Source organism: Bacillus sp. FSL E2-0195 (assembly GCF_038003645.1).
Classification (GTDB): domain Bacteria; phylum Bacillota; class Bacilli; order Bacillales; family Bacillaceae_G; genus Bacillus_A; species Bacillus_A mycoides.
This window is the reverse complement of record NZ_JBBOPN010000001.1, coordinates 5,202,396-5,260,066: the sequence shown is the minus strand read 5'-3', so window position 1 is coordinate 5,260,066 and position 57,671 is coordinate 5,202,396. Positions and strand designations below refer to the sequence as shown.

48 protein-coding genes and 2 pseudogenes (2 of these 50 cut by a window edge) are annotated in these 57,671 nt (G+C 33.7%); 28 read left to right on the top strand and 22 right to left on the bottom strand.

Going from position 1 to position 57,671, the window contains the following annotated elements; all coding sequences use genetic code 11:
- Positions 1–689, top strand: partial view of an acyltransferase gene (locus MHH59_RS27235; RefSeq protein WP_002130174.1) — the 3' portion only. It extends 343 nt beyond the left edge of the window; only the last 689 of its 1,032 coding nucleotides appear in the window; the start codon falls outside the window, past its left edge; the stop codon is at positions 687–689.
- 229 nt (positions 690–918) lie between these two features.
- The gene (locus MHH59_RS27230) at positions 919–2,364 is read left to right on the top strand and encodes a DEAD/DEAH box helicase (protein ID WP_340852876.1); all 1,446 of its coding nucleotides are present in this window, start codon (positions 919–921) and stop codon (positions 2,362–2,364) included.
- Positions 2,365–2,407: 43 nt separating this feature from the next.
- Here MHH59_RS27230 and MHH59_RS27225 read toward each other — a convergent pair whose 3' ends face one another.
- A complete protein-coding gene (locus tag MHH59_RS27225; protein ID WP_002130171.1) occupies positions 2,408–2,968 on the bottom strand; it encodes a DUF1836 domain-containing protein in 561 nt (186 codons plus the stop codon).
- A gap of 164 nt (positions 2,969–3,132) precedes the next feature.
- Between MHH59_RS27225 and trhA the strand changes: the two genes are divergently transcribed.
- Both trhA and galE read left to right on the top strand, forming a co-directional pair.
- A complete protein-coding gene (gene trhA / locus MHH59_RS27220; RefSeq protein ID WP_002016441.1) occupies positions 3,133–3,780 on the top strand; it encodes a PAQR family membrane homeostasis protein TrhA in 648 nt (215 codons plus the stop codon).
- A 183-nt stretch (positions 3,781–3,963) separates the two neighbouring features.
- A complete protein-coding gene (gene galE, locus MHH59_RS27215) occupies positions 3,964–4,980 on the top strand; it encodes a UDP-glucose 4-epimerase GalE (protein ID WP_113733690.1) in 1,017 nt (338 codons plus the stop codon).
- 53 nt (positions 4,981–5,033) lie between these two features.
- On the opposite strand, the gene pelG is transcribed toward galE, so the two are convergent.
- From pelG to MHH59_RS27190, 5 genes are read right to left on the bottom strand one after another with little or no spacing between them, the layout of a single operon-like run.
- Positions 5,034–6,491, bottom strand: a complete 1,458-nt coding sequence (gene pelG / locus MHH59_RS27210; RefSeq protein ID WP_340852869.1) for an exopolysaccharide Pel transporter PelG — start codon at positions 6,489–6,491, stop codon at positions 5,034–5,036.
- Complete coding sequence (gene pelF / locus MHH59_RS27205; protein ID WP_340852867.1) at positions 6,479–7,900, bottom strand: GT4 family glycosyltransferase PelF; 1,422 nt, start codon at positions 7,898–7,900, stop codon at positions 6,479–6,481. Before pelF ends, pelG begins: the two co-directional genes overlap by 13 nt.
- Positions 7,901–7,903: 3 nt before the next feature.
- Positions 7,904–9,736: a DUF2194 domain-containing protein gene (locus MHH59_RS27200; RefSeq protein WP_340852864.1), complete on the bottom strand. Its 1,833-nt coding sequence runs from the start codon at positions 9,734–9,736 to the stop codon at positions 7,904–7,906.
- Positions 9,720–10,640, bottom strand: coding sequence for a tetratricopeptide repeat protein (locus tag MHH59_RS27195; RefSeq protein WP_340852862.1), 921 nt, complete (start codon positions 10,638–10,640; stop codon positions 9,720–9,722). Before MHH59_RS27195 ends, MHH59_RS27200 begins: the two co-directional genes overlap by 17 nt.
- Positions 10,640–11,863: a GAF domain-containing protein gene (locus tag MHH59_RS27190; protein ID WP_050000792.1), complete on the bottom strand. Its 1,224-nt coding sequence runs from the start codon at positions 11,861–11,863 to the stop codon at positions 10,640–10,642. Before MHH59_RS27190 ends, MHH59_RS27195 begins: the two co-directional genes overlap by 1 nt.
- 296 nt (positions 11,864–12,159) lie before the next feature.
- Here MHH59_RS27190 and MHH59_RS27185 point away from each other — a divergent pair, with 296 nt between their 5' ends.
- Positions 12,160–12,978 (top strand): endo alpha-1,4 polygalactosaminidase, encoded by an 819-nt coding sequence (locus tag MHH59_RS27185; protein ID WP_002130160.1) that lies wholly within the window; start codon positions 12,160–12,162, stop codon positions 12,976–12,978.
- Between the two features lie 117 nt (positions 12,979–13,095).
- On the opposite strand, the gene MHH59_RS27180 is transcribed toward MHH59_RS27185, so the two are convergent.
- Positions 13,096–13,497, bottom strand: coding sequence for a hypothetical protein (locus MHH59_RS27180; protein WP_002192217.1), 402 nt, complete (start codon positions 13,495–13,497; stop codon positions 13,096–13,098).
- Between the two features lie 523 nt (positions 13,498–14,020).
- Here MHH59_RS27180 and MHH59_RS27175 point away from each other — a divergent pair.
- Together MHH59_RS27175 and MHH59_RS27170 are read left to right on the top strand one after the other, a co-directional pair.
- On the top strand, positions 14,021–14,611 hold the full coding sequence (locus tag MHH59_RS27175) for an AmiS/UreI family transporter (protein WP_002068662.1): 591 nt from the start codon (positions 14,021–14,023) through the stop codon (positions 14,609–14,611).
- A gap of 43 nt (positions 14,612–14,654) precedes the next feature.
- The gene (locus tag MHH59_RS27170) at positions 14,655–15,599 is read left to right on the top strand and encodes an NAD-dependent epimerase/dehydratase family protein (RefSeq protein WP_198946084.1); all 945 of its coding nucleotides are present in this window, start codon (positions 14,655–14,657) and stop codon (positions 15,597–15,599) included.
- An 88-nt stretch (positions 15,600–15,687) separates the two neighbouring features.
- Here the strand turns inward: MHH59_RS27170 and sodA are convergent, their stop codons facing one another.
- Positions 15,688–16,314 carry a superoxide dismutase [Mn] gene (sodA, locus tag MHH59_RS27165; protein ID WP_340852857.1) on the bottom strand — a complete coding sequence of 209 codons (627 nt, stop codon included), beginning with the start codon at positions 16,312–16,314 and terminating at the stop codon, positions 15,688–15,690.
- Positions 16,315–16,533: 219 nt separating this feature from the next.
- On the opposite strand from sodA, the gene MHH59_RS27160 reads away from it, so the two are divergent.
- Together MHH59_RS27160 and MHH59_RS27155 are read left to right on the top strand one after the other, a co-directional pair.
- Positions 16,534–17,604 carry a nitric oxide synthase oxygenase gene (locus MHH59_RS27160; RefSeq protein ID WP_002089906.1) on the top strand — a complete coding sequence of 357 codons (1,071 nt, stop codon included), beginning with the start codon at positions 16,534–16,536 and terminating at the stop codon, positions 17,602–17,604.
- Between the two features lie 363 nt (positions 17,605–17,967).
- Positions 17,968–19,536, top strand: coding sequence for a BCCT family transporter (locus MHH59_RS27155; protein ID WP_078178102.1), 1,569 nt, complete (start codon positions 17,968–17,970; stop codon positions 19,534–19,536).
- A 119-nt stretch (positions 19,537–19,655) separates the two neighbouring features.
- Here the strand turns inward: MHH59_RS27155 and MHH59_RS27150 are convergent, their stop codons facing one another.
- The gene (locus MHH59_RS27150; RefSeq protein ID WP_002167291.1) at positions 19,656–20,954 is read right to left on the bottom strand and encodes an MFS transporter; all 1,299 of its coding nucleotides are present in this window, start codon (positions 20,952–20,954) and stop codon (positions 19,656–19,658) included.
- Between the two features lie 328 nt (positions 20,955–21,282).
- Between MHH59_RS27150 and lytS the strand changes: the two genes are divergently transcribed.
- The 7 genes and pseudogenes from lytS to msrB all read left to right on the top strand — a co-directional run bounded on the left by lytS (position 21,283) and on the right by msrB (position 27,498).
- Complete coding sequence (lytS, locus tag MHH59_RS27145; protein WP_002130152.1) at positions 21,283–23,052, top strand: two-component system sensor histidine kinase LytS; 1,770 nt, start codon at positions 21,283–21,285, stop codon at positions 23,050–23,052.
- The gene (locus MHH59_RS27140) at positions 23,030–23,770 is read left to right on the top strand and encodes a LytR/AlgR family response regulator transcription factor (RefSeq protein ID WP_002130151.1); all 741 of its coding nucleotides are present in this window, start codon (positions 23,030–23,032) and stop codon (positions 23,768–23,770) included. Before lytS ends, MHH59_RS27140 begins: the two co-directional genes overlap by 23 nt.
- A gap of 133 nt (positions 23,771–23,903) precedes the next feature.
- Positions 23,904–24,335, top strand: coding sequence for an antiholin-like murein hydrolase modulator LrgA (lrgA, locus tag MHH59_RS27135; protein ID WP_002138935.1), 432 nt, complete (start codon positions 23,904–23,906; stop codon positions 24,333–24,335).
- Between the two features lie 34 nt (positions 24,336–24,369).
- Positions 24,370–25,062 carry an antiholin-like protein LrgB gene (gene lrgB, locus MHH59_RS27130; RefSeq protein ID WP_000168872.1) on the top strand — a complete coding sequence of 231 codons (693 nt, stop codon included), beginning with the start codon at positions 24,370–24,372 and terminating at the stop codon, positions 25,060–25,062.
- A gap of 334 nt (positions 25,063–25,396) precedes the next feature.
- A complete protein-coding gene (locus MHH59_RS27125) occupies positions 25,397–26,431 on the top strand; it encodes an AI-2E family transporter (RefSeq protein WP_002016425.1) in 1,035 nt (344 codons plus the stop codon).
- A gap of 101 nt (positions 26,432–26,532) precedes the next feature.
- Positions 26,533–27,000, top strand: a pseudogene (msrA, locus tag MHH59_RS30920) (peptide-methionine (S)-S-oxide reductase MsrA); the annotation flags it as partial.
- A 45-nt stretch (positions 27,001–27,045) separates the two neighbouring features.
- The gene (gene msrB / locus MHH59_RS30915) at positions 27,046–27,498 is read left to right on the top strand and encodes a peptide-methionine (R)-S-oxide reductase MsrB (RefSeq protein WP_370458379.1); all 453 of its coding nucleotides are present in this window, start codon (positions 27,046–27,048) and stop codon (positions 27,496–27,498) included.
- 25 nt (positions 27,499–27,523) lie between these two features.
- On the opposite strand, the gene MHH59_RS27115 is transcribed toward msrB, so the two are convergent.
- Entirely contained in the window at positions 27,524–30,640 is a 3,117-nt protein-coding gene (locus MHH59_RS27115) for an efflux RND transporter permease subunit (RefSeq protein WP_201057111.1), read from the bottom strand.
- Between the two features lie 299 nt (positions 30,641–30,939).
- Here MHH59_RS27115 and MHH59_RS27110 point away from each other — a divergent pair, with 299 nt between their 5' ends.
- Complete coding sequence (locus MHH59_RS27110; RefSeq protein ID WP_050000796.1) at positions 30,940–31,821, top strand: TetR/AcrR family transcriptional regulator; 882 nt, start codon at positions 30,940–30,942, stop codon at positions 31,819–31,821.
- A 23-nt stretch (positions 31,822–31,844) separates the two neighbouring features.
- Here the strand turns inward: MHH59_RS27110 and MHH59_RS27105 are convergent, their stop codons facing one another.
- The gene (locus tag MHH59_RS27105) at positions 31,845–33,398 is read right to left on the bottom strand and encodes an ABC-F family ATP-binding cassette domain-containing protein (protein WP_002130147.1); all 1,554 of its coding nucleotides are present in this window, start codon (positions 33,396–33,398) and stop codon (positions 31,845–31,847) included.
- 170 nt (positions 33,399–33,568) lie between these two features.
- Here MHH59_RS27105 and MHH59_RS27100 point away from each other — a divergent pair, with 170 nt between their 5' ends.
- Together MHH59_RS27100 and MHH59_RS27095 are read left to right on the top strand one after the other, a co-directional pair.
- Positions 33,569–34,141 carry a TetR/AcrR family transcriptional regulator gene (locus MHH59_RS27100; protein ID WP_002130146.1) on the top strand — a complete coding sequence of 191 codons (573 nt, stop codon included), beginning with the start codon at positions 33,569–33,571 and terminating at the stop codon, positions 34,139–34,141.
- Positions 34,142–34,199: 58 nt separating this feature from the next.
- The gene (locus MHH59_RS27095) at positions 34,200–35,144 is read left to right on the top strand and encodes an SDR family NAD(P)-dependent oxidoreductase (RefSeq protein ID WP_002167296.1); all 945 of its coding nucleotides are present in this window, start codon (positions 34,200–34,202) and stop codon (positions 35,142–35,144) included.
- A 41-nt stretch (positions 35,145–35,185) separates the two neighbouring features.
- On the opposite strand, the gene MHH59_RS27090 is transcribed toward MHH59_RS27095, so the two are convergent.
- From MHH59_RS27090 to MHH59_RS27060, 7 genes are all read right to left on the bottom strand, one after another.
- Positions 35,186–36,124, bottom strand: coding sequence for a glycosyltransferase family 2 protein (locus MHH59_RS27090; RefSeq protein WP_002130144.1), 939 nt, complete (start codon positions 36,122–36,124; stop codon positions 35,186–35,188).
- Positions 36,125–36,216: 92 nt separating this feature from the next.
- On the bottom strand, positions 36,217–38,889 hold the full coding sequence (locus MHH59_RS27085) for a YfhO family protein (protein WP_201057108.1): 2,673 nt from the start codon (positions 38,887–38,889) through the stop codon (positions 36,217–36,219).
- 321 nt (positions 38,890–39,210) lie between these two features.
- A complete protein-coding gene (locus MHH59_RS27080) occupies positions 39,211–40,632 on the bottom strand; it encodes a flippase (protein WP_002034968.1) in 1,422 nt (473 codons plus the stop codon).
- Between the two features lie 93 nt (positions 40,633–40,725).
- Positions 40,726–41,706 carry a glycosyltransferase family 2 protein gene (locus tag MHH59_RS27075; protein ID WP_002034967.1) on the bottom strand — a complete coding sequence of 327 codons (981 nt, stop codon included), beginning with the start codon at positions 41,704–41,706 and terminating at the stop codon, positions 40,726–40,728.
- A 231-nt stretch (positions 41,707–41,937) separates the two neighbouring features.
- Entirely contained in the window at positions 41,938–42,282 is a 345-nt protein-coding gene (locus MHH59_RS27070; RefSeq protein ID WP_002016417.1) for a DUF2304 domain-containing protein, read from the bottom strand.
- A 6-nt stretch (positions 42,283–42,288) separates the two neighbouring features.
- Positions 42,289–43,017 carry a glycosyltransferase family 2 protein gene (locus MHH59_RS27065; RefSeq protein ID WP_000021472.1) on the bottom strand — a complete coding sequence of 243 codons (729 nt, stop codon included), beginning with the start codon at positions 43,015–43,017 and terminating at the stop codon, positions 42,289–42,291.
- 218 nt (positions 43,018–43,235) lie between these two features.
- Complete coding sequence (locus tag MHH59_RS27060) at positions 43,236–43,748, bottom strand: acyl-CoA thioesterase (RefSeq protein ID WP_000412118.1); 513 nt, start codon at positions 43,746–43,748, stop codon at positions 43,236–43,238.
- Positions 43,749–44,114: 366 nt separating this feature from the next.
- Between MHH59_RS27060 and MHH59_RS27055 the strand changes: the two genes are divergently transcribed.
- Complete coding sequence (locus tag MHH59_RS27055; protein ID WP_340852846.1) at positions 44,115–45,428, top strand: ArnT family glycosyltransferase; 1,314 nt, start codon at positions 44,115–44,117, stop codon at positions 45,426–45,428.
- A gap of 91 nt (positions 45,429–45,519) precedes the next feature.
- On the opposite strand, the gene MHH59_RS30910 is transcribed toward MHH59_RS27055, so the two are convergent.
- The 3 genes and pseudogenes from MHH59_RS30910 to MHH59_RS27045 form a co-directional block, all read right to left on the bottom strand.
- Positions 45,520–46,326 carry a methyl-accepting chemotaxis protein gene (locus MHH59_RS30910; protein ID WP_372363193.1) on the bottom strand — a complete coding sequence of 269 codons (807 nt, stop codon included), beginning with the start codon at positions 46,324–46,326 and terminating at the stop codon, positions 45,520–45,522.
- Positions 46,324–46,701: pseudogene (locus MHH59_RS30905) on the bottom strand (protoglobin family protein); the annotation flags it as partial. The pseudogene MHH59_RS30905 and the gene MHH59_RS30910, both read right to left, overlap by 3 nt.
- A 241-nt stretch (positions 46,702–46,942) precedes the next feature.
- Positions 46,943–47,575, bottom strand: coding sequence for a trimeric intracellular cation channel family protein (locus MHH59_RS27045; RefSeq protein WP_002016412.1), 633 nt, complete (start codon positions 47,573–47,575; stop codon positions 46,943–46,945).
- Positions 47,576–48,070: 495 nt separating this feature from the next.
- On the opposite strand from MHH59_RS27045, the gene MHH59_RS27040 reads away from it, so the two are divergent.
- The 8 genes from MHH59_RS27040 to MHH59_RS27005 all read left to right on the top strand — a co-directional run bounded on the left by MHH59_RS27040 (position 48,071) and on the right by MHH59_RS27005 (position 57,364).
- Positions 48,071–49,522, top strand: a complete 1,452-nt coding sequence (locus MHH59_RS27040) for an O-antigen ligase family protein (protein ID WP_002167300.1) — start codon at positions 48,071–48,073, stop codon at positions 49,520–49,522.
- Positions 49,523–49,617: 95 nt separating this feature from the next.
- Complete coding sequence (locus MHH59_RS27035; RefSeq protein ID WP_002089874.1) at positions 49,618–50,727, top strand: glycosyltransferase family 4 protein; 1,110 nt, start codon at positions 49,618–49,620, stop codon at positions 50,725–50,727.
- Positions 50,728–50,748: 21 nt separating this feature from the next.
- Positions 50,749–51,489 (top strand): WecB/TagA/CpsF family glycosyltransferase, encoded by a 741-nt coding sequence (locus MHH59_RS27030; protein WP_002016406.1) that lies wholly within the window; start codon positions 50,749–50,751, stop codon positions 51,487–51,489.
- Between the two features lie 154 nt (positions 51,490–51,643).
- Positions 51,644–52,843 carry an MFS transporter gene (locus MHH59_RS27025; protein WP_002016404.1) on the top strand — a complete coding sequence of 400 codons (1,200 nt, stop codon included), beginning with the start codon at positions 51,644–51,646 and terminating at the stop codon, positions 52,841–52,843.
- Between the two features lie 208 nt (positions 52,844–53,051).
- Positions 53,052–53,768 (top strand): LytR/AlgR family response regulator transcription factor, encoded by a 717-nt coding sequence (locus MHH59_RS27020; RefSeq protein ID WP_002089871.1) that lies wholly within the window; start codon positions 53,052–53,054, stop codon positions 53,766–53,768.
- 122 nt (positions 53,769–53,890) lie between these two features.
- Positions 53,891–55,966 carry a carbon starvation protein CstA gene (gene cstA / locus MHH59_RS27015; RefSeq protein WP_002089870.1) on the top strand — a complete coding sequence of 692 codons (2,076 nt, stop codon included), beginning with the start codon at positions 53,891–53,893 and terminating at the stop codon, positions 55,964–55,966.
- On the top strand, positions 55,959–56,162 hold the full coding sequence (locus MHH59_RS27010) for a YbdD/YjiX family protein (RefSeq protein WP_002130134.1): 204 nt from the start codon (positions 55,959–55,961) through the stop codon (positions 56,160–56,162). The genes cstA and MHH59_RS27010 overlap by 8 nt, the downstream gene beginning before the upstream one ends.
- Positions 56,163–56,308: 146 nt before the next feature.
- A complete protein-coding gene (locus tag MHH59_RS27005; protein WP_002192230.1) occupies positions 56,309–57,364 on the top strand; it encodes a GGDEF domain-containing protein in 1,056 nt (351 codons plus the stop codon).
- 111 nt (positions 57,365–57,475) lie between these two features.
- Here MHH59_RS27005 and pdxK read toward each other — a convergent pair whose 3' ends face one another.
- Positions 57,476–57,671, bottom strand: partial view of a pyridoxine/pyridoxal/pyridoxamine kinase gene (gene pdxK / locus MHH59_RS27000; protein WP_002016397.1) — the final stretch only. Its footprint extends 629 nt past the window's final position; 196 of the gene's 825 nt are visible here — the last part of the coding sequence; the start codon falls outside the window, past its right edge — the gene reads right to left on this strand; the stop codon is at positions 57,476–57,478.

Genomic DNA, 57,671 nt, shown 5'->3' with positions numbered 1-57,671 from the left:
ACTTTTTAACAAATAGTATCGGGTTACATCTATGGTTCTTATATATGATTGTAGGAATATATTTAATCGCACCTTTACTGAAAGTATTTGTGAAAAATGCTAAGAAGAGAGAGATAGAATATTTTTTAATTTTATGGCTATATGCATCTGTAATAGTTAAACTAGTAAACTATTATTATCCTATCAACTTTAATATTGAATTATTTTATGTTACAAATTATGTAGGATATTTTCTACTTGGTTATTACTTATCAAATTATGATATTGCGAAAAAATGGCGGAATATTTCTTATATTGGGGGAGTTGTAGGATGTATTGGTACATTCTTTATGACATACCATTATACATTGAAAGCAAATGGACAGCTGGATCAATATTGGTATGAATATTTTGCGCCAGGTGTTGTACTTATGGCAATTGGGTTATTTGTCTTTTTTAAATATGCTTTCCAAAATTCAGAAAGGCAATTGCCATTTTTATTACGTGGCATAAACCAAGCAAGTCTTGGGATTTATATTCTTCACTTTTTCTTATTAAATAATTATCTATACATAGTCATTCCAAAGGTGAATGCACATGTACATGCAATATTGGCAATACCTATAAATGTAATTATTACACTTGTCCTTAGTATGTTAATAACTTTAGTATTGCAAAGAATACCGGTTGTAAAAAGGCTAGTTCCGTAAAGGGAAAATCTGAAAATAAAATATTTTTCGTTATGTAGGTGGACAGGCTTATTATTAAGACTGTCCTTTATTATGTTGTTTTAAAAAACAATATAAAAAGAGTTATACTTAGGTTAAGTTGATATTTTAGCGAATTAAAAATATTAGTTTGATATATCCTCTTAGTATAATTAAATGTAGGGGAATAAAAAATATAATTATTAAATACAGAATAAAATGAGGTTATTACATGAGTAAAAGAAGTTTTACCGATTATGCATTAAGTAAAGAAATTGTAAGAGCACTTACTGGTTTAGGATATGAACATCCAACGGAAGTGCAAGTAGAGGTTATTCCAGTTGCCTTGCAAAGGAAAGACCTTGTCGTGAAATCACAGACCGGAAGTGGAAAAACCGCTTCATTTGGCATACCACTTTGTGAAATGGTGGAGTGGGAAGAGAATAAGCCACAAGCTTTAGTTTTAACACCGACGAGAGAGCTTGCGGTGCAAGTAAAAGAAGACATTACGAATATAGGTCGTTTCAAAAGAATTAAGGCCGCTGCAGTTTATGGTAAATCTCCATTTGCACGTCAAAAATTAGAGTTAAAGCAAAAAACACATATTGTAGTTGGGACTCCTGGCCGTGTGTTAGATCATATTGAAAAAGGTACCCTTTCTTTAGAGTGTTTGAAGTATTTAGTTATTGATGAAGCGGATGAAATGCTGAATATGGGTTTTATCGATCAAGTAGAGGCAATTATTGACGAATTACCTAAAAAACGAATGACAATGCTATTTTCAGCAACACTTCCAAAAGATGTTGAAAAGTTATCTCGTACGTATATGGATTCGCCAACGCATATTGAAATTAAGGCTACCGGGATTACAACAGATAAAATTGAACATACACTTTTTGAGATGAGAGAAGAGGAGAAGCTTTCACTTCTTAAAGATGTAACAACGATTGAGAATCCAGATAGTTGTATTATTTTTTGCCGTACGCAAGAAAATGTAGATCACGTATTTCAGCAGTTAAAGCGGGTTAACTATCCTTGTGACAAAATACATGGTGGTATGGTACAAGAAGATCGTTTTGAAGTTATGGACGATTTTAGAAAAGGAAAGTTCCGTTATTTAGTAGCGACAGACGTAGCTGCTAGAGGAATTGATATTGATAATATTACACATGTTATTAACTATGATATTCCATTAGAAAAAGAAAGTTATGTACATCGTACGGGAAGAACGGGACGAGCTGGTAATAACGGGAAAGCTATTACATTCATGACGCCGTATGAAAATAGATTTTTAGAAGAGATTGAGGAGTACATTGGCTTTGAAATTCCAAAGGCACTTGCACCTTCAAAAGAAGAAGTTATGAAAGGGAAAGCAGTATTTGAGGAAAAGATACATGCTAAACCAATTATAAAGAAAGATAAAAATGCAGACCTAAACAAAGGAATTATGAAATTGTACTTTAATGGCGGGAAGAAAAAGAAAATTAGGGCGGTAGATTTCGTCGGTACAATTGCTAAAATTAAAGGTGTTACAGCAGAAGATATAGGAATTATTACAATACAAGACAATGTTTCTTACGTTGAAATATTAAATGGAAAAGGACCACTTGTTTTAAAAAATATGAAAAACACAACGATTAAAGGGAAACAATTAAAGGTTCATGAAGCAATTAAGTAAACAAAAAAACTATCCACCTCTAACAGGTGGATAGTTTTTTTGTTTAAGTTTCTTTGAGGTCATCAACTAGTTTCTCTGCTAAACGTCTATACATATTACTCATAGTCACGAAGGATGTTAGTAATAAAAACTTTTCTAGCTTTGGATCTTCTAAGGAAGAAACCTCGTTTACTTCCTTAACACGGTTATTCACGTCTTGCTTAAAGCTTTCCACATTGGTGTCAGTAAGAGAAAGGTAATCTTTATATAGAGTGTTTAATTCGAATGTAGCATCGTTTATTAACGGTGCATTTATATTTTCTAAGGAGCTTTTTATATCATTAATGGAAAGAGCTCCTTTTAATTGATAAATTAAGCTGATTAAAATCATATGTTCTTTTGAATACTTTTTATTTTTGATAGGGATGAATAATTTCCCTTTTGCGTAATTGTTAATCATTGTTTTTGTTAATACTTTTTCATCATCAGTTCTCGTTGTATCCGCATAAGTATTCTCAAATAGTTGGACAACTTGGTCTACATATAAGTCGACATTTGGGATATCCTCAAGTTTAATACTTTTTTCTAAATGTAATGATTCAAGTAATTTATTTATATTTTCCACGTAGAACCCCTCACTTTTATAACTTAGTGGAACTTAATGTTTAGTATATCTTTAAATATGGTATTACGAAACAAATGAATTGTAAATGTTGACCCGCAAGAATAATATGTATATAATTACATGTAGTTATGAAAACTACATGTAATTATATGAGGGGTGTTTATATGAATGTTTATGTAAGAGAACCGGTTAATGCATTTACTCACTTAGGAGGAGCTGTATTATCATTTATTGCATTATTAGCTATGCTTGTGAAAGTTTCTGTTAAGATGCCATCTGTTGCTGCAATTACAGCTGTTATTTTATTCGGTATCGGGATGATGGTCCTTTATATGGCATCAGCTGTGTATCATAGTGTCGTAGCCAGTGAACGTGTTATTTATTTCTTTAGGAAGCTAGATCATTCTATGATTTTCATATTAATTGCAGGTACATATGCACCCTTTTGCTTAATTACATTAAATTCGGCAAATGGTTTACTATTATTTTGTTTAGTTTATGCAACGGCAATTTGTGGTATTGCTTTTAAAATGTTTTGGTTTAATTGTCCAAGATGGTTATCGACAGCAATTTATCTTCTGATGGGTTGGTTAATTGTTCTATTCTTTGCACCGCTAGCTGAGAATCTAAGTACAGGAGGTATTATTTTCTTAGTACTTGGAGGCATTTTTTATACAATTGGTGGGTTTATTTACGGTGCGAAGCCAAAATGGTTGGAGTTTAAATATATGGGACACCATGAAATTTTTCATGTTTTTGTATTGTTAGGTAGTCTTGCGCATTTTCTAAGTGTATATTGTTACGTAATTTGATCAAAAAACGCCACGCGATGTCTGTTATGTGGCGTTTTTTTATTACCTGATTTGAATCGTGTATTGTACAAAAAATCATGGGATAAAATGTAAGTTTCTGTGTTCGCATAATAAACATATGATAAGAAATATGTGATATACTTTGAGAAGTTTATAATGAATGAAATATGGAGGACTATAATTATGGCAATACTTGTAACAGGTGGAGCAGGATATATTGGTAGTCATACATGCGTAGAATTACTAAAAAACGGTTACGAAATTATAGTAGTAGATAATCTTTCGAATAGCTCAGTAGAGTCTATAAATCGAGTGACAGAGATAACAGGAAAACAGTTTAAATTTTATAAAGAAGATATTTTAAATCGAGAAGCACTTGATACGATTTTTGAAGAAAATACAATTGAAGCTGTTATTCACTTTGCAGGCTTTAAGGCTGTAGGGGAATCAGTAGAAATTCCGTTAACGTATTATCATAACAACATTACAAGCACACTAGTGCTATGTGAAGTGATGCAGAAGCATGATGTGAAGAAGATGATCTTCAGTTCGTCTGCAACAGTGTATGGTATCCCAGAAACATCACCAATTACGGAGGAGTTTCCATTAAGTGCAACGAATCCATATGGTCAAACGAAATTAATGATTGAACAAATTATGCGTGACGTAGCATTTGCGGATGCAGAATGGAGTATCGCATTACTTCGTTATTTCAACCCATTTGGTGCGCATGAAAGTGGACGTATTGGAGAAGATCCAAACGGAATTCCAAATAACTTAATGCCATATGTAACACAAGTAGCGGTAGGTAAGCTAAAGGAATTAAGTGTATTTGGAAATGACTATCCAACAAAAGATGGCACGGGTGTCCGTGATTATATTCATGTTGTAGATTTAGCAAATGGCCATGTAAAGGCGCTTGAAAAGGTACTTGGTACTACTGGGATAGATGCATACAATCTCGGTACAGGTACTGGTTATAGTGTGTTGGAAATGGTTGAAGCATTTGAAAAGGTTTCGGGCAAAGAAGTTCCTTATAAAATTACGGAGCGTCGACCTGGTGATGTGGCAGTATGTTTTGCAGATGCATCGAAAGCGAAGCGTGAATTAGGATGGGAAGCAAAACGCGGATTAGAAGAGATGTGTGCAGACTCTTGGAGATGGCAATCAAATAACAAAAATGGCTATCTAGAAGTTTAATAAACAGATAAAAAAATGACCTTTTGCGGGAGCAAAAGGTCATTTTTATTTATTTATTTATTTCCATTAAGTTTATTAGCAAATTTAGTAAAGAAAGTTCGCCGTTTTATAGGAGTATTTGACTGACAAAACGTATAGTAATCAATATCTTTAATGTAAGTAAAGAGTCTAGAAATAGCATATAAGAATGTAATAGAAGATCCAAGTGCAAAACTAATACCGTAACCATTGAACCCAAATGGAAGTAGAAGAAGACTTAATAACAAATTTGCAGAAAAGAACAGGGCTGATGTTCGAAATGCCCCTTTACGATCTTCAAAATATAAGAGTAGTAACGTGATAACAAGGACCATCCCGTTTGCATAAGCACCAATTATAGTCAGCTGCAAAATAGAGTATTCAAGTGTTACGTTCCCAGATTGTGAACTAAACATCCATATTATAAAAATAATAAGTAAAGAAAAAATACCTTGATTACGAAGTATTCGTTCCATTTCTTGCTTTAGGACAAAGTTCATTGATTCTTTTAATTGTAAAATTGTATTTAATGTCGCCCCATTGTTAACTGAACCGAAGAACTTCTTATACCGTTCATAAAACCTTGTTTCAATGGATACTACGAAGAAAATATAGGTTGGGATAATGCTTAAATAAGCCCAGAAAACAGATGTATCATAAATTTGATGATAAATAAACGTGTTTTCAATATTTCCTCGCCCTTCTCCGAACCAAATAACAAAGTTACATAACCAAATGCCAATATTGTAAAGTAAGCTTGACCAAAATAGTTCTGGATATTTATCTAAATAAGAAAGAAAGGTAAATTGTTCAGTAGCATCACTATTTGGAAACATTCGTACAATAACTATACTTAACCACACTAATGTAATGAAAGTCCCGATTGTAAAAGAAATTAAAAGTAATAGGGCCAATCCGTGTTCTATTCCAAGTGTTGGATGCCAGTAAGCGATAAGCGCAATTCCAGATAAGGAGAAAATGGAACCAATTAAAAATGCAAGAGCGATGGACTGATAATCTTTAGCTGCTGTTAAATAAATGGATTGAATCCAAATGATGTTTAAAGCTAAAAATAAAAATAGCATCACGATTTTATAATACAAGGCTAATGGCGTAAAAATTGCAAACAAAAGCCATAAGATAATAGCTAAAAAAAGTGTGATTTTCGTCATTCCTAAAAAGGAAGAAAATACTTTATCAGCTTTTTGCTCGTATAAAAGGTCGGCCACATATCTAGTTACGATGAGCTGCAAGGCACCATATATGATTTGAGAAAAAATGAAGCAGTATGAAATTGAAATTGTGAAAAGGCGCTGTTCCTCAATTGAAATAGAATGGAACAAACTTAAAATGTATCGAATAGCTGTTACTGCTAAAATAACGACTAACCAAGGACCAGCTGTAACAAATAATGAAAATCCGTACGCTTTTATTCTGGAAGAATAGTAGTCTTCTTGGAATAATTTTTGTAAACGAAACCCTATCCCTGCCATGTTTTTTTACCTCTTTCTAAGTAAAGCTTACGATAACTATCAACGACACCTGATAATTGATAGTGCGCTTCAATACGATTGCGCCCGTTATCCCCAAATTGTTGAATGGATTCAGGGTGACGATAATACCACTCTAAATGAATGGCAACTTGTTCAGGAGATACAGGTGGTACAACAAATCCACATTGTCCGTAAGGATCTTCATCTTGTCCGTAAATTAATTCCTTACAAGAGCCGACATCTGTAACAACCCATGGTAATCCTGCTGCCATTCCTTCTAACATAGCTAATGGTTGTCCTTCAGATATACTTGTTAATACGAGAATATCTGTTTGTTTTAAGTAATCTTTAATATTTACTTTACCGGTCATTATTACATGCTCTTCTAATCCTAATTGTTGAATTAAATCACGACATTCCTGAGCATATTCTGCTTCTTCCGTATCAGGACCTAGTAAGTAAAATATAAATGGAATATCTTTTTCTAATAATAATTTAGCTGCATAAATCATTGTTTTTACATCTTTAATTGGCACAACTCGTATAATAGCGGAAATGATGAGTTTATCCGAATTGTATTTTGGTTTACGTAACCCTTTATAGTCAGATAAAGTAACGCCATTTGGAACGATTTTTAGTTTATGGGCCGGGGCACCTAATTCTTTTTGATATGCACTATTTCGGCCGAACAACGTAATTACATCAGCGGCTTGTTCATATGCTTGATGAGACAAGTGATGAAAGAAAGAAACCCATCTTTTTTTATATTCAATTGGTATCCAAGTAGATTGTAGTATTTCTTCTTCACGCTCCCGAGAATAAATACCGTGTTCAGTTAGAATAAATGGTATATCGGACTTGGCACTAATTGCAGCACCAAGCAATCCACCATACCCTGTCGATACAGAATGAATAAGATCTAATTCAGGAAAATCAATTTGTAAAATTTGAATGATTGGTGTGAACATAGATCTCCACATCCAAAAGTAATTTAAGAAGGATCCACTACTTTCTTCATATAAATAGCTTTCTTTAACGATTGCATAAAACTCACGGCTTTCGAAGAAGGAATGGAGTGTTCCTAGCTTTTGTTTATTTCCTAATATTTGTAATGCTGTTGTATCGTTAGCTTGAAATGTAAACCATTTTTGAAGTGTCTGTACTTCTTGTTTAGTTAAATTGGTTTTTATATATTTTGCTTCATTTTCTGATTGCAAAGGAATCAGAATGATGTCTTTTACATTGCTTGGAATTTCATATTGATATTCATCTTCTGTTTTTACTTGAGGGACTATCGTGAAAATCGTAAATTCATGTTCTTTAAACTGCTGGATAATCATTTGAACCCAGCTTGCTACCCCTCCACTTACAAAGGGATAGCTGCCTTCAACGACCAAACCTATTCTCATCTGTTATGCTCCTTTAATTGGAATCGTAGCGCTAGCTTTCGTTAACGTAACGCTATAAATTTGGGAATCAAGCTTTTTAACTGTACCGTAAGAGAATGAGCCAGGTTGTATTTTCTTACCTTCTTCTACACGTATAATTGTTGAAGTATGGTTTGGTAACCCTTTATATGCAATGTGAACAGCATCATCTTCATAAGAAACATCTAGGTCACCAGTTTGATAAATTTTCATAGAAGCAGTTGCTTCACTTTGGGTCATACTTTTTATATAAGGATATCTGTCTCGTATTTCTTTAATTGTCTTTTTATAAGCTTTAAATAATTCTTCCCATGTTAAATTACCTGAGCGTTTTTCATCAAGGATATCATCTGGATGGACGAAATGTGAGATAACCCCTAAATTTGCGGTAACATCAGTTAAGATAAATTGCTCTTCATCTGTGATAGCATAGCCGCTCGTAATGCGCGGGAAGTGATAAATGTTTTTATTATGTTCATCTGGTCCAAATTCTTGAATTAAACTACCGTTACTTTTACTTCCCACATATAGAGAAGCAACTGTTTCCATAGTTGGAACCGCGTCGTTTAATGCACTTAATCCAGTTGTATTTATAATATTGGATGGTGGTACATAGGTTTTTAATTTTTCGTTTGGAAAGAAGTTATACACGAGTTTTTGCAGAGCATCTAAGGAGCTCTCCATATCCTCTTTTGAATTCCATGGAACATATTCAAGTGCTTTATCTACTGGATCTGGTGGTAATAATAAAGGTTGATGGTTATAGCCATGAATGCCTATTTCCCCGCCGTGACTTAGTAATTCTCTCCCAAATAATAAATAGGTATTTCTATTTTTACCTGTGAAATCTTCAAAGGGTGGCGTTACTTTATTTTGGTACGTCCCAATGGCAACACCTGTATATTTAATATCAAGATCTTCAGAGATATCCTTCATATTTTTCCACCAATGTTTTTTATAAAATTCTTCAACAGAAATTTTTTCTTTCGTTAAGTTTTTTAGTTCTCCACTTGGAATCGGAGATGGGAAGTCATCGATATACATAATCTCCGCTCCAAGTTGTGCTGAAGCGAAAGTCGGGAAAATAGTACCCAGTGATTGAACGAACATACCTCTACCTAATTTATCGTTCAATGCTGTTGTATTCCAATATAAGACTTTTCCTTCACCGTAGTCATTGGTCCAAAGGATGGGAGTATCTTCTGCTGTAATCCAAGTATTAGTTGTATTCTCATCTAGCGTAATATTCAGTGAGCTATGAGTAAACAGTGGAGAAGAACTTGAGAGATCTGGATAACTAGGGAATAAAACTTCTTCAAAGGTTAATCCTTTCGCATCTTTGAAACCTTCTTTTTTGGTAATACCAAATAATGTATTCCAGGAAGGATCTGAATCAAATCGGTTTGCGATAATAATTCTTCCGCCCATTTGTACAAAATTTTGAATATCAGCTTGTGGAAGTTGCTCCATTATTTCACCTGTAATAATAATCCCTGTATAGGGAGAGGGAGTAAGTCCCTTAATTTCATTAGCTGTAATATCTTTATAGTGTAGGTGTGCGTAATCCATTGCCTTCTTCGTATTAAATTCGACTTGTTGCCCTAAGGTATTATCCGTTTTTAAAACGTATAATTGCATTTTTTGTCCATTTTGAGCTACATCTTTTGCTTTGAGTGTTTTAACAGTATCTGTTTCTTTAGTTTTAGGAACAGAAAACTTTTGATAAAAATTTTCTGTTCGATATATAAGGATGGATAAAATTAAGAGAAATAAAATGATACTAATAATCCCGATATATATATTAATCCCCTTTTTCAATGTGTGCGCCTCCAAACTGCCTTACAAATAATTGATATTTACGCGGTAGTATATGAACTCTTTTTGCATCTGTTAGATTATTGATTAAGTTATAGAGCTCGTCCCATAACTGTTGCTCATAATATATTTCAAGTAAACCAACGTAACCGTAATATGATTCAGGATAGAAATGAATAAAATTTAAAAATTGTTCTTCAGACTTTGCATATTGTTTTGTGTGTAGAAACAGATTTCCAAGATGGAAAGGGTAAAGAGGTTCGTTAGGGAATAGTTCTACACCTTGTGTAATAAAATTCATAAATTCAGCGATTATTTTTTCTTTTTGCTGATTAGAAAGAAGACCACTGTTTATATATCTTAAATAGTTAGAAACCAATTCTTTTGCAATTTCATTTTGTGGATTTTGTAGAAATTGCTTATTTAAGTATTCGATTTGTTTTTCGTACCGTTCATTTAGTAAATTAATAGTAGTTGCTGCGTAATGCACAGTTTCAGGATCTTTATGGTGAATGGCTTCTTTCAATAAGCCTCCTTCATTAGCAATAGAGGAGGAGCTTAACTGTACAATGAGTTGTTTATGTAATTCAGGCTTATCTAGTTCTAATCCAGAAGAAAATGAAATTAAGTCCATATCTTGTTTTGCTGATTCCAAAATATCTTCGTAATTATCAACGTGAAAGGCAACATAATCAGAGTATTGCTGTAACCACTCGGTTTTGGAACGTCTTATATTAAGTAATAACATGATTGCTGATACAATAAGTCCGATAAGCGGGAAAAGAAGAGATAGAATCAAGCAAAATTCAATAATTCCTTTTTTATCTTTAGTAATCAAACTTTTCGTAAATCGAAATAAAAGAAAAACCAAAATAACATAAATAAAATAAAGAAGGAGTAAAATCATTAGACTATCACTCCTTTAGAAGAAAGAGCGTTTTGTATACGAGTTTGAACTTGTATACAAAACTGTTCTTCAGTGCCAGGTAATAAAATCATGATTTTCTGCTCGGTCGTACTATAACCGAATATATCGATATCTCGCAAATGGTCTTTTAAAATAGAATTTATCATTCCTAAATAATCTTGTGGAGCATTGAACTCAAAATAGGAATATGGATAAGATAGTGTTTCGTAACGTTTCTTTTCTATTTTTAGTAAATGTTCAAATTCATCTTCATAATAAATGCTTGTTTTAGGGAATGTGCGATCCTCTTGACTGGATAGCCAAAGATTAGAAGCGTTTTGTAAACGATCACCCATCCAGCGTAAATACCATGTGAAAAGTTCGAATTGCTCAGAAGTTACTTTTGAAAATTCGATTTCGTCTAATATAATGACGTATTGTACATCATCTTGGAATAGGACGGGACCAACTAAAAGTGGAGCGTCTTGAAAATCCTCATCTGTACGGAAAAAAGGTCGATTATGCGCTAGCGCATTTTTGATGACTAAGGAAGCGTTTTTAACGAAAATAGATTGAGATAATGTATTTTTACCAGTTTCAGCTCTTAATTTAATACGAAGCGATTGTTTATTGTTATCAACGTGATAGATACCAATTTTTTTTGCTCCAAAATACATTTTTAATACATTCATTCCTTCATCGAGTACAATTTCAGGATGTGTATGATTTAAAGCTTTAAACATATGATACATTTTAGATAAGTGGTTATTTGACTCAAGTACACGAGAACGTAGTGTAATACGTGTTTCATCCAATTGTTTCACGACATATTTTAATTCTTTATTTTCAGCTTTCAACTCATTATTTATCATATGTACATCTTCATAACGTTCTTTTTGTGCAGTGCTCATCAGTCCACAGCATAAACTAATAACAAGTAAGAAAATCCAACTTATCCAGTAATCTAATGAATAAAAGTACAGTAATACATCATTTTCTTTATATATACCGCTTATAAAAATATAAATCATTGCTTCCAGAAAGGCGAAAAGGGCAATAGATATGCCATACCGGCTAGAAATAATTAATGTAATAAATAAGAGTAGGAAGTATTCATACGTTGGTGTAAGAAAATCGGTTAGTATTGATAGAAAAAATAGTGCAATAAAGAGAATCGTAGGTTCAATCATCTTTTGGAATATATTAGATTGTCTATAGTGCATAAAAAACCCCTTCTTTCGTTTGCAAATTTAATTTTGAGGAATAGTACACTGAAATAAAATACATAATTTAAAAGAATTATTTTAAGATATATAATATATAAAGCCCAAATCATTTTATCAACAGAGATGTAGTAAATTCAAGTGAAATAAATTCTAATTTCTGTTAATGTATTGAATTTATTGGGATTTTTATAAAAAATCGAGTTTGAAAAAATGTAGAATGTTATGGTATTACTATATTTGTATTAACATTTAAAACAATAGAAAATTACAGTTGTATAGGGGGTAATATTATTATGGAGTGGAAACGTTCCGTATGCTTTTTAGCTATATTTTCTTTTATTTTTTCCTCAAGTACATCCGCACAAGCAAATGTTGTGGAACCAGTTTTAAAAAATGTACGAAGTTATAAAATTTATTATGGTGAAGCAAATGAGCAAGTAATTGAGAGACTTTCAAAGTATGACATGGTTATTATAGAGCCATATGCATTTACGAAAGAACAGGTTCAGCAATTAAAAAAATCAGGAACGGTAGTTCTTGGCTATGTTAGTGTTTTAGAATTAGAATCGTGGCATAAATCGCAAGTAGTTGAATCAGACTATTATTATAGAGATGGTAAGAAAATGAAGATTGAGCAGTGGGATACATATATTATGAATTTAGCTGATGAACACTACCGTGGGATTGTTGTGAATAAGGTGAAACAGCAAGTTATTGGAAAAGGAATAGATGGGGTGTTTTTAGATACAGCTGGTGATATTGATGACTATTTTTATGATCAGCCGTCTACACAAGGGAAATTTCGAGAAGCATATGTAAATTTATTAAAAGAAATTAAAAGTGTTGATTCCAACCTGCTTCTTATACAGAATTGGGGATTTGACACAATCAAAAATACATCCTTGAATTTTATACATGGTGTATTGTGGGAAGACTTCAATAAACAAGTTATTGCGAAAGATGAATGGAGTCAAAAGTGGATGCGTTATTTTAAACAACAAAGCAATAAAATTGTAACGTTTACCGTGACCCCAGATAATGTATCTAAAAAATATAGTTCTACAAATGGATTTGTTCCTACAATAAATCCGAATGATATTTATGATAAATAGCAAGTGTTCAAAATGAGATACTATCAAGATTGACTATCACGCTTTAGGTCAGTAATACGATTATCTTATAAAGATAAATGTATTACTGACCAGCCCCTTTCACATAATAGGGGAGATTTAATGAATTCGAACGAGTTGTTTATGGTATACTGTATTACCTTCTTGGCTTGTATATGGCGGGATACTTCGCCCAAAACAATTTGCAACAATATTGGAGTGGCCAGGATAAGAAATACGAATTTCATACAAATCAATAGAGTCATCTAAATCAGCATAAAAAACTGCTAAGTGGTTGCCTTGTAAAATATATGGGAATGCTACTTCCGTATTTTCACCAATTAGTACAGGTAATTTTACAGGATTAGAATAGTTAGACCAATCCCAAACCTCTATAGTTACATGGTGTGTGTAATATGCATCTAAATTTACAATGTTTACTACTGCTGAAACAGTTGCAGGCTCTCTTGTTAATACACCTGTGGAGTGAAAAACAAAATGATTTGGATAATGAAGAGGCATAAATATCAAACCTTTCTAAATTAATATGAGTGTACGATATTCTATGCAAATAATTAATAGAATGAGATAGGGAAAATGTATCATTCTACTAATTTTTTATAGAAATTCAAAACGTAGTATTGAAAAGTATTCCAACACTTGTATCATTGTTAGAGTACGTTTATAATCAAGGAATCCTATTTCATGTTTTGATAGGGTTATTTATTATTGAAAGCGTTTTAAATTTGTTATTTTTTAAGGTAGGAAGTCTAACTTATTTAGGTTAAAAATTATGTATGTAGTTTTAAATAGGAAGAAAAATAATAAAGTGAAACTTTAATCAGTGGTTGGGGGTTGTTCATCCCCACTGATTATTAGCCTTCACCAATCGGGCTTTACGGGCAGTTGATCTCCCACTTAACTTCTTTGCTCTAGCTGAATTTTGAGGTGGGAGTTTTACTGCTCGTTAATGCGGGATAAAGCATCACTTTATATTGTGGGGAGGTTAAAAGTGTGAAAGGGAAAGATTTTCACACGAATATATATGGGTTACGTAGGATTATTACTTTCAGGTGCAGCTTTATTTTTAAATAGTCTTGTCATATTAGGCAAAGTAGAGATGAAAAGTGCAGGTGTCTTTAATTTATTTGTGGGGGCATTACAAATTATCATTCCGTTCTATTTGATTATGATTTCTGATCAAAGTAATTGGACGGTATATTCATATGCGGCTACTTTTTTATTTGGTTTAACTTATTTATATGTAGGCGTTACTTTTATTAAAGGAATGGATAGTAGTGGACTAGGCTGGTTCTGTATTTGGGTAGCAATTATTGCTTTATTTTATATGATTGTTTCATTTGTTCAATTCCACGATGTTGTTAATGCGTTAACATGGTTTATGTGGGCATTACTTTGGTATTTATTCTTTGTATTAAATGCACAAAAAAAGAATATCAATCAATATCTTGGCAGAATTGCCTTTGTACAATCATGGGTAACATTGACGTTGCCTTCACTCTTTTATTTTATGGGAGTATGGGGCGAGGGATTCATATATGAACTATGGGTTTATGTATCAGTAATTTCTATTTTATATTGCTGCTATTGTATTTTTAAATATCGAGTACGTTAATGTATCGTGTGTAGAAAAAACATGGAATCGTTAAACTGATTCCATGTTTTTTTATTTTAGCGTTTATAATAATAGAGGTAGTATTTTACAATTTGTAAAAACGGGGATGATGAAGGTGAAAAAAGTATTGGTGCTAGGGGGAACAAGATTTTTTGGTAAACATTTAGTAGAAGTACTGTTGCAAGCTGGACATGATGTAACGATTGCGACGAGGGGAGTTACTGAAGATTCCTTTGGAAGTGCAGTAAAAAGACTGATTGTAGATAGAGAAGATGAGAGGCTACTAGAAGAGCATTTTGAAGGTAAAAGTTATGATATCGTATACGATAATTTATGCTATAGCTCGAATGCAGCGAAGATAATATGTGAAGTGCTAAAAGGAAAAACGAAGAAATACATTATGACATCTTCAATGGCTGTCTATGAGCCTGCGTTAGGCCTATTAGAAGAAAACTTCAATCCGTACGAGTATACAATTACGTATGGAGGTAGGAATGATTTCAATTATAGTGAAGGCAAGCGATTAGCTGAAGCAGTTTTATTTCAACATGCAACATTCCCAGTCGTTGCGGTAAGATTTCCCGTCGTTATTGGAGAAAACGATTATACGAAAAGATTACAATTTTACGTTGAACATGTTGTGAAACAAGAGTCTATCGTTGTGGATCATGTAGATGGAGAGTTGTCATTTATACATGAAAAGGAAGCAGGACAGTTTTTAGCTTGGTGCGGGATGGAAAACATAGAAGGGCCAATTAATGCTTGTAGTAACGGGGTGGTTTCTACCAGAGAAGTTATTCGTTTCATAGAAGAGAATACCGGGATAAAAGCGCTCATTCAAGAAGTAGGAGATAATATTGCTCCTTATAATGGAGTGATTAATTGTACGTTACATAATGGAAAGGCTCGTGAATTAGGGTTCTCGTTCCGAGAGTTGAAATTAGAGACGGAAAAAGTTTTACGTTATTACATAAATACAATGAAATAATCATAAATCCCCCGGTGGCAATCCGGGGGATTCTGGAGGATTTCGACAATACTAATTTTACATTACCAAATTTACCTTATACGCATGACTAATGTGTTTGTGATTGAATTGCTTGTAAATACTTTTCATTTACCCGGTCCCAGTTCACCGTATGCCACCAGTTGGTAACAAATTCTGGACGCCGATTTTGATACTTTAAATAATAGGCGTGTTCCCATACATCGATGACGAGTAATGGAATTTTACCTTCTTGCAAAGGTGTATCTTGATTGGGTGTACTCATAACGGAAAGTTCCTCACCGTCCAGAACAAGCCATCCATAGCCACTTCCAAAACGACTAATAGCTGCTTTGGAAAGTTGATCTTTTAAATTGTCAAAGGTATTGAAATAATAATCAATTACTTTTGCAACGTCTCCATTAGGCTCACCGCCACCTCGCGGGCTCATTAATTCCCAAAAAAGACTATGACAATAATGTCCACCACCGTTATTTCTGACAGCTGTAACAATTTCTTTTGGTAAATTTTCTAAATTACATAGTAACTCTTCTAAAGATTTATTATGTAATTCCGTATAGTTTTCTAAAGCGGCATTCAAGTTATTTACGTATGTCGCATGGTGCTTTCCATGATGAATAGAAAGCGTGTTGCTATCGATATATGGCTCTAGTTCATCATAGTCATATGAAAGCTTTTGCAATTGAAATGAAGACATAACATTCCCTCCTTTCTTATTAAAAAAAGTTGGTCTGGGTAAAAATAATTTACCTGAGTCAAAAATACACCTATTTTTTATACAAGTCAATAGTAATCTCTTTAATTTTCTGAAAAATATTACAATAAAAGTAACACTTCGACTTTCATTTGTGACTCTTATTCTTTTTGCTTATACTGTAAAGTAGTAACGTTTTGTTAAAATAGAAGGAGATCGTTTATGAGTAAAACGAAACAATTAATAGAGGAAGCGAGTCATTTTATTACGGTTTGCTATAAAGAGCTTAATAAAGAACAATTCATAGAAGAGAGAATAAAAGAAATTCAAGTTGAGATAGAGAAGACGGGGACGTATGAGCATACATTTGAAGAACTTGTTCATGGATCACGAATGGCATGGCGCAATAGTAATCGATGTATCGGAAGACTATTTTGGAGTAAGATGCACATATTAGATGCACGTGAAGTAAATGATGAGGAAGGTGTATACAATGCATTAATTCATCATATTAAATATGCAACGAACGATGGGAAAGTTAAACCGACAATTACAATTTTTAAGCAATATCAAGGTGAAGAAAATAATATACGAATTTATAATCACCAATTGATTCGATATGCAGGATATAAAACAGAAATGGGAGTGATTGGTGACTCTCATTCCACTGCGTTTACAGATTTTTGTCAGGAACTTGGCTGGCAAGGAGAAGGTACGAATTTCGATGTATTGCCACTTGTGTTTTCTATAAACGGGAAGGCACCTATATATAAAGAAATTCCGCGAGAAGAAGTAAAAGAAGTGCCAATTGAACACCCAGAATACCCGATTTCGTCACTTGGAGCAAAATGGTATGGGGTTCCAATGATTTCAGATATGTGCTTAGAAATTGGCGGTATTTCTTATACGGCAGCCCCGTTCAATGGATGGTATATGGGAACGGAGATTGGGGCTCGTAACTTAGCGGATCATGATCGCTATAATTTACTTCCGGCTGTTGCGGAGATGATGAAGCTCGATACATCGAGAAACGGTACGTTATGGAAAGACAAGGCGCTAATTGAATTAAACGTGGCTGTTTTACATTCTTTTAAAAAACAAGGAGTTAGTATTGTGGATCACCATACAGCTGCACAACAATTTCAACAATTTGAGAAGCAGGAAGCGGCATGTGGACGGGTTGTAACAGGTAATTGGGTGTGGCTCATTCCACCGTTGTCGCCAGCTACCACTCATATTTATCATAAACCGTATCCAAATGAAATTTTGAAGCCGAATTTCTTTCATAAATAATAGCTAGTATAGTTTTTTTTTCTGCAAAATATAATTTTTTTTAATTACTGTTACGTAGCAAATGGAAGCCTTTACTATCGGTTATTTTTGGAAAGGACTTTTTGAACCAAGGAGTTCCTTATGTTATAATCAAATTTCTGTTTCGAAGACCTTATAGAAATATAAGGTCTTTTGTTTTGCTTTTTTATGTAATAGGAATAGAGATTTTCTTTTAAATAAGGGATTTAGCATATTTTTAGGGACAACATAAGTGTGTAGGAAATTGATGAATTATTATACTTATATAATCATTGTGTTTTGGGTGTAAACAAGAAAACATAATAAAGTTGTTTTTTTAGATTGCTGAGGAAGGAGGAAGTGTAAATGAGGATGAAGAGTCGAAAAACGGATTGGCCTGTATTTCTTATTAGTGGTGGCTCACTTTTATTATTTGTAATTGCAGTTATTTTAAATAAAAGTTACGTAGAGGGAGCCATTAATAGCAGTTTTGCAGCTTCAATTAAATATTTTGGTGCCTTTTGGCAGGTTTTATTAATTGGTACATTTGTTGTTGCAATGTGTATGGCGTTTTCAAAATATGGGAGAGTTAAACTTGGGGGGCTAGAAAAACCTGAGATTAGTACGACAAAATGGCTCGCTATTATTATGTCTACATTACTTGCTGGAGGTGGCGTTTTTTGGGCAGCCGCAGAGCCGATGTACCATTTGATGACGGTGCCACCAATACATGAAGGTATAACTGCTGGAACGAAAGAAGCGGTAATGCCTGCTTTAGCACAAAGTTATATGCACTGGGGTTTCCTGGCTTGGACGATTTTAGGTACAATTAGTGCGGTAGTTATGATGTACGGACATTATCATAAAGGTATGCCGTTAAAACCTCGAACGCTTTTATATCCTATTTTTGGAGAGAAATTGCGAAAGAGTTGGCTTGGAACAATGATCGATGTATTTGCCATTATTGCGGTAGCTGCAGGGACGATTGGTCCAATCGGATTTTTAGGACTACAAGCAAGTTATGGGTTACAAGCATTGTTTAACATTCCTGATGTGTTTACTACTCAATTAGCCATTATTGTTTGTGTAGTAGCTGTTTCTACTATATCTGCGGTAACAGGAATTGATAAAGGGATTCAAATTATAAGTAATTTAAATGTTAGGTTAGCAGTTCTATTAATGGTATTTGTATTACTATTTGGACCAGGTGGATTTATTATCGATTCATTTGTTTCTTCGTTTGGATTTTATATAAATGAATTTATTCCAATGAGCACATATCGTGGTGATACAGCTTGGTTAGGATCGTGGACAATCTTTTTCTGGGGATGGTTTATTGGATATGGACCGATGATGGCAATTTTAGTGAGCCGAATTTCAAGAGGAAGAACAATCCGAGAAATCATCGTTGCAATTGGAATTATTGCACCTATTATTACAACGTTTTGGTTTACTATACTAGGGGGATCAGGTGTGTTTTATGAGTTAATGAATCCTGGTTCTATCTCGACCGCATTAAGTGAATCTGGTATGCCAGCGGCTATGATTGCAATTACAGAGCAACTGCCACTATCTAATATTATTGGACCTGCATTTCTTTTATTAACAATTTTATTTGTAGTGACAACAGGAGATTCAATGGCTTATTCGATTTCAATGGCAGTGACTGGAGATGGAGATCCTAGAATTAGTTTGCGAGTTTTTTGGTCGCTTATTATGGGCGCAGTTGCGGCGATTCTTTTATATATGGGTGAGGGAAGTATTAACGCCTTACAATCCTTCATTGTAGTGACGGCTGTTCCGGTATCTATTCTGTTATTCCCAATGCTATGGCTAGCGCCTAAAGTTGCAGGGGAATTAGCGTTAAAACAAGGTATTGTAAAAGAAGAAGATAAAACTAGCTTCTTGTTCCAAAAAGCTAGTAAATCAAAATAAATAATTGTATTTATATAAGAAGAGGAAGCATTTCATTTGAGATGCTTCCTCTTTGCTATTTATCCAAATACTTTTCCTGAGGGGACAGTATTTGGATAAACATTTCGTACAGTTTCAATCTATTCTAATACTTTATCTTTCGTCTCTGGGACACATAATAGCATTGTAACTAAACCGATTGGATAGATAATGAAGATGAGAGATAATGCTCCCATTAAATTACCCCCTGCAGCAAGTAAGCCGATAATAACAGGTCCAAATCCAGCTAACCCACGTCCTGTACCGAAAATAAAGTTCTCTGCTGTCGAGCGAGCTTCAGCAGGATAGTTTTCAGCTAAAACTGCTCCGAATCCCCCCATCATGCCATTGGCAAAGAATCCAAGCAGTGCACTTCCCCATAACAATGATGTTGAGTCTGTGAATAAGAAGAAGTAAATGAGACAGTATATAGTACCACCGACGTAATAGATTGTAAAAGTTTTACGGCGGCCAATTTTATCGGCTAGAATACCAAAAGTTGCAATTCCAATTAGCATGCCGATTGTAGAGATGAACATCCAACCGCTCGCTTTTGCTAACGTGTAATTATATTTATTTGCTAAAATAGTTGGCATCCAAGTGAAAATTCCATAATATCCGAAGTTCTGGATAAATGACATAATAATAAGACCAATGGTTGTTATCGTTACTTTTTTATTGGCAAATAACTTTCGAAGTGGGAACTTTTTTATTTGCTTTAGTTGTTCTGCTTCAGTGGTTGTTAAATTACCTTCAGCTTCTTTTTGTAACAATTCTTTTTTGTATCGTTGTTTTTGTTCCCATATTTTCGGTTCACTTAAACTTTTGCGGACGTAAACAGCTAATAGAGCGGGAATGAGTCCAAATAAGAAAACAGCTCTCCATCCAAAATGCGGGACGATAAATGCCGGAAGGAGTGAAGCGACTAGTACGCCAAATTGCCATCCAAGTGCAACAACGGATGTCGCCTTAGCGCGCATTTCTTTAGACCATGTTTCAGTTACGATGGCCATTCCAATTCCGAATTCACCACCAACCCCCATTCCAACTAAAAAGCGAAGAATTAATAATTGCCAATAATCTGTTGCAAAATAAATAAGTGCTGTTGCTAGTGAGAATAGTAAGATTGTGAAGGCCATCGTACGGATACGCCCAAATAAATCAGCAATAAATCCAAATAAATAAGACCCGGTTAGCATTCCTATTGTGGTAGCTAATGTTAAGTTTCCACCTTCAACAGGGCTTAAATGAAATTCTTTTAAAATGTAGACGAGTACGAAAGATAAGAGCAACATATCTAAACCTTCTGCTGCATATCCTAGCGCAGAACCAAACAATGTTTTATATCTTTTCTCCTTCGTTTCCTCTGTTGTTGATTGTACATCAGTAGTGACGTTCATCATTACTCCTCCTTATTTTCTTCTACAGTCGCTATGGAAGAATAACAAAAGGCCTTCTCACCTGATATGATGAGAAGGCCAAAAAAGCATACGTATCCCTAAAAAAGACCATACGTATAGTATATTCCGACTTCCTTCTCAACCTCACGGGGTTGGGTTAAAGGACTGTATTATATTACTTTATTTTTAGCACTCTTCTGTTAGATTGTCAAATAAAGAGGGGATAGTTATGTGTAAAATATTTCAAAAGATATTGCATTCTTCTTGACGCCCACTTCATTATTTTCCCATAATAAAACTAACTAATATAAAAAGGAATGAATCACAGATGCTAAATTTAGTACTTATGATGATTGAACGTGTCGGACTTATTGTTATTTTAGGATTTTTACTTTCTCATATTAAAACGTTCAGGCGCCTTCTTCATAGACAAGATGGGTATGTAGATAAGCTTAAGCTTATTTGTATTTTTTCAGTGTTTACAATTGTCAGCAATTACACAGGAATTGAAATTGCCGGGAATACAATTATGAAAGAAAATTGGCTACAAGGTGTTTCGTCATCTAGTACAATTGCGAATACACGTATTATGGGTGTTGGAATTAGTGGATTGCTTGGTGGTCCTATCGTCGGTATTGGAGTGGGATCGATTGCGGGTATTCACCGTTATATGCTTGGCGGGACGACAGCGCTCAGTTGTGCAATCTCATCAATTTTAGCAGGTGTTATAACGGGGTATATTGGATACATTTTCAAAAAATATAATCGTGTAATTACGCCTAAATTTTCTGCGATTTTAAGTGTTTTTATCGTTACTTTAGAAATGCTTATGATTCTATTAATTATAGAAGATGGACTTAGTGTTGTAAAAACAATTGCGCTACCGATGATTCTTGTAAATAGTTTTGGCAGTTTCATTTTACTTTCGATGATACTAGCTATTTTACGACAAGAAGAAAACGCAAAAGCTTTGCAAACGCATAAAGTATTACGAATTGCTGATAAGACGTTACCATATTTCCGCCAAGGGTTAACAGAAGAGTCTTGTAAACATGTGGCACAAATTATTCACCGCTTTACGGGAACAGATGCGGTATCCTTAACAGATACAGAGGAAATCTTAGCTCACGTTGGATTAGCATCAGATCATCATATTCCTTCACACAGTTTAATAACAGGTTTATCAAAAGAAGTATTAAAAACAGGGAAAATAATGAAGGCAAAATCACGTGAGATTATTAATTGTCAACATGAAGGGTGTCCATTACAAGCGGCAGTTGTTATTCCATTAACTTCACATGGAAATACGATAGGAACATTAAAACTTTATTTTAAAAACCCTAATCAATTAAGTCGTGTTGAAGAAGAGTTAGCGGAAGGGCTAGCGAAAATATTCTCCACACAGCTTGAGTTAGGTGAAGCTGAGTTACAAAGTAAGTTATTGCAAGATGCCGAAATAAAAGCGTTGCAAGCACAAATCAATCCGCATTTTTTATTTAATGCAATTAATACAGTATCAGCTTTATGCCGAACAGATGTAGAGAAAGCGAGAAAATTATTATTGCAGCTTAGCGTTTATTTTCGTTGTAATTTGCAAGGGGCACGACAATTACTTATTCCATTAGAACAAGAGTTGAATCATGTACATGCATATTTATCGTTAGAGCAAGCGAGGTTTCCGAATAAGTATGAAGTGAAGATGTACATTGAAGAGGCACTAAAGGTGACTTTAGTTCCACCATTTGTGCTTCAGCTATTAGTTGAAAATGCATTGCGCCATGCTTTTCCGAAAAAGCAGCCAGTGTGCCAAGTCGAGGTACATGTGTTTGAAAAAGAAGGGATGGTTCACTTTGAAGTAAAGGATAATGGACAAGGGATTGAGAGTGAACGTCTAGAGCAATTAGGAAAAATGGTAGTTCCATCAAAGAAAGGGACGGGAACAGCCTTATATAATATTAATGAACGACTTATCGGGTTATTTGGGAAAGAGACAATGCTTCAAATTGAAAGTGAATTAGAGCAAGGGACAAAGATCCTCTTTGTGATTCCGAAAAAAGTAGAGGAGGAAAAACGGAGTGTTAAAAGTATTAGTAGTTGATGATGAAATGTTAGCACGGGATGAATTGAAATATTTATTAGAGAAAACAAAAGAAGTAGAGATAATTGGTGAGGCGGATTGTGTAGAGGATGCATTAGAAGAATTAATGAAAAACAAACCAGATATTGTTTTTCTAGATATTCAGTTATCTGATGATAATGGATTTGAAATCGCAAATATATTAAAGAAAATGAAAAATCCACCTTCAATTGTGTTTGCTACTGCCTATGATCAATATGCATTGCAAGCATTTGAAGTAGATGCGTTAGACTACATTTTAAAGCCATTTGATGAAGAACGTATCGTACAGACATTAAAGAAATATAAAAAACAAAAGCAAATAAAGTTAGAAACAAAGCAAGATGTAAAGAGTGTAGATGTAACGGCCGAGATGCATAAATTAGCATTACCAATTGAGGAATCAATTGTACTTGTTAACATTGAAGATATTATTTATGTAGGGCTTGTAGATGGGAAAGTAACTGTAAAAACAATGAAAGAAACATATGTAACACATGATACGCTTGTCATTTTGGAAAAGAAATTACCACAAACAATTTTTATGCGTGTTCATCGTAGTTTCGTTGCTAATATTAATCATATTTCTGAGATACAGCCGTGGTTTAATTCGACTTATAACTTAATTATGAAAGAGGGATCCAAAGTCCCGGTTAGCCGTACATATGCAAAAGAACTTAAAAAGCTGCTTCGTATTTAAGAAGCAGCTTTTTGTATTTCGTCTGCCTATTTTTGTAACTAATTTTGTATATTTGACGTTCTGTTATGTAAACGCTTACATTTTTATTTTTATCTTATACAATAAAGGTACCAAATCGAAAGAGGTGGCCAAAATGAGTACGAAAAAAGTATATAGTTTCTTATCACAAGCATTCATATTTTCAGCTATTATGTTAGTTTCTAATATTATTGCAACGCATTTACCAATTCCGATGCCTTCATCGGTGATCGGATTAGTTATTTTATTTAGCCTATTATGTTTAAAAGTTATTAAATTGGAACAAGTTGAATCATTCGGAACGGCTTTAACAGGTATTATCGGATTCCTTTTCGTTCCATCAGGTATTTCGGTTATTAATTCTCTCGGTGTAATGGGACAATATTTTATACAAATTTTAACTGTAATTGTTGTCGCAACAATTATTTTACTCGCTGTAACAGGATTATTTGCACAATTTATTTTAGGAAAAGACGATAAAGAAATAGAAGATACGAAAGAATTGAAAGTAGTAAATAAAGGACGCAAGCACGGAAAAGTTGCGTAACCAATTTAGTATATATTGTTAGGAGGGAATGAACATGGCAAGCACAATGACTCCATATTTCGGAATCGTCGTTTCATTAATCGCATACGGAATCGGAACATTATTATTTAAGCATTCAAAAGGATTCTTCTTATTCACACCATTATTCGTAGCGATGGTATTAGGGATTGTCTTTCTAAAAGTAGGTAACTTTACTTTTGAAGAATATAATACTGGCGGAAAAATGATTAGCTTCTTCTTAGAACCAGCAACAATCGCGTTTGCAATTCCATTATATAAACAAGTTGATAAGTTAAAAAAATATTGGTGGCAAATTTTATCGGCTATTGTGGTTGGATCTATTTGTTCAGTGGTTGTTGTGTTCATTGTCGCAAAAGCAATTGGTCTAGATACAGCTGTAATGAACTCAATGTTACCGCAGGCAGCAACAACAGCAATTGCATTACCAATCTCTGAAAGTATCGGTGGTATTCCAGCAATTACATCATTTGCAGTTATTTTTAATGCTGTTATCGTATACGCATTAGGTGCGTTATTCTTAAAAACATTTAGAGTGAAACACCCGATTGCTAAAGGTTTAGCGCTTGGAACAGCAGGACATGCGTTAGGGGTTGCAGTAGGTATCGAAATGGGTGAAGTAGAAGCAGCTATGGCCAGTATCGCTGTGACAGTGGTTGGTGTCGTAACGGTGGTGGTTATTCCAATGTTCATGCCGTTTATTGGATGATAAAACTTACTAAAAAAAATATAAAAGCAAGTTATTTGTAGGACGGATTTCTACTGATAGCTTGCTTTTTATGTTACAGTAGTGGTAAGACCTATTGAAGGATAAAAGTTTCCTTAAATCTTCATTAATACTACGTATAATGCGTTCTGAAATAGGTCATTGTATTGTAAAATAAGAAGTAACATAATATATAGCACAATTAACGGGTGGTTAGGGTTGAATATAAATTGCTCGCAATGGCTTTAATATTAAAGGATAATTATAAGTAGAGAATAGAGAGAGATCTACTTGTTAACGTTTTACTTTATAGGACAGGAGAGAGTACTCGTCGATTATGCAAATAAAAAACCTGTTTCAAAGCAAAGGATTTCAGAGGTTAATCGTATTAGTATTACTTGCTCTCATATTGTATGGGATGCAAAGTATGTTAAATTTAATTTTAATTACGTTTATGTTGACGTATTTAATGGATCGATTCCAAAAGTTTATTTCTCGTAAATTAGATCATTTCATGCCAATTAATCGAAAAATTATTATAGCGCTTTTATATGTAATGTTAGTGGCAGGAATTGCCATTACGCTATTTAAATATTTACCGGTATTAACAATACAAATTTCACAATTGATTTATCAATTTAATGTATTTTTAAGAAATCCACCTGATAGTGAATTAATTAAGTATGCAGTTAATGCTGTTAATCATATGGAGCTTTCTAAATATGTGGGGCAAGGCGTAGACATTTTGTATAAATCTATTACGAATGTTGGGAAATTTGGCCTTCAAGTTTTACTTTCTGTAATTTTAAGCTTATTTTTCTTACTTGAAAAAGCACGTATCGTTGCTTTTACTTCAAAATTTAAAGAAAGCCGACTTGCAATTTTCTATAACGAAATAGAGTATTTCGGAAAGAAATTTGCACGTTCATTTGGAAAAGTAATCGAAGCACAATTTTTAATTGCAATTGTTAACTGTGTTTTATCTGTTATTGCATTATGGATATTAGGATTCCCGCAATTACTAGGTTTAGCGTTAATGATTTTCTTGCTTGGTTTAATTCCAGTGGCGGGTGTTATTATCTCGTTATTCCCACTCTGTATGATTGCTTACAATATTGGCGGTATTATGTATGTCGTTTATATTGTAGTTATCGTAACAGTAATTCATGCACTTGAGAGTTATGTATTAAATCCGAAGTTTATGTCTCAAAAAACAAACTTACCAATCTTCTACACATTTATGATATTAATTTTCTCTGAGCATTTCTTAGGTGTGTGGGGACTTATTATCGGTATTCCAATCTTCATTTTCTTATTAGATGTCTTAGATGTGACAAGTGATGAAATGGAGAAGGACGTTGGAAAAAAATAAAGTGAAGTAAAGAAAAAGCATCGATGTTCGATGCTTTTTCTTTTATAACATGACGTTCCTTATGCCATACTGTAAGGAGAAGATAGAATAGGGGTGAAATAATGGCTGTAAATGAAAAGATAGAGTTAGCTACGTTTGCCGGAGGGTGTTTCTGGTGTATGGTTTCGCCATTTGAAGAGATGGAAGGGATTATACAGGTTGTTTCAGGCTATACAGGTGGCCATAAAGAGGATCCAACGTATAAAGAAGTGTGCTCGGAAACAACTGGGCATTATGAAGCAGTACAAATTACATTTGATGCAAATAAAATGCCGTATGAAGAGTTGTTAAATATATATTGGAGACAAATTGACCCGACTGATATAGGGGGACAATTCCACGACCGTGGACAGTCTTATGAAACGGTGATTTTTTATCATAATGAAGAACAACATAAAAAGGCAGAGGCTTCAAAAGAAGAGCTCGAGAAAAGTGGGAATTTTTCGAAGCCAATTGCGACAAAAATATTGCCAGCTGCTACGTTTTATCCAGCTGAAGAATATCACCAAGGATATTATAAGAAGAATACATTTCGCTATGAGTTATATCGTAAAGGCTCAGGTCGAGATGCTTTTATTAAACAACATTGGCCAAAGAATAATGCTCATTTAAAAGAAAGATTAAACGAGATGCAGTTTTATGTAACACAGGAAAATGGGACAGAACCGCCTTTTCAAAATGAGTATTGGAATCATAAAGAAGAAGGGCTTTATGTAGATATTGTTTCGGGGGAACCATTATTTACTTCTTTCGATAAGTTCGATAGCGGCTGTGGATGGCCGAGTTTTACGAAACCAGTTATGTCAGCTAGTGTGAAAGAAAAAATGGATGTTAGCCATAATATGACGCGTACGGAAGTGAGAAGTAAAGAAGGAGATTCACATCTTGGGCATGTATTTCCAGACGGCCCAGGACAAAACGGCCTTCGTTATTGTATTAATTCGGCAGCGCTACGCTTTATTCAAAAAGAAGATTTAGAAAAAGAAGGATATGGTGATTTCCTAATCTTGTTTGGGAATAAAAAATAACCTCGCAGTCAGCGAGGTTATTTTTTTATTTTACTTTTTTCTTTTTAAATTTGCTTAATGCTTCATAAACGATTGGAACAATAAGAAGTGTTAATAACGTTGAACTTGTTAATCCACCAATTACTGTTACGCCAAGTCCTTTAGAAATTAAGCCGCTACCTTCAAATCCTAATGCAAGCGGGATAAGAGCCCCGATTGTTGCAATTGCAGTCATTAAGATAGGACGCAGGCGTGTTGTACCAGCTTCTAATAATGCTTCACGTGTTGATAGGCCGTCATTTTCTTTATGAATAACACGGTCAATGAGCACGATTGCGTTCGTTACAACGATACCAATTAGCATAAGAGCCCCAATCATCGCAGATACGCTTAACGTTTCGCCAGAGATTAATAAGGCAACGAGTGCACCAATGATTGTGAATGGTAGCGAGAATAAAATTGCGAATGGTGCAAGGGCACCGCCAAATGTAACAACAAGAACGAAGTATACAATGGCAATCGCAGCTAACATCGCTAAGCCAAGTTGTTTGAATGATTCTTGAATATCTTGTGTAACACCACCCATAGAAACATCTATACCAGAAGGAAGATCCATTTTATCTACTTCTTTTTGAACAGCGGCAGATGCTTTTGAAACGTCATCAGATGTTAGTTTTGCACTAACTTCCGCATAAACACGGCCATCACGATGTGTTACTGTGTTAGAAGTTTCACCTTCTTTTACAGTCATAACATCTTTAACAGCAACTTCATTACCAAGTGGTGTTGTAATTTTACGATTTGTTAAGTCATCGATCGTTTCATAGTTTTGTTTTTCAGTTTCTACATATACATTTATATCTTTATCATCTTTTTTAATTGTTGTAAGAACAGGGCGGTCATGTTGATTAGAAAGTCCCATTCCAATTTGAGCAGCAGTTAGCCCCATTTTACTTAACTTTTCTTGATCAGCGACTAAAGTATATTCTGCATATGTTTTTGCAACACTAGAGTCTATGTCTTTTAAATCTTTATTTTTCTTCATGATATTTTGAATGTCTTTCACGACAGGCTTAATTTCTTCAGAGCTATCTCCATAAACGTATAGCTTAATTTCGTTACTACCGCCACCTGCTCCAAAATCTTGGTTTTTCCATTCACCTTTTCCAGACATCTTTTGTAAATCTTTAACGACTTGTTCTTTCTCTTTTTCAAAGTTTTTCGTATCGTTATCATATTGAACGAAGAACATCGCTTGATTTGTTTGACCAGGGCTCATTGGGTTTTCGCCGCCTAATGAGAATTGAATCGTTTTGACGTCTTTTTTATCTTGGAAATGCTTTTCAGCTTTCGTTGCAATTTTTTCAACGTCGTCTAACGTTTGACCTGGCTCAGGTTTGTACGTTGCGATAATCATTTTTTCTTCTTCAGATGGTAAGAAGCTGACACCGATGATTGGTACAAGTGCAAGGCTGCCTACTAATAGGAGGACTGTGATACTTGATGTAATAATTTTATGGTTTAACGCCCATTCAAGTATACGTTTATAGCCGTTTGCTAATTTGCTTGGTTTTTCCTCATGATGTACTTCTTTTTCTCTCATGCTTTCCTTCTTAAATAAGGAATGTGCTAGCATCGGCACAATTGTAACTGCCACAAGTAAGGAAGCAAGTAGGGCAAAAACAATTGTTAAAGCAAATGGTAAGAACATTTCACCAATCATACCCTTTACAAGCCCAAGAGGTAAGAATACAGCGATTGTTACAATTGTAGAAGACATAATCGGGATAAACATTTCTTTCGTAGCTTCACGAATTAAATCTTTCCCACGTAATTTCTCTTCTGATAAAGACATACGTCGGTAAATATTTTCAATAACAACAATTGAGTCATCAACAACGCGTCCAATAGCAACTGTCATTGCTCCAAGTGTCATAATGTTAAGGGTAATATCCATTTGTTTTATTACTAAAACTGCAATTAATAAAGAAAGTGGTATAGAAACGACAGAGATTAGTGTTGTTCGAATGTTTCGCAGGAACAACATAATAATAACAATCGCAAAGATAGCACCGAAAATAGCTTTGCTAAGCATTGTTTCGACTGATTTTTCAATAGGCGCACCTTGATCGAATGTTGAAATAATCTCTAAGTCTTTATATTTTTTCTCAAGGTCTTTTACTTTATCTTTAACTGCATTTACAACATCAACTGTATTCGCATCAGCAGCCTTCACAATTTGAATACCGATTGCTTCTTTTCCATTCGTTCGAGAAATGGATTCCGCTTTTCCAACTTCTTTAATATCAGCAATCTCTTCTAATGTAACCGTTGGTATGCCATTCATAGCGGCCGGATTCATCTGTGGTGCTTGTGTTCCAGCACCAGCGTTTTGGCTACCTTGACCATTCGGTGATGAAGGGATAGCTGGAATTTTTAATTCTTTTAATGCTTTAATTGTTGTAATGTTACCATCGACAACAACTGATTTTTCCGTATCTTTAAATGTATATAAGCCAAGTGGTAACGATACGTCCGAACCTTTAACCATATTTTTTACAGTATCTTCACTTAAACCTAATTCTTTCATCTTATCTTTTTTGAAGACAAGCTGTACTTCGTCTACTTGTTGACCTGCGATTTGAACAGATGCGACACCATCAAGTCCTTTTAATCCAGGAACAACATTTTTTTCTACATTTTCTGTTAAGGCAGCTAAAGATTCATTTTTACTCGCTACGCTTAATGAAATAACAGGAAAGGCATTAAAGTTTACTCGTGAGACTTTCGGGTCTTTCACACCTTCTGGCAGTTTCACGTTTGCGAGCGATTCTTTAATTTCCGTTTCGGCTTTTTCCATATTTTTATCAAAATCATATTCTACCTGAATAGAAGATGCGTTTTGATAAGATGATGAACTAACAACGTTTACACCGCTTAAATTTTGGAGTTGCTCTTCCATTGGTTTTGAAATTTTATCAGCTACTTCTTCTGGTGTAGCACCAGGATAAACCGTGGTTACTGTTACAATCGGTGTTGTAATATCAGGAATTGTTTCCAGCTTCATATTGAGTCCAGAATAAATACCCGCAATAGTAACAATAATGGTTAGTAGCCAAACTGCGAACTTATTTTTTAACGTGAAATTGATGATTTTGTTCATGTTTGCGCTCCCTTTTTATTATATTGACCAATTGGTCAGTCTAATACATAATATAACTGACCGATTGGTCAGTCGTCAATGAAAAGAGATGGTATAATAAAATCAAACTGTAAGTAGTCGGTTTCCTATTCTTTTTCTGATCATTGGCTTTTACTAACCGAATTTTATAGATGGAGAGGCTTCTATATAAACCATTTACTCCATTAAATTTTAGATGGGGAGTTTTATTTTCAGTTAATGTGGAATAAAATCAAGTTTGAATTTACATAAGATGCGAGATTAAATTTAGGAGAGAGAATATGAAAGAAAAAGAGCGCTTAATTATAGAGATGGCTATGAGGTTATTTGCAACTAAGGGTGTAAATGCAACGTCAGTACAAGAAATCGTAACCGCATGTGGTATATCAAAAGGAGCTTTTTATTTATATTTCAAATCAAAAGACGAGTTATTATTGGCCACACTTCGATATTATTATGACAAGATTCAGAAGAAAATGCTGGATATTGAAAAAGAATCTTTATTACCACGTGAAAAATTTGAAAAACAATTATATTGTCAGTTTACTGATGTGCAAAAACATAAAGAATTTATTATTATGCATGCAAGAGAAAATGCAATTCCGTTTAATAAAGAAGTAGAAGAGTTTATGATGAGGATGAAATTAGAGTCTCATGCATTTTATCGGAATAGCTTACTGTCCATTTATGGTGAAAAGGTTATTCCATACTTGTTAGATCTAGTAATTATGGTGGAAGGGATATGCCGTGGGTATTTAGAATTAATTATTTTAAATGCACCAGAAATTGATTTGTCCTATGTCTCAGCTTTTATTTTAAAAAGGATAGACAATTTAGTAGAGGGGCTTCTAGAATCTTCGGAGGAACCTGTCCTACATGAAGAGAGACTAGGAGAATTTCTTTGTAGTTCCGAGCTTATTAAGGAACAGGTGAAGGAACATTTTCTAAGTGAAATTATTGTATTTAAACGAACATTAACTGATCAATTAGAAAATGATGAGTTACTTGTAACTTTAGATGTTTTAGAAGCAGAAATGAGATTGCAAAATCCAAGAATTCCAGTCATTAGAGGTATGCTTGCTAATTTAGCGGTATATCCTAGTTTAAATGAGTTTCGATTGAGGCTTACGGCATACTATAATATAAAAAATCCTTGCATATAGAACGCAAGGATTTTCTATTATAATTAAGAATTATTTTGTGACCATTCTTCAACATTCCAAGTTTTTGTAATCCAGCCTTCATAAAATTCTGGTTCGTGACATACAAGAAGGATTGTCCCTTTATATGCCTTCAGAGCTTTTTGAAGTTCTTCCTTTGCTGTAACATCAAGATGGTTTGTTGGCTCATCAAATAGGATCCAGTTACTTTCTTCACCCATTAACTTACATAAACGAACTTTTGCTTGTTCGCCACCACTTAATTGATTTAGCGGGCGAGAGATATGCTCATTTTTTAATCCGCATTTCGCTAACATTGCACGAACTTGATGTTGGTCCATGCTAGGGAATGTGTTCCAAACATCATCAATTGGTGTTATATTATCCGCTTTTACTTCTTGCTCGAAGTATGCAGGCTCTAAGAAGTCACCAAGACTTGTTTTACCGCTTAAAGGTTTAATTTTTCCTAAAATCGTTTTTAGTAATGTTGATTTACCAACACCATTACAACCAACGATGGCAATTTTTTCACCGCGTTCAATTGTCATTGTTAGTTTTGGTAATAACGGATGTGTATATCCGATTTCTACATCTTCACCTTCAAAGACGAAACGGCTACTTGCACGACACTCTTTAAATGAGAACTCTGGCTTAATTGCTGTTTCAGGACGATCAATACGCTCCATGCGATCAAGTTGTTTTTGACGACTTTTTGCACGACCTGTCGTTGAATAACGAGCTTTGTTCTTTGCAATAAAGTCTTCCTGCTTTTTAATAAACTCTTTCTGTTTTTCATAAGCATTTATATGTTGATTTTTATTAATTTCGGCTAACTCTAGGAATTTTTCGTATGTCGCTGTATAGCGCGTCATTTTTGTAAATTCTAGATGGAAAATAACATCAACGCATTTGTTCATAAATTCCGTATCATGAGAAATTAATAAGAATGCATGTGGATATTCTTTTAAATAATTAGTTAACCAATGAATATGTTCAACGTCTAAATAGTTAGTAGGCTCATCGAGTAATAACACTTCTGGTTGCTCAAGTAATAGCTTTGCAAGTAATACTTTTGTACGTTGTCCACCACTTAGTGCTGAAACATCACGATCTAAACCGATTGCATCAATTCCAAGACCTCTTGCTGCCTCTTCGATTTTCATATCTAGTAAATAGAAACCACCTGCTTCGAGAGCATCTTGGATTTCTGCCATCTGCTCAAGAAGGTCCTCTAATTCTTCCGGTGTTGCCGTTCCCATTTTTTCTGCAACTTCATTTAAAGCTTTTTCTTTTTCAAATAAAGGTAAAAACGCGTCAGCTAATACATCACGAATTGTGCGACCAGGTGTTAAAATTGTATGCTGGTCTAAGTAACTGTAATTTGTACCAGGTGTCCATTCTACACGGCCTTCATCATGGATAAGTTGACCAGTAATAATATTCATAAATGTTGATTTACCAACACCGTTTGCACCGACTAATCCGACATGTTCTCCTGCTAGTAAACGCATGGATACATCTTTAAATAATGTGCGATCGCCAAATGTATGGCCTAGTTTTTCTACTGTTAATAAGCTCATAGTATCCTCCGTCCAACTTGAAATAGTACCTTGAATCATGATACTAAATTATTGAGTATAATGCTATCCTTTCAAAATGTATCTTTTTGTAAGAAACTAATTGTATTTTTTTTGGGAAAAGGTTATAATTTTAATTGAACAGTGGTCAATTAAATTGTGAGGTATGAAAAATGTCGCCAAGAAGGGCAGTTAAACAAGAATTAACGAGAGAAATGATTATGAATGTAGCAAGAGACTTATTTATAAAATTAGGTTATCAGCATACTTCAATGCGTAAAATTGCAACAGAACTAGGATATAGCCATGGTGCCATCTATTATCATTTTAAAAATAAAGCAGAGCTTTTCTATGCGATGGTAGAGCAAGATTTTCAATTGCTAAATCAAAAATTAGATGAGATTAATGATCAAAATTTACCACAAGAGGAACAATTGAAAGCTGTTTTATTTGGTTTTATTGAATTTGGTTTGCAAAATCAAAGTCATTATGAAATCATGTTTTTAATTAGAGATGATGAGTTAAAAGAATGTTTAGCAGATGGCCCAAATGTTAGTTACGAAAAATTTGCTACTGTTGTATCTTCTTTGTGTAATGAGAAGGTAAATGTAATGACAATATGGTCTGTTTTTCTATCATTACATGGGTTTGTGGCACACTATTGTGGGAATGATCAAACATTTGAAGAAGTAAAAGGATTAGCTAAAGTACACGTGGAGTTTATTTCAAAATCACTTCTTATGTAAGTGATTTTCTTTTTAATATTAATTGAACAGCGGTTAATTAATTTAGGGGGGATATATAATGAAAAAAGCTTTAGTGTTAGGAGCATCTGGATCAATGGGGTATGCAATTGTAAAAGAATTATGTAGCAGAGGAATTCATGTAGTGGCCTTTGCGAGGAATAAAGAGAAATTAGAGATATTATTTTCTGGAGAAGAAAATGTGAAAGTTGTAGCGGGAGATGTATTTATACAGGAGGATATAATGGAAGCCGCGAAAGGCGTTGATATTATATTTCATGCTGTAAACATTCCATATTCAGATTGGGAGAAGAAGCAACCAAAATTATTAAAAAATATATTAGAAGTAGCAATGTATTACGACAGTAAGTTAGGGATAGTTGATAATATTTATGCGTATGGGAGGCAAGGGGAAGAACTTGTAGTGGAGGAAGTTAAAAAGGCACCACATACGAAGAAAGGGAAAATTCGGTTACAGCTAGAAATGATGGCAAAACAGGCTCGTGTACAAATGTTTATTGCACATTTTCCTGATTTTTATGGTCCAAATGCAGAAAGTACACTTGTTCATCATACTTTAAATGGGGTACTTGCAAATAAGTTATCAAGCTTTGTTGGAGATAAAAAGATTGCTCGTGAATATATTTTCACACCAGACGGTGCAAAAGCAATGGTTGAATTAGCTTTACGTGATGAGGCCTATGGACAAAATTGGAACATACCGGGTTGTGGTGTCATTACAGGTGAAGAGATGATTCAACATATACAAGAATTAACGGGATATACAAAACCAGTAATGACAGTAAAAAAAGGTATGATAAATTTAATCGGACTATTTGATAAGCAGATGAAAGAATTTGTGGAAATGCTATATTTGACAGAAAATCCTGTTGTATTAAGCGGAGAGAAATATGAGAGGTATATTGGTGAGATACCTAAAACTTCTTATTATAGCGGGCTAAAAGAAACGATTATATCTATGCAAAAAAAGGTATGTAAATATTAGTATAAAAAAAGTTACTTCTGTAGGTAGAAGTAACTTTTTTATTATGCTTTTTGTTTGACTTCACTAACTTTCTTTTCAGCTACAATAAAATGTGGTCTACGTTTTGTTTCATAATAAATGCGACCGATGTATTCACCCATAACACCTAGGAAAATGAGTTGAATACCACCAATAAATAATATAGCGGAAATTAAAGTGAAGTATCCTGGGACTTCAACACCACCAACAATAATTTGAATAAATGTAGTAATTACGTATAAAATCCCTAAAATAGTTGTTAATAATCCAAGATATATAGATAGTCTTAATGGTTTATTATTGAATGAGATAACACCATCTATTCCGTAATTTAACAATTTAGAAAAAGTCCACTTACTTTCTCCATCAGAACGTAATACATTTTCATATCCAATAATTAGTTCATTAAATCCAATCCAGGAGAATAAACCTTTTGAGAAGCGATTGTATTCGCTTAAAGATAATAGAGAATCAACAGCTCTTCTACTTAAAAGTCTAAAATCTCCAATGCCGTCTACTAGTTCAATATCTACAAACTTATTCATCACTTTATAGTATAGACGAGAAACGAAAGAGCGAACGGGTGAATCACCTGTTCTTGTTCTTTTTGCAATAACTTGGTCGTAACCTTCGTTATATCCTTCTAACATTTCTTTTATTAGTGTAGGAGGATGTTGCAAATCGGCGTCCATAATAACAACTGCATCACCTGTAGCGTATTTTAAACCAGCTAACATAGCGGCTTCTTTGCCGAAATTCCGACTAAATGATATATAATGAACAGCTGCATCTGAATTTGCCAAATCACGTAGAATATTTAATGTATCATCTTTACTACCATCATTTACAAAAACAAATTCATAATCGGTAGTTAATTTATGAATTTCTAGAGAAGTCTCTGAATAAAAGGCTCGAAGCATCTTTTCTTCATTGTAGCATGGTACGACTATTGAAAGAGTCATTTTTGACCCTCCTTGTTTATAATGGTTAAAACGTTATTTAATATTTTTTATGAAGCTATCCGCTTTGGATAGCTTCATGATTTATTGAGTGCTCATTGCTGCTTTTTAAAAGGCAATTTTCGGCGTCCTTTTTGATTTGTAAAAACTAGTAAGGCTACACAAATAATTAGTGAAATAATTGATATAATCATACCTAATTTAAAGTAAGGTGTAACATAAGTCATTTCGATTACATGTGCTCCTTTTGTAATTGGTACGCCAATAAAGGCAGAATTTGCTTTCGTGAATTCTGTTTCTTTTCCATCAACTTTTATAGTCCAACCTTTACTATATGGAACAGATAAATATAGTAATCCATCTTTTTTTGAGTTGATTTCACCTTTTAAATAGTTGTTTTTATAATAAATATTTTGAAGTCTATTTTCAGTTAGTTTTTTTGTTTCTTTTTGTACACCTTCGTAATTTACGATATTTGCTTGTAAGTCTTCAAGTTCGTATTCACCTGGCGCATCAATAGAAATAGTTAGTTGGTCTGGGCGATCGTCTTTACCTAAATTATAAACAAATCTTTCTAAAGGATATGAGTATGCACCAGTGTCTTCACCTTTCCCCATATCTTTCCCGTTAACTACTGCATGGAATGAACCTTTATTTTTTATCTTTAATTCTACAATTAAATCTCCAGGAGTATTAGGATAATTTATAGGTACAATCATATTTCCATTGCCGTGGACAATGAGTTTATTATTCTCTTTTTCCATACTTTCTAGTTGTACTTTTTCCATATTGATAGATACCGCTTTTGAATTAAGGTTCTTTTTATCAAAATGAGTTAATGAAAAGTCTTTTCCATTATTAACGACTACAGCATGTAATAATAATTGGTCACGCTGAGCGAAGTTTAATTTAGAAAATTCTTCTTCACTTATACTAGAATCATATACATACCCTAACGGTAAAGCATAGTCATTTTTGTAAATATTATATGGTCCTACTTGTTTTAATAGTTTATATCCATATGGGATATTTTTTTGATCTGTATCAGCGCTTAGTACACGATATTTTACACCTAACATATTTTCAAGTAGTAGTCGACTATCAACTTGGAAGAACATCGAAGGAGTGTCGAACCCTTGGAATACGTTGTATTTATTTTTCATAAAGTCATGAACATAATAATTAATCAAGCTTTGGTACGTACTTGTACCATGATAACCTTGTAACATTGGTGTGTTATGGGCGCTACCTGGGTTAAGAATACGATAAAAGTCCTTATCATATTCTTGTATATAACGAATGGCAGCAATCTCATCTTTGTTATCATAGCCAGATACATGTAAAGCTTCTTTTGTAGCATTGCTTTGTCCGAAAGCGGTACTAAGTATATTATTAGCATACATGTAATTCATGGAAATTGTACTAACGAGTACGTTCACTACAACTAAAAATTGTATGAAAGGTTTAGAAAGATAACGCCATAAACATACTGTAATGAGAGAAAGAACGATAGTTCCGATTAAAATATTGTCAACTACCTGTAAAGGTTTATCACTTACATTTATATTTACTTTTCTATAAAATGCATAAATGAATAATCCTATTGATACTAATGAACTCATTATATAAGGTAATTTATGTTCTTTCTTATGAACAATCATCCAATCTAAGATGTATGCTATAGTTTGAGCAATTACAAATACAAATAAATAAAGCCATCTATATTGCATTGCTGAGAAACCATTAAATACAGAGTATGTATACGGAAGCATAAACAGAATGAACATGAAAAATGTAAAGAATACTTTATTTTTAACAAGTTTATCACGTATAAACATTCCAAATATGATTAGGAATAAAATTAAAGCTGGTAAAGCTAATTGATGATTTTCAGCATCATATACGAAGAAGATAGTTTCCATTAGATCTTTATAAAATGTATCTTCAAAGAATAAAGGTATATCAAATTTCTTCGTTAACCGATCCGCACTAAATACCGCATTGACTGATGGAATAAAGCAAACTGCAGCCAAGCCAAGTGATAGACCGTATAATAATCCAATTTTAATATAATAGGTTAGAAAAGAGACGATTGTTTTATTTTGCTGTGTGGCAAAGTATTGGAAAAATGCGTAAATGAAAATGAAAATACTTGTGATAAAAGCAAAATAAAAGTTCGATGCTAACATTAAAGTAGCAGCTACTAAGAAAAGTCCACGTTTCTTTTCTATAATATATTTATCAAGTCCCCATATTACTAATGGTAAAAATACGATGGCATCAGCCATGAAATCCCAAAGTAATGAATGGCGCATAAAAGTAATACATCCACCATACATAATAGCAGCAATAAAAGATGAGAAGATTGTTTTATTATGATAACGTAAAGAACCATACATGAATAACATAGCTAAAAAGTTTTTTAAAATACTCATGTATAATTTCATATCATAGATTTGTTCAATATTTAATTTAGGAAGTAACAGCGTAATCCAGAAGAACGGCGCTGTACTGTAATAATAACTAAACTCTCCAAATAAATCTCCACCTAATCCATAATCAAAAGACCAAAAAAGATTACCATCTTTAAAGGCATGTTGCAGGAGAAATGTAAAGAAACCAAATTGGCTTAATGCATCACCTGTACCAGAAAAGATTTGATTAGATGTTAAAAAGAAATAATGAAAAGCAAAAGCACACAATAATAATATCGGAATAATCATTATAGCTTTCTTTGAGAAAATCTTATTGTTCGGCTTTATGCTCATAAAAATTTATAATCCTCCTTCGAAAGTTGTTACATATAAAAACACACCAATTATGAAGGTGTGTTTTTTAGTTTTAGCATAAAAAATATATATTTTTGTTGTATCATATATATTTTACAAGCATTGAGTTTCATAGTTTACTTGTAATTTAGTATAAAGCATTCTCAGAAAGTAAGTCAATTTGACATGGAATATATAGCATTTTTAACCACTGAAAATTCGAGAATAATGAAGTGCAGTCTTCCGAATTTATGTTCTGTAAATGATGGTATATAAAAAGCCAAAAGCTTTTCCATTCTTAATAGGAAAAGCTTTTGGCTTTTAAGCGTTTTTACGAACTAATTTTTTATTTACAAATCCTAAAATCAACCCGCGTATTTGTGGATCAATTGCAAGGCCAATAATACCGTACAATATACCAGTAAGTGTTAGAGCTACCAGTGGTGGTAAGTTAATTAATACTGTGCGGTATAGGGCGTAACTGATTATAAATGCTAGTGTATTAAATACAATCCCTTTGAATAGTAATGTAAATCCTTTACGAACGAATAAAGTAAATCCGATTAATAAAGTAACCTCAGTAATGATAGCAGCGACCGCAGCTCCCATCATTCCAAATTGGCTGCCTAATACGATGTAACTTACGATAGCGACAGCTAATCCAATTCCCATCGTTGTCGCACGCTTCCACTGTTGACCAATAGTTGTTAAATTATCAGCAAGTGGATAGTTGATAGATTGTAAAATAACCATAAAGGCTAAAATTGCAAGAGCATCACCGGCTGGTGCATATTGTTCACCTAATAAAGTAACAATCCAAAAACTTGGATCGGCGATAAATGGGATGGAAATTCCCATTCCTAAGAAAGACATAAGTTTTAATTCGAACTGAGATAGTTTTCTATGTTCATCAATATTCTTTTCATTTCCAAAAGCAAATAACTTTGGATAAAAGGCTGCTGCAATTACGCCCGGTATTTGATAAAGTACAGCAGGTATTTTCGATGCAGCGCCAAAGAATCCAACTTGCTCATATGTTGAGACTTTTTCTAATATAATAGGCCCTAACTGTGGTAAGAGCATAATGATAATGCCATTGATTGTGAAAATGAGCAATTGATCTAAAATGCCTTTATCCCAGCCCTTATGAACTGTTGTATGGCGAATTACCATTATAAAGGCGATAAGTCCTGTTACAAGACTAGATATCCCGTACATGGCAGCAACCATCATAAGTGACCATTTAAAGGACATTCCTAGTAGAAGAGCAGCTGCGGCTGTTACACCTTGTATTACAGAAATAATCGCTGTAAATTGCATGCGTTCTGTTACTTGGAAGTAAGCCATCCCAACACCTTGTAAAGTGGCTCCAAACATTGTCGGCAGTACAACCCAATATACCATCGCACGTAAGTAAGCATCGGGATAGAAGAACTGAGCGAAAATAGCGAAGAGCACAGAAATTACGATAGCTAATACTAAACGAATACGTAAATAACTACTAATTAGTACGCTAATGTTAGCGTTGCTTCTCGTTCCTTCACGCATAAACGTATGTGTCAAACCTGCATCTGTAAAATAACAAATAACAGCGGAAACTGCTAATGCAGTTGTAAACATCCCATAATCCTTTGGTGAAACATATCTTGCAAAGAAAATCGTCGCAATAGCAAGTACAAATCGAACAGTAATATTTCCTACAAATAGGTAGGAGGCGTTTTTAAGGATTTTATTTGTTTTCATGGAACAAGACCTTTCTATTTTTCAGGACGCACTTCGTCCTATTTGTAAATTTGATTTGTTTATGGAAAGTATGTTTAAAAGCGTATTCTTTATTTAAGAAAATATAAACTTTATTCGTACAAACCAAAGCATCGCGTATAGCTTTTTGCTTCGTTTTCCATTTTTTGAATAAATTTTGCGACAATATTTATTTATATCGCCCTTGATTAATTGAACTTGTGATTTATCTAACTTAGAGCTTCCTTTAATGTATATACAAGCATTGTTAATGACTGTATATGGGAATAGATAAGTTTCAAGGATTTCAATAAGTTCTGTAGAATCATTCACGATTAAGTCTTTTGATTTATTATGAACCCAATCTTTCATTCGATTAAACACTTCTAATTCTTTTGCTGTTTTTAATTCATAATCTTTATACTTTGAAGAAAGATTTCCTTCTGATAAGATTCGATAATATGTTAAATATTCATCTACATAGCATACATTTGTAACGCTCATTAATTTAAATAGAAATTCTAAGTCTTCTCCCCAGCTACATCCTGGTGTGAAACGAATATTATGATCCATCACGATAGATCTTTTGAAAATCCAAGTGCTCGTCTGAGCAACAACTTGATGCGTTAAGAAAGCTTTTGTCATATCACCTTTAATAAAGTTTGTCGTGTGCTCAATTTTTTCACCAGTCTCTTCGTAAAAGTTCATATAGCCACAATAACAAGCGTTCATGTTGTTTTTATGCATGCTTTCAACTTGTTTTTCGATTTTTGTTGGATTCCATAAATCATCACTATCAAGAAAAGCAACATATTCTCCGCTAGCATTTTCAATTCCTGTATTACGAGCAACAGAAACACCTTGATTTTCTTGAGGGACGTATTTTATTTGTCCTGGGTACTTTTGTACAAGATTTTTTACGATAGAAGGTGATTGATCTTTGCTTCCATCATCTACAATTACAATTTCAATGTTTTTATATGTTTGATCTAGTATTGATTGCATCGTTTCTTCAATATATTTTTCCGTATTATACAGAGGTATGACAACGGAAACGAGTTGTTTTTGTTCCATCATAGAGTTTTTATCTCCTCAAATTTTTTATGTTTTGTACCATATATACAAGCCTTTTGAAAGGAAGAAGACTACAAGAACATCTGTATAAGTTTAACGCATATAAACTTTGTAAATCAACTTTCTATTGTGGTATCTCTTATAATTAGAAAGAAATAATCTGAAATGATAAAAGCTCCTGAATTTTTCAAGCAAAATTCAGGAGCTTTTATATATTAGTATTTAGTTAGGAAGTTATTCTTTATCTGTTATCTTTAATTTTTGTTTTAATAATGCATAATCTTGCGTTAATGTTACAAGTTGATGGTGTAATTTGGAGATTTTTCTCGTCAGGTCAAAAATTAAGATAAAACAGAATAATAGTCCGAATAAGAATAAAATGGACGGAGGATATTCTACTTTTAATAGTTTTCCAATCCAATTTATAATTTTATCCGTAGAACTTAAAATAGCCATTGCAACACAAACAAAAATCCATAAAATAGCATATTTTGTTTCTAAAGTCCCACGACGAATGGAATTAATAATTAAGAAGAATAGTAATAAAATAAAGATAAATGAAAAGGTAATTATATGCATTTATTATCAACCTTTCACGATTTTTTGCATCAATATAGCAAGACTTACCTTCACCATGTAATATGCAGATTTAAGGGGAGTGATGGAAGATTGTCCACCTTGTCGCTCTTGCATATTTACAGATATTTCATTAATGCGGAGTTTTTTCTTTTTTAAATGAATAAGGACTTCTGGCTCCGGATAATCTTTTGGATAATTGTGTGCAAAAATCTTAATTACTTCTCGATTGATAGCACGATACCCAGAAGTTGGATCCATAAATGTTTGTTTTGTTAGTACTTTCAATAGAGCGGTAAAATAAAAAATACCGATTCTTCGGGAAATACTACCTTTATATGCTGTTTTTTCTGTAAAACGTGAACCAAGCACCATATCGCATTGATCCTCGGCAATAGGCTGTATGATTTTGTATAAATCATCAGGATTATGTTGTCCATCAGCATCGAACTGAATCGCAATATCATATCCGTTCTCATAAGCGTATTTATATCCAGTTTGTACAGCTGAACCGATACCTAGATTATATGGTAAATTAACAAGATGAACAGGGAAATCTTTTACGATTTGAGCTGTTTTATCTTTTGATCCATCATTAATAACGCAAATGCTTAATGCTGTAAAATGCTGTTTTAGTTCTAATAATCTTGTTAATGTATCTGCAATTGCTTCTTCCTCGTTATACGCTGGAATAATAATTAACGTTTTTGGTATTGAAATTGGTACCTCAATAGACATTACCGCACCATCCCTTATATACTTAATCATATTATGGTTATTTTTAAACGAACATTATTTAATATACCATTAATAGTATAACAAAATAAAGGAAAAGCTGATGGGTGATTTTAGGGAACAGGCATAGAATAAAAATGCTAAGGCGTAACACTTTATTATAATAAAAAATACATGCAAGGAAGAAAAAACCTGTGCATGTATAAGATAAAATCCTAATGTTACATATTCCAAGGCTTACTTAAAGTTAACACTTCAGCCATTTCTTTACTTTTTAAACGTCCTTTTTTTCTATTTTCGGCACGCTCTGAACCAGTTGTATGTAGCCAATGTTCTTCCTCTGTTTCAGGAATTACTTGTGGTACAGATGAAGGTTTTCCGTCTTTTAATGCGACAAATGTAATGAAACACGTTGCGGCCATTCTACGCTCGCCTGCTAGTAGATCCTCTGCAATTACTTTTACGAAAACTTCCATTGAAGATTTTCCTGTATAACATACGAATGCTTCATAACAAACAGAATCTGCTTGGTGAATTGGAGTTAAAAAATCAACGGAATCGATAGATGCTGTTACGCAATGTTTGCGGCTGTGTCTCGCAGCTGCAATTGAAGCTATACTATCAATTTCTGCTAATAATTTCCCCCCGAAAAGTGTTTGGTGATTATTTAAATCGTTAGGAAAAACACGTGTTGTTTTAATTGCTTTTGATTCTCGCATGAATTTCTTTTCCATATATTCATCCCCTATTTTCTGTTTTCAATCAGAGTGACATGTGTAAGTGGAGTACCCATATTAGATATTTAATGAAGTAAAGTGTTCCAAAAGAGGATTATCCCACTATTTGCGGGCTAATAGTCAGTGGGGGATGAACAAAACCCCCGTGGATTAAAGTTTCACTTTATTGAAATTTCTGTATTTGTATTCATGTAACTGAAAGAAAATTTATCATATATAAAATGTAGTGTAAAAGAGGATTCGCTTACATTGCAAGTGAAAAAGTAATGACTATGTATTTGTCATAGAAATTCCCTATTAACCTTGTGCTTATTCATGATAGAATCGTTTTGTTATGAATGGAAGTAGAGGTGCAATGGACATATGAATCATATAAGAACAAATTTTTCGTCTTTCTTCAGTAAAATAATGATTGGTGCGATGCTCGCATTTTTTGTCTATAGTTGTTGGTCGGCTTTTGAAACAAGTAAGCAATTTTTTGGAGGAAGCACAACAAGTATAACAATTGTATTAGTGATTTTTGTTATTCTTATTTTGTTAGTAGCATCAATTTTGCAATATCGTTTTACAGATAAACAATTTCTTGTTTTTCTTATGAGCATATCTATAGTTGTAAGACTTATCACAGTTCTATTTGTAGATGTTCCAATGATAGGTGATATGAAGGCTATGTATGAGTCTGCAAAGCAGATTGCAATTGGCAATAATATAGAAAATATAGCACAGTTACCTTTTATTATTTATGAATCGATCATCATTCGTATATTTGGTGATACGGTATTCGCTTTACAATTATTTAATATTTTATTTTGTACAGGAACTGCATTTTTCATTTATCGCATTGCGTCAATGGTCTTTGGAGAAGAGTGTGGTCGTATTGCATCAATGTTTTACGCTTTATATATTCCAAATATATTTATGAGTTCTGTATTAACGGCGGAATCACTCGCAATATTTTTATTTTATTGTGCTTGTTACATATTTTTATATAAGGGATTAGACCATCCTTATATGTGGGTAATTTCAGCCATTTTATTTGCGCTTAGCAATATGATTTTCCCAATGGGGTTATTTTTACCTATTTTTATAGTTGTATATGTGCTGTTAATTGAATTATTTCAATCAGCAACGAAACAAAAATTACTATTAAAAATGATGGGAATACTTATTCTGTTTTATAGTACTCATTTTGGTGTGAGCTATGGTATCAAGATGATGGGAATGTCACAGTATACGATTTCTAATCAGACTTATGTTCAATCTGTTTTAATTGGAAAAAGTCAAAATGAAGAAAAAACATTCAAAAATAAAAGTGTAAAAGAGCACATTGATCAAGAGTTAAAAGAAATGGAAGTAGAAAGATTTAAACTGTTAAAACCAGTTATTAACCAGCTTTCAGACGAGGGAATAAATTCTATTATTTTTAAATGTGAAAAGCTTATATATATAGTGGTGACATTATTTATGGCCATAGCTTTATTACATTTTCTAATTAAGAAACAGCAAAATGAAGGATATATGTTGTTTGTATTATTAATTACCGGATACGTGTCGTTAAGGCTCTTCCGAGTAGATATGGTATATTATAATATTATTATGCCAGCTTTGTTTATTTTACAAAGCTTTGGTGTTTATATGAGTTGTTTTTATTGCCAAAAAATATTTTTCAGAAAATAAAAGAATCCATTTTGGATTCTTTTTTTGTAGATGGATGATAAGGATGAATGCAAAGCGGAGATGACGAATCTCCACTTTGTATCGATTTGTCTTATCGGTTTAGTTCTAGTTGTAAATTATCCGCTGTTAAGGCCATTGTTGAGGAATCGTCTTGAATACTCTTCATTACTTGTGAGATAGTCTCTAATTCATTTTCAATTTTTTTATTTTGTTCTTTAGAGTTAGACATATCTTTTACGATTTCTTGGAAATATTGATCTGTCGCATGCATACTATCTGTCCCTTCAGATACGAGAGAGCTTATTTGTTCCACGGAAGAAGAGACGTGTATAATTTGTTCATTAGTTTTTTCAACGAGTTTTGTAACGTTGGAAATTGATTCTTTCGTTTGCTCTGATAACTTTCGGATTTCTCCCGCTACGACTGAAAAACCTTTACCAAATTCGCCAGCACGTGCAGATTCAATAGCAGCATTTAATGCTAGTAAATTTGTTTGCTCGGCGATTGATTTTACAATATCAATGATTTCGTTAATTTTGTTAGAAATATCAAGAAGTTCATGAGTATCAGTAATGATAGTTTCCATATTCGTTTGGATGCTTTCCATTCGTTTGTTTTGCAGATTTAATTGTTCTTTTCCTTTATTGGCCTTTTCTTCTGATGTCGTAGCTAATGATGTACCTGTTTTTGCAATTCCTACGATACTTTCTGATTTAGATGTTAACTGTTGAATAGAAGAGCTTGTTTTTTCAGATACTGCCGCTAGTTCTGTTGCAATATGTGTAATCGTCATAGCTGTCAGTTCTTTTTCTTTTTCATGTTCTTTTTGGATTCTTTCATATTCGGATTCATAAGCTGCAATAACAAGTTCTTGTTCTAATGTGAATAATTTATTTATTACGTTTATAGAATAAGAAAAATCGTCTATCGTTGAAATTTTCGTTTGCAAAATCTTTATGACGGAGCGGAATAATTCTTGATAAGCAGCGGTATACCATTTTCTATGTAAACCAATTTGTACGTGCCTTTTTGCAATTCTAACACGTTGTTCAATAAAATCTTCATTCATATTCCCGCTGAACAATTCTTTAATATGTGTCTTTAAAGTTTGTTTTAATTTGGGAATAGAGCTGTAGCGTTCAATAACAGCAATTAAATTAGGTTGTTTTGTGATGTTGGTGTAGAATTTTTCTGTTATCCAATCTATTTCCTCATAAATAAATGGCTGTAATACTTTAACAATTTGTAAATCTTCCTTTGAAATATGTAGCATATCCATTTGAGTTTTTAGTTCAGAATTAGCAGGCACGTTAAATATGATTTGTTGGCCTTTGCTTAATTCAATTATACTGGTGTTTGTTTTATTTTTTTTAAAAACCCCAAGCATCATTCTTCCCCCTGTTTATAAAACGTTTTCATTTTTTTGTTCTAATGTAATTATATATTTTTATATACAATTACTCTATAGTATATGGAATTGCATATAAATTAAGAGAATTCTATGTAGAATTCTCTTAATGGCCTTTATTAATTTTTGCATGTGTTTTAAAGAAAACTGGGAAATGTACATTATATATTACGGTGACTACACGAATAACGAATGTTATTAATAAACAGACATAGAAAGCTAATATGTGTGCCCCCATTGCATGTGTAATTAAGAAACTAACTGCTCCTAGAATAGAAGCAATTGCATATATCTCTTTTCGGAATACATACGGGATATCTTGAGCGCAAATGTCACGTAAAATACCGCCCCCAATACCTGTAATAACTCCCATTGAAACGACTAAAAACGAGGCGTCAACGTGATGTGACATTGCTGCATTTGCACCAATGGCTGTAAATACCCCTAAACCAACAGCATCAGAAAGCATAATAACGACTTGAAGTTTATTAATGCGCTCGAAAAACATACATGTGAATAATGCTGATAGTACACTTACGAAAAAGTAAATGGGTTTTACAAATGCGACAGGAGGCAGGTTACCAATCATAATATCACGAATAATACCGCCGCCGAGCGCAGTAGCTACAGCTAAACAAAGGACACCAAATAAATCTAGATCTTTTTTTAAACCAACTAATGTACCAGAAATGGCAGCGGCGATAATGCCAAGAAACGTAAATATATCGATTAATAACATGGCTTTAATTCCTTCCTCTTAAAGATGTTCCAGAGAAAAAATATACACTAAAGTTTTGGAAATAACAATTACTTTTCGCTACATGTAGAAAAATGGATGAAATAGCTAAAGAAAGCGTTTGAAAATGCTTGATAAGTAGCAATAAAGTAAAGCGAAAAAGTGTGGAAAGATTAATAGTATAGTTTTTTGATGTAGCTTAGTTGGAGGGATGGTACAATAAGATAAGTCCGCTTTGTACATTTGTATAAAATGATAAAAAAATATTTCTGTACGGTCGAAAATAAGTGCATATGTGTTAGATAGTTTTTATAGGGATAGGGAAGGATAGCTAAAGGACAATGTTTTCGGTTACTAATAATGCTGGATTTGACTAGTTTCGGCATGAAAAATAGTTCTCAATTTAAATATGAGTTATGTTATAATTGCTAGGTGTGTTTAAACAGTAGAAAACTATGATTAAAAGATAATGTGAAGATTTTGTATGGAGGTCTTGGAATGTTAGCAAATCAAGCTAGGGTTAGATTTGAGCATTTTTTGCTCTTTTTTATTATTTTACAGCCTGTTTTAGATTTATTAACGTCTCTTAGCATCGTTTTATTAAAGTCAAATGCCACTGTTGGAATTTTGGTAAGATTTCTTATTATGGCTGTTGGTGGTATTTACATTTTAATTCAGGCAAAAGAGAAGGAAAATAGGAAGTTTTTAATTTACTTAATACTATTAGCAGTAGTTTTAGGGATAGGGTTTATTAATAATAAACTAGTTAAGAATCCTATTGTACTTGGTGAAGAAGTTAAGTTTGTTGCGAAGGCATTATATATATATATCATGCTAGGATCATACATTTTAGCTTTAAAATCATTGAAAAAGAAAGTAAATATTAGTGACAAAGTCAGAAATAGTATTGTGTATTCAACATTAATCATTAACGCTATTATGGTTATTTCTATTTCGACATCTACAGACTTTGGTAGTTATCAATGGATGAAAGTTGGTTCCCGAGGGTGGTTCTATGCAGGTAATGAACTAGGGTCAATCTTAGCTATTATTTTCCCTATTGTGGTACTATATTCTATTCAAAAAACAAAGAGCGTGAAACACGTTTTATATTGGATTCCATCGCTTCTAATGATTTACTCGTTAATTCAAGTCGGTACGAAAGTAGGGATGGGCTCAATTGGTGCTACGTTAGCAGCAGCAATCGGGATTATCGTACTACAATTATTATTTGATAGAAGAAATCCAAACAAAATGTCTCTTGTACTTAATGGATTAATTGCTATTGTCCTATTGGCTGGTGTTGTTGGAACGTTTAAAATGACGCCATTAGCACAAAATATGGGTATTCATAACAACTATTTATCAGAACAAAATGTAGCGCAGCAAGGTCAAAAAGAAAAAGAAATTAAAGAGAAAATTAAAAAAGAAGAAAAACAACATAAAGTTGAGAAACCAGAAGAAAAGGCGAAGGTAGAAGCTGAAGTTAAGAAAGAGCTTGAGAAAGAGCAAAAGAAAGAAAATCAAGAAAATCTTATTTTCAGTGGACGTCAAGTATATGAAGAGAGACATAAGCAGTTCTTTAAAGAAGCGCCAATGTCACAAAAATTATTTGGAATGGGTTACGCAGGTAACTTTAAGTATAATGAACAAAAAGAGCCAGATCCGAAGCTAATCGAAATGGACTTCCATGATTGGTTTTATGATTTCGGAATTATTGGTTTTGCGTTAATGATGATTCCATTTATTTATTACGGCGTAAGAATCCTACTAGCATTTGTTACAAGATTTAAGGAAATATTTAATGTGAAATATGGAATGATTACAGCAAGCTTAGTATTAGCATTAGGTATTGCATATATTGCAGGACATATTTTGACAGCACCAGGAGTAGGGATTTACTTTGTAGTGGTGTTAGCTTGTCTAATTGTAGATTTAGAAATTGAATGATAAAAATAAAAGCTAACTTTTGTTAGCTTTTATTTTTTAGTACAGTAAAATAAAGATAGATGGAAATGTAGCGAGGATTTAAAGGAGGAAAAAATATGAGGATATTGCATATGAATGCAGGGGCAGAAGATGGTGGAGGAAAAACACATATTATTTCACTGCTCGATCAGTTTCCGGACGGTGAAGTAGAATTAGCAGTATTTGAAGATGGAATTGTTGCGAAAGAAGCAAGAGAGCTAGGAATAAAAGTTCATGTGTTTTCACAAAAATCTCGCTATGATTTATCCATTTTAAAGAACATAAGTGAATTCATTAATAAAGAAAAATTTGATGTAGTTCATACACACGGTCCTAGGGCGAATTTCTTTGTTTCTCTAATGAAGAAGAAATTCGCGGCAAAATGGGTTACGACAATTCATAGTGATCCATTTCAAGACTTTACTAAACAAGGCTTAAAAGGCTGGATTTTTACTAAATTAAATTTGAAAGCTTTAAAAAATATAGATTTATTTTTTGTTGTAACGAATAGGTTGAAAAAAAGCTTAGCCGCATTAGGTATTTCAAATGAAAAGATGCATGTTATCTATAACGGGATTGAATATGATCAGGAAAAAGCAGATGGCTATAATAAAAAGGAAATGTTTAATATTGATGAAGATGTGTTTACGGCAATCCAAGTAGCGCGTTTGCATCCTGTTAAAGGACATGAAGTTTTATTCGATGCGTTACAACAAACAAAATTGGAGAAAATTAAAGTGTTATTAGTTGGTGACGGGCCTTTAGAAAGAGAACTAAAGGCGTTAGCTACTGAAAAAGGGATTAATGATAAAGTTGAATTTTTAGGGCATCGTCAAGATGTGAAACAATTATTTGCTTCATCACATGTCAATTTGTTAACTTCCCATAGTGAAGGATTTCCATTAGTTTTATTAGAAGCGGCAAATCAACGTGTACCATCAATTGTGACTAGAGCTGGAGAAATCGAACCGTTAATTGCAGATGAAACTTATGGGTGGATTGTACCAACTGGTGATGGAAAAGCATTGGCATCGGCATTAGAAGAGGCGTATGATAAGTGGAAAACTGGAGAGTTATCAGTAATGGGCAAGCATATTTATGAGCATGCTACTATGAACTTCTCACTTCAAAAATTATATGAAGATACGAAAGAAACATATAAGCAATTAATAGCAAAAAACCTTTAATGATAGAGAGGATAGTTAATTATGGCAGTACAAACGGTTGATATTCTAGGTGTTCCTTTCTCTACAATGACAATGGATGAAACGGTCCAATATTTAAAGGAACAACTAGAATTGGAGCAAACTCATACTTTTCAGGTAGTAACAGCAAATCCTGAAATTGTTATGTGTGCAAAAAAGGATGAAGAGTTCCATAAAACATTACTAAATACCGATTTAATTACACCTGATGGTATTGGGGTTGTAAAAGCAAGTGGTATGCTTGGTACACCTGTAAAAGAACGTGTAGCAGGTTTTGATTTAATGTGTAATTTATTTGCGAAGTTATCAGAAGAGAATAAACCAGTATCTGTTTTCTTATTAGGTGCAAAACCACATGTTGTACAAGCCGCGGCTGATCATTTAACGAAGACATATTCGGCTGCATCTATCGTGGGGATACAAGATGGATATTTTAAACAAGAAGAAGAAGAGAATATTGTTTCACGTATTCAAGAGGCAAAACCAGATCTATTACTTGTTGCACTTGGCTTTCCAAGACAAGAAAACTTTATCCAAAACAATAAGCATCGTTTAGAAACGAAAATGGCTGTTGGAGTAGGCGGTAGTTTAGATGTGTGGGCTGGAGAGGTAAAGCGTGCGCCAAAATGGATTCAATCTATTCATTTAGAGTGGTTTTACAGATTATGTAGTAATCCAACACGTTGGCGTCGTCAGTTAGTATTAGCTGAATTTTTAAAAGAAGTAATGCGTTCAAAAAAGTAGCGGAACATCGCTACTTTTTTTTATTTGTTTATTTTTGATAAACATTTTACTTTTTGGGAATGATGAAGGAGAATTTTTATAAGAAAGTATTTTACTTATGCAATACACACATGTAAAATGATGTGTAAAGACACCTGTGTAAGGAGGACTTCTTGTGAGCAAGGTAAAAGAAATTTCGAAGCGAAAGCTACTTGGTATAGCAGGGCTTGGCTGGCTATTTGATGCAATGGATGTTGGAATGCTTTCATTTGTAATCGTAGCACTCCAAAAAGATTGGGGATTAAGTACTCAAGAAATGGGTTGGATAGGTAGCGTTAATTCAATTGGTATGGCAGTAGGAGCGCTCCTTTTTGGGATACTATCAGATAAAATAGGACGGAAATCGGTCTTTATTATTACATTATTACTATTTTCTATCGGTAGTGGTTTAACTGCTTTAACGACGACATTCGCGATGTTCCTCGTTTTACGCTTTTTAATTGGTATGGGACTTGGCGGGGAACTTCCAGTTGCATCTACTCTTGTATCAGAAAGTGTTGAAGCGCACGAACGTGGAAAAATAGTTGTACTATTAGAAAGCTTTTGGGCTGGTGGTTGGTTAATCGCAGCTCTTATCTCATATTTTGTTATTCCTAAATACGGTTGGGAAGTTGCTATGGTATTAAGTGCAGTTCCAGCGTTATATGCTTTATATTTAAGATGGAATTTACCCGATTCTCCAAGATTCCAAAAGGTTGCAAAAAGGCCATCTGTTATTGAAAATATAAAATCGGTTTGGTCTGGAGAATATCGTAAAGCAACAATTATGTTATGGATTCTATGGTTTTGTGTGGTCTTTTCCTATTATGGAATGTTCCTTTGGTTACCTAGTGTAATGGTACTGAAAGGCTTTAGTTTAATAAAAAGTTTTCAGTACGTGCTCATTATGACTTTAGCTCAACTTCCAGGATATTTCACAGCTGCATGGTTTATTGAACGTCTTGGTCGTAAATTTGTATTGGTTACGTATTTAATTGGTACAGCATGTAGTGCTTATGTGTTCGGAATTGCGGATTCATTAACAGCATTAATAGTGGCGGGTATGTTACTATCCTTCTTTAATTTAGGTGCTTGGGGTGCATTATACGCTTATACACCGGAACAGTATCCAACAACTATTCGCGGTACAGGTGCAGGAATGGCAGCTGCATTTGGGCGTATTGGTGGTATTCTTGGACCACTATTAGTAGGGTATTTAGTTGCTTCACAAGCTTCACTATCGCTAATATTTACGATTTTCTGTGGATCAATTTTAATTGGGGCACTTGCTGTAGTTATACTTGGTCAAGAAACGAAACAGAGGGAATTAGTATAAAGAGAAACCTTAATCAGTGGTGTTTTGTCCATCAACCACTGATTATTAGCCCGCACCAATCGGGATAAAAGAAAAGGGGAACCAAAGTGGTTTCCTTTTTTCTGTTTTTTTAGATAAATAATGGTATAGTAAGAAAAAGGGAATGTTTCTTACTAAAGCGAATGTATACAACAAGACATATGGACAAAGGAATTAGGTGGCTGGATAAATGAAAATCTTACTTATCATGGAAGAAACAGAAGAGCGAAGAAAATTAGTTGAGAACTTTACTGAAAACATTCGAAATGTAGAATGTTTTGAAGCGAAAACTGGAACAGAATCTTTGCTAATAATGAAAAAACATACACCTGATTTTGTTTTTTTAAATTCGCAATTAATGGATGGTACTGGTTTTGAATATTCGAGTTTGTTACGAGAAGTGAATTGTTATACGAAATTTATTTTTATTGGTGAGGATATAGAAGAGGCAATTACAGCTTTTCGTTTCCAAGCGTTTTATTATTTATTACGACCATTTCGTGAAGAAGATTTACAATTCATTTTATATAAAATGGGAAAAGAACAAGGTGAGAAAGCAAAGAGTCATCTGCGTAAACTGCCGATAGAAGGCCATGAGGGGATTAGATATATTCTCCCGGAGGATATTGTATATATTAGTAAAAATAAGGAAAATAAAACCGTTTCAATTTATACAACGAATAATCAGTATATTTCAACATACACACTCCAGGAATTAGAAAATAAACTAAATGCATATGATTTTTTACGTGTACATAAAAGCTATTTAATTAATATGTCATATGTACAAGAACTTAAACCTTATTATAATGGCACGTATAATTTGCATTTAGACAGGTACGATGAGCAACCGATTCCAGTAAGCCGTAATTATGTAAAACGGCTTCGAAATAAAATTGAGCTATGACAAGTAATGAGAGAATTTTAACATAATAGCCTAGAAATCCTTCATGATAAGGAGGATTCAAATTAAATATTCAGAAAATTTAGTACAATCTCCTCTAAGAAGTAGTAATGGGGGGATTGTACGTGAAAACATTGAAATCAATTTTACTTTGGGGAGTTATTGCAGCAGTAGGAGCATCTGCTTTTGGTGTAATAGCTTTATCACAAGGTGAGACAATTAATGCTGTATGGCTATTAGTTGCGGCTGTATCAGTGTATGCGATTGCTTATCGCTTTTATAGTAGATTTATAGCAAGGAAAGTTTTTGGCCTAGATAATAATAGGCAAACGCCTGCTCATACGTTAAATGATGGGAAGGATTATGTTCCAACAAATAAATGGGTTTTATTCGGACATCACTTCGCTGCGATTGCAGGGGCAGGTCCTTTAGTAGGACCAATTTTGGCGGCGCAGATGGGATATTTACCTGGGACTATTTGGATTATTGTTGGGGTAGTTATTGCCGGAGCTGTACAAGATTTTGTAATTTTATTTGCTTCAATGAGACGTAATGGTAAATCATTAGGAGAAATGATTAAAGATGAAATTGGTCCTGTTACAGGATTAATTGCGATGATTGGTATTTTAGGTATTATGATAATTTTATTAGCAGTATTAGCTTTAGTAGTTGTGAAGGCACTTGTTGGAAGCCCATGGGGAATGTTTACAATCGCAGCAACAATTCCAATTGCTATTTTAATGGGAGTTTACATGCGTTACATTAGACCAGGGCGAGTAGGGGAAGGATCAGTAATCGGTATTGTTCTACTAGTCCTATCGCTTATTGGTGGACAGTATGTAGCAGAAAATCCAACACTTGCAAGTATGTTTACTTTTAGTGGTGAAACAATTGCTATTATGCTTATCGTATATGGATTCATTGCATCGGCATTACCAGTTTGGATGCTCCTTGCACCACGTGATTATTTAAGTACATTTTTAAAAATAGGAACGATACTTGGATTAGCAATTGGTATTTTAATTGTAGCTCCAGATTTGAAGATGCCGGCAGTATCTAAGTTTATTGATGGAACAGGCCCTGTCTTCTCCGGGAATTTATTTCCGTTCTTATTTATTACAATAGCTTGCGGTGCTGTCTCTGGATTCCACGCTCTCGTTTCATCAGGTACGACGCCGAAAATGATTGAGCAAGAAGGTCATGCACAGCCAATTGGTTATGGGGCAATGTTAATGGAATCATTTGTAGCAGCGATGGCTATGATTGCAGCTTGTGTATTAACACCAGGAACTTATTTTGCAATTAATAGTCCAGCAGCGCTGATCGGAACAGATGTATCACAAGCGGCTCAAGTTATTTCTTCGTGGGGATTTGCTATTACACCGAATGAATTAAAAGAACTTGCTGTTAACGTCGGAGAACAGACCATTTTATCACGTACAGGTGGCGCACCAACATTAGCAATTGGTATGGCACATATATTTTCACAAGTAATAGGTGGAACGGCGATGATGGCATTTTGGTACCATTTTGCCATTCTTTTTGAAGCACTATTTATTTTAACAACGATTGATGCTGGAACACGTGTAGGACGATTTATGATTCAAGATATTTTAGGGCATGTGTACAAGCCGTTTGCGAAAACAGATTCCACAATAGCGAATGTGGTTGCTACAACGTTATGCGTATTAGGCTGGGGGTACTTCTTATATCAAGGGGTGGTTGACCCTCTCGGTGGAATTAATACGCTATGGCCACTTTTCGGTATTGCAAATCAAATGTTAGCGGGGATTGCACTATTACTTGGAACGACAATTTTATTCAAAATGGGGAAAAAGGCATACGTTTGGGTAACGCTTATTCCGACTATAGGATTACTTATTGTAACGATGACAGCTGGTTATCAAAAGTTATTTCATGAAAATCCTAAAATAGGATTTCTATCACATGCGAAAGTATTTCAGGGAGCATTAGATGATGGTAAGGTATTAGCTCCAGCTAAAAATGTTGCGCAAATGAAACAAATTATTTTTAATGACTATATTGATGCGGCACTTTGTGGAATTTTTATGATAGTTGTAATTGCTGTATTAATTTCTGCACTTCGAATTTGGATTCAAGTATTAAGAAATAAGCCAATGCCGTTAAAAGAGGCACCATATATTCCAAAAGATGAAAGTGAGTCGAGGAACTATGCTTAAAAATTTACGGAACGTATGGGGAAAGAGAAAGCAATTTATTAGTTTACTTGTCGGAGTTCCAAGTTATGAAACGTATGTAAATCACATGAAAATAAATCATCCAGAAGAGAAAATTCTATGTCAAAAGCAATTTTTTGCTGAGGCACAAGAAGCTAGATTTAATGCAAAAGGCGGAAAGATATCACGATGTTGTTAATGGAGGAGACGAAATTTCGTCTCCTTTTTTATTTTGCTGTTCCACGTGGAACAATAAAATAAAAAGTTTGGGAATTATAGGGATTTCGTAATACAATAACATATAGAAAGGGATAGAAGGAAAAGAAAAAGTAGGGAGATTATTTTATGTTTAGAGATCTATTTGTAAATATGACAATCATTCTGTCCTTTATCTTTGTAGGTGCTCAGCTTTTAAGAGATAAGCCATTAAAAGAAGGATTCTCTTTTTGGCAGAAATGTTTGGTCGGTATTTTAACTGGGATATTAAGTATATTATTGATGCATTTTGGTGTACATATTGAAGATATTATGTTGGATTTACGTTATTTAGCTGTTGTTTTGGCGATTATAATCGGTGGCCCGATAGCTAGTAGTATAACAGTTATGATCACTTTAATAACACGGGTATTTTTTACTGAGTATTCTTTAGCCTCTGAATTGGCTTGCTATACTATCGTGGCAATAGGGATTGGTGTTACTCTCATTTGGCGGATGAAGATTTCTATATTTACAAAATGGATATGGTTTAATGTATATAGTTTATCTATTTTAATACTACCACTTTATATTTTATTTAAGGATATATATGTAGTGGCATTATATTTAGTTTGTTGTATTGTAGCGGCATACGTCACATTTGTAAGTGCAAGTTATGTATTGCAATCCAATGAATTATTTCAAACGATGAAGCATTATGCAACGATAGATGCATTAACGAATCTAGGAAATGTAAGACAGTTTGATTTCGAGATGAATCGTCATATTGGTAGCAAGCATATGAAAAATGATTCACTTTGTTTATTACTTATCGATATTGATCACTTTAAGTATGTAAATGATACGTACGGTCATCCTGCTGGAGATGAAGTGTTAAAACAACTAGGGCGTATTTTGTTAGAAAATGCACCATTCCCAAATTTAGTCTTTCGAAAGGGTGGCGAAGAGTTTGCTCTGTTGTTACCAAAAAAGAGAGTAGCATTTGGAACTCGTATAGGGGAACAAATTCGACTAGCAGTTGAAAAGCATTCATTTCAACTGCAAAATGGGGAAAAAATTAAAATTACAGTTTCTGTTGGGCTTTCAGAATATAAAAAATCACCTGAGCAATTTATTCAATCAGCGGATGATGCGTTATATTATTCAAAAAGAAATGGTAGAAACAAGGTTAGTTCAGCATCATAGGAATTCGGGGAGTACTTTAAAAGATTTCTGTAAAGTAATTAAAACCCACAGAACAATAAATGTTCTATGGGTTTTAATCTATTTTTAAATTTATTAATAAAAAGCGTTATGTTAGACAAGTTCTTTCGGTGCAACGAATTTGCGGTATGCACCGTGATGTGTTGGTCCTACATATTCGTTAATCTTAAATGAATGACGAATTGCAGCTGTGATGAATTCTTTCGCAGTTTTTACTGCTTCTTTCACCGTTTTTCCTTTTGCAAGTTCTGCTGTAATTGCAGCAGAATATGTACAACCTGCACCATGT

What these genes read in the sequence shown, in the direction of transcription:
- MHH59_RS27010 (WP_002130134.1), top strand. Translation starts at nt 55,959, where the DNA reads ATGCTTAAAAATTTACGGAACGTATGGGGAAAGAGAAAGCAATTTATT.
- MHH59_RS27160 (WP_002089906.1), top strand. Translation starts at nt 16,534, where the DNA reads ATGAGTAAAACGAAACAATTAATAGAGGAAGCGAGTCATTTTATTACG.
- pelF (WP_340852867.1), bottom strand. Translation starts at nt 7,900, where the DNA reads ATGAGAATAGGTTTGGTCGTTGAAGGCAGCTATCCCTTTGTAAGTGGA.
- pelG (WP_340852869.1), bottom strand. Translation starts at nt 6,491, where the DNA reads ATGGCAGGGATAGGGTTTCGTTTACAAAAATTATTCCAAGAAGACTAC.
- MHH59_RS27230 (WP_340852876.1), top strand. Translation starts at nt 919, where the DNA reads ATGAGTAAAAGAAGTTTTACCGATTATGCATTAAGTAAAGAAATTGTA.
- trhA (WP_002016441.1), top strand. Translation starts at nt 3,133, where the DNA reads ATGAATGTTTATGTAAGAGAACCGGTTAATGCATTTACTCACTTAGGA.
- MHH59_RS27075 (WP_002034967.1), bottom strand. Translation starts at nt 41,706, where the DNA reads ATGATGGAACAAAAACAACTCGTTTCCGTTGTCATACCTCTGTATAAT.
- MHH59_RS27030 (WP_002016406.1), top strand. Translation starts at nt 50,749, where the DNA reads ATGGCAGTACAAACGGTTGATATTCTAGGTGTTCCTTTCTCTACAATG.
- MHH59_RS27180 (WP_002192217.1), bottom strand. Translation starts at nt 13,497, where the DNA reads ATGCCTCTTCATTATCCAAATCATTTTGTTTTTCACTCCACAGGTGTA.
- MHH59_RS27190 (WP_050000792.1), bottom strand. Translation starts at nt 11,863, where the DNA reads ATGCACTATAGACAATCTAATATATTCCAAAAGATGATTGAACCTACG.
- MHH59_RS27035 (WP_002089874.1), top strand. Translation starts at nt 49,618, where the DNA reads ATGAGGATATTGCATATGAATGCAGGGGCAGAAGATGGTGGAGGAAAA.
- MHH59_RS27065 (WP_000021472.1), bottom strand. Translation starts at nt 43,017, where the DNA reads ATGTCTATTGAGGTACCAATTTCAATACCAAAAACGTTAATTATTATT.
- MHH59_RS27105 (WP_002130147.1), bottom strand. Translation starts at nt 33,398, where the DNA reads ATGAGCTTATTAACAGTAGAAAAACTAGGCCATACATTTGGCGATCGC.
- lrgA (WP_002138935.1), top strand. Translation starts at nt 23,904, where the DNA reads ATGAGTACGAAAAAAGTATATAGTTTCTTATCACAAGCATTCATATTT.
- MHH59_RS27150 (WP_002167291.1), bottom strand. Translation starts at nt 20,954, where the DNA reads ATGAACGTCACTACTGATGTACAATCAACAACAGAGGAAACGAAGGAG.
- MHH59_RS27170 (WP_198946084.1), top strand. Translation starts at nt 14,655, where the DNA reads ATGTTTTTTTATTTTAGCGTTTATAATAATAGAGGTAGTATTTTACAA.
- MHH59_RS27080 (WP_002034968.1), bottom strand. Translation starts at nt 40,632, where the DNA reads ATGAAAACAAATAAAATCCTTAAAAACGCCTCCTACCTATTTGTAGGA.
- MHH59_RS27060 (WP_000412118.1), bottom strand. Translation starts at nt 43,748, where the DNA reads ATGGAAAAGAAATTCATGCGAGAATCAAAAGCAATTAAAACAACACGT.
- MHH59_RS27125 (WP_002016425.1), top strand. Translation starts at nt 25,397, where the DNA reads ATGCAAATAAAAAACCTGTTTCAAAGCAAAGGATTTCAGAGGTTAATC.
- MHH59_RS27085 (WP_201057108.1), bottom strand. Translation starts at nt 38,889, where the DNA reads ATGAGCATAAAGCCGAACAATAAGATTTTCTCAAAGAAAGCTATAATG.
- MHH59_RS27090 (WP_002130144.1), bottom strand. Translation starts at nt 36,124, where the DNA reads ATGACTCTTTCAATAGTCGTACCATGCTACAATGAAGAAAAGATGCTT.
- MHH59_RS27095 (WP_002167296.1), top strand. Translation starts at nt 34,200, where the DNA reads ATGAAAAAAGCTTTAGTGTTAGGAGCATCTGGATCAATGGGGTATGCA.
- MHH59_RS27115 (WP_201057111.1), bottom strand. Translation starts at nt 30,640, where the DNA reads ATGAACAAAATCATCAATTTCACGTTAAAAAATAAGTTCGCAGTTTGG.
- MHH59_RS27040 (WP_002167300.1), top strand. Translation starts at nt 48,071, where the DNA reads ATGTTAGCAAATCAAGCTAGGGTTAGATTTGAGCATTTTTTGCTCTTT.
- MHH59_RS27175 (WP_002068662.1), top strand. Translation starts at nt 14,021, where the DNA reads ATGGGTTACGTAGGATTATTACTTTCAGGTGCAGCTTTATTTTTAAAT.
- MHH59_RS27020 (WP_002089871.1), top strand. Translation starts at nt 53,052, where the DNA reads ATGAAAATCTTACTTATCATGGAAGAAACAGAAGAGCGAAGAAAATTA.
- lrgB (WP_000168872.1), top strand. Translation starts at nt 24,370, where the DNA reads ATGGCAAGCACAATGACTCCATATTTCGGAATCGTCGTTTCATTAATC.
- galE (WP_113733690.1), top strand. Translation starts at nt 3,964, where the DNA reads ATGGCAATACTTGTAACAGGTGGAGCAGGATATATTGGTAGTCATACA.
- MHH59_RS27045 (WP_002016412.1), bottom strand. Translation starts at nt 47,575, where the DNA reads ATGTTATTAATCGATATATTTACGTTTCTTGGCATTATCGCCGCTGCC.
- MHH59_RS27055 (WP_340852846.1), top strand. Translation starts at nt 44,115, where the DNA reads ATGAATCATATAAGAACAAATTTTTCGTCTTTCTTCAGTAAAATAATG.
- MHH59_RS27070 (WP_002016417.1), bottom strand. Translation starts at nt 42,282, where the DNA reads ATGCATATAATTACCTTTTCATTTATCTTTATTTTATTACTATTCTTC.
- MHH59_RS27110 (WP_050000796.1), top strand. Translation starts at nt 30,940, where the DNA reads ATGAAAGAAAAAGAGCGCTTAATTATAGAGATGGCTATGAGGTTATTT.
- MHH59_RS27195 (WP_340852862.1), bottom strand. Translation starts at nt 10,640, where the DNA reads ATGATTTTACTCCTTCTTTATTTTATTTATGTTATTTTGGTTTTTCTT.
- MHH59_RS27005 (WP_002192230.1), top strand. Translation starts at nt 56,309, where the DNA reads ATGTTTAGAGATCTATTTGTAAATATGACAATCATTCTGTCCTTTATC.
- lytS (WP_002130152.1), top strand. Translation starts at nt 21,283, where the DNA reads ATGCTAAATTTAGTACTTATGATGATTGAACGTGTCGGACTTATTGTT.
- sodA (WP_340852857.1), bottom strand. Translation starts at nt 16,314, where the DNA reads ATGTCTTCATTTCAATTGCAAAAGCTTTCATATGACTATGATGAACTA.
- MHH59_RS27185 (WP_002130160.1), top strand. Translation starts at nt 12,160, where the DNA reads ATGGAGTGGAAACGTTCCGTATGCTTTTTAGCTATATTTTCTTTTATT.
- MHH59_RS27100 (WP_002130146.1), top strand. Translation starts at nt 33,569, where the DNA reads ATGTCGCCAAGAAGGGCAGTTAAACAAGAATTAACGAGAGAAATGATT.
- MHH59_RS27155 (WP_078178102.1), top strand. Translation starts at nt 17,968, where the DNA reads ATGAGGATGAAGAGTCGAAAAACGGATTGGCCTGTATTTCTTATTAGT.